Annotated in this window: 53 protein-coding genes and 1 pseudogene (1 of these 54 running past the window's edge); 29 read left to right on the forward strand and 25 right to left on the reverse strand. The window is 71.2% G+C overall.

Going from position 1 to position 56,504, the window contains the following annotated elements:
- The 4 genes from VGV13_17050 to VGV13_17065 all read right to left on the reverse strand — a co-directional run.
- The coding region (locus VGV13_17050) for a DUF222 domain-containing protein (protein HEV8642799.1) at window positions 1-1,376 on the reverse strand (1,376 nt) is incomplete at its 3' end.
- A 261-nt stretch (window positions 1,377-1,637) separates the two neighbouring features.
- Window positions 1,638-3,479, reverse strand: a complete 1,842-nt coding sequence (locus tag VGV13_17055) for a branched-chain amino acid ABC transporter ATP-binding protein/permease (GenBank protein HEV8642800.1) — start codon at window positions 3,477-3,479, stop codon at window positions 1,638-1,640.
- On the reverse strand, window positions 3,476-4,336 hold the full coding sequence (locus VGV13_17060) for a branched-chain amino acid ABC transporter permease (GenBank protein HEV8642801.1): 861 nt from the start codon (window positions 4,334-4,336) through the stop codon (window positions 3,476-3,478). Before VGV13_17060 ends, VGV13_17055 begins: the two co-directional genes overlap by 4 nt.
- 37 nt (window positions 4,337-4,373) lie before the next feature.
- Window positions 4,374-5,645: an ABC transporter substrate-binding protein gene (locus VGV13_17065; protein HEV8642802.1), complete on the reverse strand. Its 1,272-nt coding sequence runs from the start codon at window positions 5,643-5,645 to the stop codon at window positions 4,374-4,376.
- A 142-nt stretch (window positions 5,646-5,787) separates the two neighbouring features.
- On the opposite strand from VGV13_17065, the gene VGV13_17070 reads away from it, so the two are divergent.
- Window positions 5,788-8,028, forward strand: coding sequence for a diguanylate cyclase (locus VGV13_17070; GenBank protein ID HEV8642803.1), 2,241 nt, complete (start codon window positions 5,788-5,790; stop codon window positions 8,026-8,028).
- Window positions 8,029-8,202: 174 nt separating this feature from the next.
- Here VGV13_17070 and VGV13_17075 read toward each other — a convergent pair whose 3' ends face one another.
- The 7 genes from VGV13_17075 to VGV13_17105 are packed head-to-tail and all read right to left on the reverse strand — an operon-like array spanning window position 8,203 to window position 16,189.
- Window positions 8,203-8,946: an enoyl-CoA hydratase/isomerase family protein gene (locus VGV13_17075; protein HEV8642804.1), complete on the reverse strand. Its 744-nt coding sequence runs from the start codon at window positions 8,944-8,946 to the stop codon at window positions 8,203-8,205.
- Entirely contained in the window at window positions 8,946-9,866 is a 921-nt protein-coding gene (locus VGV13_17080) for a creatininase family protein (GenBank protein ID HEV8642805.1), read from the reverse strand. Before VGV13_17080 ends, VGV13_17075 begins: the two co-directional genes overlap by 1 nt.
- A 2-nt stretch (window positions 9,867-9,868) precedes the next feature.
- Entirely contained in the window at window positions 9,869-11,401 is a 1,533-nt protein-coding gene (locus VGV13_17085) for a 1-acyl-sn-glycerol-3-phosphate acyltransferase (GenBank protein HEV8642806.1), read from the reverse strand.
- Entirely contained in the window at window positions 11,398-11,940 is a 543-nt protein-coding gene (locus VGV13_17090) for a hypothetical protein (GenBank protein HEV8642807.1), read from the reverse strand. Before VGV13_17090 ends, VGV13_17085 begins: the two co-directional genes overlap by 4 nt.
- Window positions 11,937-13,037, reverse strand: coding sequence for a PrpF domain-containing protein (locus VGV13_17095; GenBank protein HEV8642808.1), 1,101 nt, complete (start codon window positions 13,035-13,037; stop codon window positions 11,937-11,939). The genes VGV13_17090 and VGV13_17095 overlap by 4 nt, the downstream gene beginning before the upstream one ends.
- Window positions 13,038-15,056, reverse strand: coding sequence for an aconitate hydratase (locus VGV13_17100; protein HEV8642809.1), 2,019 nt, complete (start codon window positions 15,054-15,056; stop codon window positions 13,038-13,040).
- 2 nt (window positions 15,057-15,058) lie between these two features.
- A complete protein-coding gene (locus tag VGV13_17105; GenBank protein ID HEV8642810.1) occupies window positions 15,059-16,189 on the reverse strand; it encodes a citrate/2-methylcitrate synthase in 1,131 nt (376 codons plus the stop codon).
- Between the two features lie 261 nt (window positions 16,190-16,450).
- On the opposite strand from VGV13_17105, the gene VGV13_17110 reads away from it, so the two are divergent.
- Complete coding sequence (locus VGV13_17110) at window positions 16,451-16,693, forward strand: tautomerase family protein (protein HEV8642811.1); 243 nt, start codon at window positions 16,451-16,453, stop codon at window positions 16,691-16,693.
- Here VGV13_17110 and VGV13_17115 read toward each other — a convergent pair.
- The 3 genes from VGV13_17115 to VGV13_17125 are packed head-to-tail and all read right to left on the reverse strand — an operon-like array spanning window position 16,683 to window position 20,098.
- A complete protein-coding gene (locus VGV13_17115) occupies window positions 16,683-17,633 on the reverse strand; it encodes an LLM class flavin-dependent oxidoreductase (protein HEV8642812.1) in 951 nt (316 codons plus the stop codon). The genes VGV13_17110 and VGV13_17115 overlap by 11 nt on opposite strands.
- An 11-nt stretch (window positions 17,634-17,644) precedes the next feature.
- Entirely contained in the window at window positions 17,645-18,412 is a 768-nt protein-coding gene (locus VGV13_17120; protein ID HEV8642813.1) for an SDR family NAD(P)-dependent oxidoreductase, read from the reverse strand.
- 15 nt (window positions 18,413-18,427) lie between these two features.
- The gene (locus tag VGV13_17125; GenBank protein HEV8642814.1) at window positions 18,428-20,098 is read right to left on the reverse strand and encodes a thiamine pyrophosphate-binding protein; all 1,671 of its coding nucleotides are present in this window, start codon (window positions 20,096-20,098) and stop codon (window positions 18,428-18,430) included.
- Window positions 20,099-20,163: 65 nt separating this feature from the next.
- Between VGV13_17125 and hemE the strand changes: the two genes are divergently transcribed.
- The 3 genes from hemE to hemG are packed head-to-tail and all read left to right on the forward strand — an operon-like array spanning window position 20,164 to window position 23,731.
- Window positions 20,164-21,201, forward strand: coding sequence for a uroporphyrinogen decarboxylase (hemE, locus tag VGV13_17130; GenBank protein HEV8642815.1), 1,038 nt, complete (start codon window positions 20,164-20,166; stop codon window positions 21,199-21,201).
- Window positions 21,198-22,316 (forward strand): ferrochelatase, encoded by a 1,119-nt coding sequence (hemH, locus tag VGV13_17135; protein ID HEV8642816.1) that lies wholly within the window; start codon window positions 21,198-21,200, stop codon window positions 22,314-22,316. The genes hemE and hemH overlap by 4 nt, the downstream gene beginning before the upstream one ends.
- Window positions 22,313-23,731: a protoporphyrinogen oxidase gene (gene hemG / locus VGV13_17140; GenBank protein ID HEV8642817.1), complete on the forward strand. Its 1,419-nt coding sequence runs from the start codon at window positions 22,313-22,315 to the stop codon at window positions 23,729-23,731. The genes hemH and hemG overlap by 4 nt, the downstream gene beginning before the upstream one ends.
- 33 nt (window positions 23,732-23,764) lie before the next feature.
- Here the strand turns inward: hemG and VGV13_17145 are convergent, their stop codons facing one another.
- Both VGV13_17145 and VGV13_17150 read right to left on the reverse strand, forming a co-directional pair.
- Window positions 23,765-23,878 carry a hypothetical protein gene (locus VGV13_17145; GenBank protein ID HEV8642818.1) on the reverse strand — a complete coding sequence of 38 codons (114 nt, stop codon included), beginning with the start codon at window positions 23,876-23,878 and terminating at the stop codon, window positions 23,765-23,767.
- Entirely contained in the window at window positions 23,869-24,114 is a 246-nt protein-coding gene (locus VGV13_17150) for a hypothetical protein (GenBank protein HEV8642819.1), read from the reverse strand. The genes VGV13_17145 and VGV13_17150 overlap by 10 nt, the downstream gene beginning before the upstream one ends.
- A 22-nt stretch (window positions 24,115-24,136) precedes the next feature.
- Between VGV13_17150 and VGV13_17155 the strand changes: the two genes are divergently transcribed.
- The 5 genes from VGV13_17155 (at window position 24,137) to corA (ending at window position 28,477) form a co-directional block, all read left to right on the forward strand.
- Window positions 24,137-24,616, forward strand: a complete 480-nt coding sequence (locus VGV13_17155) for a YbaK/EbsC family protein (GenBank protein ID HEV8642820.1) — start codon at window positions 24,137-24,139, stop codon at window positions 24,614-24,616.
- A gap of 151 nt (window positions 24,617-24,767) precedes the next feature.
- Window positions 24,768-25,802: an Ldh family oxidoreductase gene (locus tag VGV13_17160; GenBank protein HEV8642821.1), complete on the forward strand. Its 1,035-nt coding sequence runs from the start codon at window positions 24,768-24,770 to the stop codon at window positions 25,800-25,802.
- Between the two features lie 23 nt (window positions 25,803-25,825).
- Entirely contained in the window at window positions 25,826-26,050 is a 225-nt protein-coding gene (locus tag VGV13_17165) for a hypothetical protein (protein HEV8642822.1), read from the forward strand.
- Window positions 26,047-27,363, forward strand: coding sequence for an APC family permease (locus tag VGV13_17170; protein HEV8642823.1), 1,317 nt, complete (start codon window positions 26,047-26,049; stop codon window positions 27,361-27,363). Before VGV13_17165 ends, VGV13_17170 begins: the two co-directional genes overlap by 4 nt.
- A gap of 136 nt (window positions 27,364-27,499) precedes the next feature.
- Window positions 27,500-28,477, forward strand: a complete 978-nt coding sequence (gene corA / locus VGV13_17175; protein HEV8642824.1) for a magnesium/cobalt transporter CorA — start codon at window positions 27,500-27,502, stop codon at window positions 28,475-28,477.
- Window positions 28,478-28,624: 147 nt separating this feature from the next.
- On the opposite strand, the gene VGV13_17180 is transcribed toward corA, so the two are convergent.
- Window positions 28,625-28,969, reverse strand: a complete 345-nt coding sequence (locus VGV13_17180) for a hypothetical protein (GenBank protein ID HEV8642825.1) — start codon at window positions 28,967-28,969, stop codon at window positions 28,625-28,627.
- 118 nt (window positions 28,970-29,087) lie between these two features.
- Window positions 29,088-29,849, reverse strand: coding sequence for a BadF/BadG/BcrA/BcrD ATPase family protein (locus tag VGV13_17185; protein HEV8642826.1), 762 nt, complete (start codon window positions 29,847-29,849; stop codon window positions 29,088-29,090).
- A 215-nt stretch (window positions 29,850-30,064) separates the two neighbouring features.
- Between VGV13_17185 and VGV13_17190 the strand changes: the two genes are divergently transcribed.
- The 4 genes and pseudogenes from VGV13_17190 (at window position 30,065) to VGV13_17205 (ending at window position 33,272) form a co-directional block, all read left to right on the forward strand.
- Entirely contained in the window at window positions 30,065-30,718 is a 654-nt protein-coding gene (locus VGV13_17190; protein HEV8642827.1) for an ABC transporter substrate-binding protein, read from the forward strand.
- Between the two features lie 20 nt (window positions 30,719-30,738).
- Window positions 30,739-32,220, forward strand: coding sequence for a sodium/solute symporter (locus tag VGV13_17195; protein ID HEV8642828.1), 1,482 nt, complete (start codon window positions 30,739-30,741; stop codon window positions 32,218-32,220).
- A gap of 259 nt (window positions 32,221-32,479) precedes the next feature.
- Window positions 32,480-32,680, forward strand: a pseudogene (locus VGV13_17200) (DnaJ domain-containing protein).
- A gap of 298 nt (window positions 32,681-32,978) precedes the next feature.
- Window positions 32,979-33,272, forward strand: coding sequence for a PAS domain-containing protein (locus VGV13_17205; GenBank protein ID HEV8642829.1), 294 nt, complete (start codon window positions 32,979-32,981; stop codon window positions 33,270-33,272).
- A 27-nt stretch (window positions 33,273-33,299) separates the two neighbouring features.
- Here VGV13_17205 and nagZ read toward each other — a convergent pair whose 3' ends face one another.
- Window positions 33,300-34,814, reverse strand: coding sequence for a beta-N-acetylhexosaminidase (gene nagZ, locus VGV13_17210; GenBank protein ID HEV8642830.1), 1,515 nt, complete (start codon window positions 34,812-34,814; stop codon window positions 33,300-33,302).
- A gap of 279 nt (window positions 34,815-35,093) precedes the next feature.
- On the opposite strand from nagZ, the gene VGV13_17215 reads away from it, so the two are divergent.
- Window positions 35,094-35,603 (forward strand): hypothetical protein, encoded by a 510-nt coding sequence (locus tag VGV13_17215; protein HEV8642831.1) that lies wholly within the window; start codon window positions 35,094-35,096, stop codon window positions 35,601-35,603.
- A 127-nt stretch (window positions 35,604-35,730) separates the two neighbouring features.
- Complete coding sequence (locus tag VGV13_17220) at window positions 35,731-36,069, forward strand: hypothetical protein (protein HEV8642832.1); 339 nt, start codon at window positions 35,731-35,733, stop codon at window positions 36,067-36,069.
- Window positions 36,070-36,078: 9 nt separating this feature from the next.
- Here VGV13_17220 and VGV13_17225 read toward each other — a convergent pair whose 3' ends face one another.
- Window positions 36,079-37,251, reverse strand: a complete 1,173-nt coding sequence (locus VGV13_17225) for a DUF1343 domain-containing protein (protein ID HEV8642833.1) — start codon at window positions 37,249-37,251, stop codon at window positions 36,079-36,081.
- Window positions 37,252-37,336: 85 nt separating this feature from the next.
- Between VGV13_17225 and murQ the strand changes: the two genes are divergently transcribed.
- A complete protein-coding gene (murQ, locus tag VGV13_17230) occupies window positions 37,337-38,248 on the forward strand; it encodes an N-acetylmuramic acid 6-phosphate etherase (GenBank protein HEV8642834.1) in 912 nt (303 codons plus the stop codon).
- A gap of 94 nt (window positions 38,249-38,342) precedes the next feature.
- A complete protein-coding gene (locus tag VGV13_17235; protein HEV8642835.1) occupies window positions 38,343-38,933 on the forward strand; it encodes a hypothetical protein in 591 nt (196 codons plus the stop codon).
- Window positions 38,934-39,052: 119 nt separating this feature from the next.
- On the opposite strand, the gene VGV13_17240 is transcribed toward VGV13_17235, so the two are convergent.
- Window positions 39,053-40,786, reverse strand: a complete 1,734-nt coding sequence (locus VGV13_17240; protein ID HEV8642836.1) for an IlvD/Edd family dehydratase — start codon at window positions 40,784-40,786, stop codon at window positions 39,053-39,055.
- Between the two features lie 47 nt (window positions 40,787-40,833).
- Between VGV13_17240 and VGV13_17245 the strand changes: the two genes are divergently transcribed.
- The 4 genes from VGV13_17245 to VGV13_17260 all read left to right on the forward strand — a co-directional run bounded on the left by VGV13_17245 (window position 40,834) and on the right by VGV13_17260 (window position 44,250).
- A complete protein-coding gene (locus VGV13_17245) occupies window positions 40,834-41,631 on the forward strand; it encodes a glucose 1-dehydrogenase (protein HEV8642837.1) in 798 nt (265 codons plus the stop codon).
- Window positions 41,631-42,809 (forward strand): acyl-CoA dehydrogenase family protein, encoded by a 1,179-nt coding sequence (locus tag VGV13_17250; protein HEV8642838.1) that lies wholly within the window; start codon window positions 41,631-41,633, stop codon window positions 42,807-42,809. Before VGV13_17245 ends, VGV13_17250 begins: the two co-directional genes overlap by 1 nt.
- Window positions 42,810-42,815: 6 nt before the next feature.
- Complete coding sequence (locus VGV13_17255) at window positions 42,816-43,598, forward strand: enoyl-CoA hydratase-related protein (GenBank protein ID HEV8642839.1); 783 nt, start codon at window positions 42,816-42,818, stop codon at window positions 43,596-43,598.
- A 103-nt stretch (window positions 43,599-43,701) separates the two neighbouring features.
- Window positions 43,702-44,250, forward strand: coding sequence for a hypothetical protein (locus VGV13_17260; GenBank protein HEV8642840.1), 549 nt, complete (start codon window positions 43,702-43,704; stop codon window positions 44,248-44,250).
- Between the two features lie 235 nt (window positions 44,251-44,485).
- Here VGV13_17260 and VGV13_17265 read toward each other — a convergent pair whose 3' ends face one another.
- Genes VGV13_17265 through VGV13_17275 form a run of 3 tightly spaced genes read right to left on the reverse strand, consistent with a single transcriptional unit; the run spans window position 44,486 to window position 46,295 of the window.
- Window positions 44,486-45,067 carry a DJ-1/PfpI family protein gene (locus VGV13_17265; GenBank protein ID HEV8642841.1) on the reverse strand — a complete coding sequence of 194 codons (582 nt, stop codon included), beginning with the start codon at window positions 45,065-45,067 and terminating at the stop codon, window positions 44,486-44,488.
- A gap of 5 nt (window positions 45,068-45,072) precedes the next feature.
- The gene (locus tag VGV13_17270) at window positions 45,073-45,768 is read right to left on the reverse strand and encodes a VIT1/CCC1 transporter family protein (GenBank protein HEV8642842.1); all 696 of its coding nucleotides are present in this window, start codon (window positions 45,766-45,768) and stop codon (window positions 45,073-45,075) included.
- Window positions 45,765-46,295, reverse strand: a complete 531-nt coding sequence (locus tag VGV13_17275) for a gamma carbonic anhydrase family protein (GenBank protein ID HEV8642843.1) — start codon at window positions 46,293-46,295, stop codon at window positions 45,765-45,767. Before VGV13_17275 ends, VGV13_17270 begins: the two co-directional genes overlap by 4 nt.
- 73 nt (window positions 46,296-46,368) lie before the next feature.
- Between VGV13_17275 and VGV13_17280 the strand changes: the two genes are divergently transcribed.
- From VGV13_17280 to VGV13_17295, 4 genes are all read left to right on the forward strand, one after another.
- The gene (locus tag VGV13_17280; GenBank protein HEV8642844.1) at window positions 46,369-47,394 is read left to right on the forward strand and encodes a type III polyketide synthase; all 1,026 of its coding nucleotides are present in this window, start codon (window positions 46,369-46,371) and stop codon (window positions 47,392-47,394) included.
- Between the two features lie 225 nt (window positions 47,395-47,619).
- Window positions 47,620-48,294, forward strand: coding sequence for a class I SAM-dependent methyltransferase (locus tag VGV13_17285; protein HEV8642845.1), 675 nt, complete (start codon window positions 47,620-47,622; stop codon window positions 48,292-48,294).
- A complete protein-coding gene (locus VGV13_17290; protein HEV8642846.1) occupies window positions 48,291-49,493 on the forward strand; it encodes an NAD(P)/FAD-dependent oxidoreductase in 1,203 nt (400 codons plus the stop codon). The genes VGV13_17285 and VGV13_17290 overlap by 4 nt, the downstream gene beginning before the upstream one ends.
- Before the next feature lie 74 nt (window positions 49,494-49,567).
- Window positions 49,568-50,233 (forward strand): RraA family protein, encoded by a 666-nt coding sequence (locus VGV13_17295; protein ID HEV8642847.1) that lies wholly within the window; start codon window positions 49,568-49,570, stop codon window positions 50,231-50,233.
- 69 nt (window positions 50,234-50,302) lie between these two features.
- On the opposite strand, the gene VGV13_17300 is transcribed toward VGV13_17295, so the two are convergent.
- Window positions 50,303-51,703: a M23 family metallopeptidase gene (locus tag VGV13_17300; GenBank protein HEV8642848.1), complete on the reverse strand. Its 1,401-nt coding sequence runs from the start codon at window positions 51,701-51,703 to the stop codon at window positions 50,303-50,305.
- A gap of 61 nt (window positions 51,704-51,764) precedes the next feature.
- Between VGV13_17300 and nuoL the strand changes: the two genes are divergently transcribed.
- The 3 genes in view from nuoL to VGV13_17315 are tightly spaced (each overlapping or abutting the next) and all read left to right on the forward strand, a layout consistent with a single transcriptional unit that may run on beyond the window.
- On the forward strand, window positions 51,765-53,639 hold the full coding sequence (gene nuoL / locus VGV13_17305) for an NADH-quinone oxidoreductase subunit L (GenBank protein ID HEV8642849.1): 1,875 nt from the start codon (window positions 51,765-51,767) through the stop codon (window positions 53,637-53,639).
- Complete coding sequence (locus tag VGV13_17310) at window positions 53,636-55,162, forward strand: NADH-quinone oxidoreductase subunit M (GenBank protein ID HEV8642850.1); 1,527 nt, start codon at window positions 53,636-53,638, stop codon at window positions 55,160-55,162. Before nuoL ends, VGV13_17310 begins: the two co-directional genes overlap by 4 nt.
- A protein-coding gene (locus VGV13_17315) for an NADH-quinone oxidoreductase subunit N (protein ID HEV8642851.1) crosses the window boundary here: on the forward strand, window positions 55,159-56,504 show its 5' portion. The gene runs 109 nt beyond the window's last position; only the first 1,346 of its 1,455 coding nucleotides appear in the window; it begins with the start codon at window positions 55,159-55,161; its stop codon lies off the right edge, out of view. Before VGV13_17310 ends, VGV13_17315 begins: the two co-directional genes overlap by 4 nt.

Consider the following 56,504-nt stretch of genomic DNA (forward strand, 5'->3'; position numbering starts at 1 on the left):
AAGCAGCCGGGCGGCGATCCCTGTTCCAGTGCTGGCCGAGGTCCCGGTCTCGAGGCCAGGGGATGCAGGACGTCGATCGCCCAGACCAGATCGAGGCGTTCCCCGAGCCAGCCGGGGCACGTTGTCCGCGCGTCGAGCCGAAGGCCCTGCGCTTCGTGAGACGCCCGCAGAACCTCGATGGGATCAGCGACCACCGGAGCAGACGGCGGCACCTCCGGTAGCGGGTGACCGTCAGGCCGCCTGAACTGGAGCGTTCCGTCGGGCCGCCGAGCGACCTGGTAGCCCTCCTCGTGCACCGCGCGGTGATGCCGGCGACACAGGAGCGCAAGGTTCGAGAGCGTGGTCGGCCCCCCGTGCGCCCAGTGATGCAGGTGATGCCCCTGCGCGAAGCGGACGCCGCAGCCCGGGAAGCGGCAGCCCCGGTCCCGATGCTGGAGCGCTCGCCGCAAGGCGGGCGGAATCGTCCGGGTTCGCGCGCCGATCTCCAACACGTGACCATTCTCGTCGTGGCGCATGACCACGCGGCTGGCATCGCACGCCAGGCGCTGGGACGTCTCCGCGGAAACGTGTGTGCCGTCTTCCAGCACGGACTGGCCCGGCTGATCGGGGTCGGCCAGCGCCGGGGCGTCGACGTGGACCACCACCTGGTAGCGCTCGCCCGGGGCGCCGGGATCGAGCCCATGATGGAGGGCCGTCTCCGCCAGCAGGCCTAGCGCATCCGCCTGCTGCTGGGACGTGGTCGGGGCATCCGCCTCAGCCGGGCGCGGGGCCGCCTCGGCTCGGCTCCGCTGGTACAGCGTCTCACGCGCGGCCGCCAGCGCCTGAATGAGCAGCGCGCCGACTTCGGGCTCGAGCCGTCCCCTCAGGACCACCATGCCGTCCTCGTCCTGGTAGACGTGAAGCGCCCGGCTCGCATGGCGCCGCTTGGTCTCCCGAGCCTCAGCCTGGCGATCCACCTGCCGCCAGCCCCTCACGATCCGCTCGACGTGGGCGGCGGTGCCGGCCCGCCCCACTCCGAGCAGGCGCTCCTCGGTCTCCGGCGTGGCGACGCGGGTCAGGGCGCGGACCTTGGCGTACGACGGCTCCCCACGGCCGAGAGCCTCGGCAAGGAGTGGCAGCTCCCCGAGGGCGCGCGCGACCCGGACTCGCTCACGGGCCGTGCCCGGGTCGAGCCCCACTCGCCAGCTCAGCCAGGCGGCGCAGGAGCGGAAGCCGGTGTTCCATCCGCCTCGGGCATCGAACTGCCGGATCAGGGCGAGGAGGCGCGCGGTGGCGGCGTCCAGGTGAGCGGACAGCTCGGGGATCTCGTCGCCGAGGCGGTCCAGCTCCAGGACGCGATCGTGAGTGGCAACCAGAGTCGGCCAGTCGTTCGGCATGGCGAGCGCTCCTTGTCGCTGAAGCGACTCTACACCCTGGTTTTCGAGCGACCGGAGAGCCTCCAGGACGAGCGATCGCGGGACGAGGAATGATTTTTGATTTCCGTCCCAACGAGAACATGCAGATTGGGCATTGCCGGCCGCTAGGCCGGCAATTGCTAGCGGGCTGCCGCCGCAGACCAACTCGGCCAGCGGAAGCTGTCAAGCGGAAAATGGCGTGATCCAGCCGCCCCGTGGGGAAGGAGACCCTCGGTGGCTATCTCACGGCTGCGCGCGCCGCCGCCCGATCACCGTGTCCACCACCTCGCGGTTCGCCCGGATCTCGGCGGGCCGGCCGTCGGCCAGCACCTTGCCCTGGTGGAGCGCGATGATCCGGTCCGAGTAGGCGAAGACGATGTCCATGTCGTGCTCGACCTGGATGATGGCCTTGATCGCGATGCGCTCGGCCGCCGCCACCAGGACCTCCATGATGGCGTGCTTGTCCCGCGTGCTCACGCCGGACGTGGGCTCGTCCAGGAGGATGACGTCGGGGTGGAGCGCGAAGGCGCCGGCCACGTCGAGCAGCTTCTTGTCCCCCTGCGGGAGCGTGCCGGCGGGGCGGGACAGCCGGTCGGCGAACCCGAAGAGCGCCGCTACGTCGCCGACCTGCGCCCGGACCTCCGCGTCGCGCGCCAGCGAAGCCAGGAGCCGGCGGCCGCGGCCCAGGCGCGAGACGACGGCGACCGCCAGCGTCTCGGCCACCGTGAGCTCGGGGAAGATGTGGACGAGCTGAAAGCTGCGGGCCAGGCCGAGCCGGGCCAGGCGTACCGGCCCGGTCCCGGCGACGTCCTCCCCCTTGAACGTCACGCGGCCGCTCGACGGCTTCGTCACACCGCTGAGCACGTTCACCAGCGTCGTCTTGCCGGCCCCGTTGGGGCCGATGATGGACACGAACTCGCCCTCCCGGACCGCCAGCGACACGCCGTCGAGCGCCACCACATCGCCATAGCGCTTCACCACGTCTCGCGCTTCGATCAGCGGACTCGTCCGAGTGCCGGCACAGCGGGCTGGTGACGGGACGTTTTCGAGCGCCGGCTTCGCCGGCGCCCCCTCTGGGGAGATCCGGAGGGGGCCGTGAGGCTCTCTCTGACTAGGGAGTCGGAGGGGGCCGTGAGGGGCCGCCGAGGTCCCCTCCGGATCAAAGAAAAGCCCCAGGAGCCCACGGGGGAAGAAGATGACCACGATGGCCAAGAGCGCGCCGAAGATGAATCGCCAGTATTGCGTGAGGGACATGACCTGGTCCTGCAGGAAGATGAAGACGAAGGCGCCCAGGATCGGGCCGAAGAAGTTGGCGAAGCCGCCCAGCAACAGCATGAAGACCAGGTTGCCCGAGTGCGTCCAGTACGCCAGCAGGGGATCGGCCAGCCCGGTGGGCACGGCCAGCAACGCTCCGCCGACGCCGCCGAACACGCCGGCGATCACGAAGGCCGCCAGGCGGTAGCGCCGCGCGCTCACGCCCGTCGACGCCGCCTTGTCGGGGTTCTCGCGGATCGCCCGCAGGCAGAGCCCGAAGGGCGAGCGCACGATACGCCACATAACGACGGTGCCCAGGACCAACAGCGCCAGCGCGTAATAGTAATAGGGGCCGGTGAGGAACTCGACCTTGTCGAGGGCGTGGAACCCGCGGCCCAGGAGCTTGGGGCGCAGCACGCGCATGCCCTCGTCGCCGCCGGTCAGGTTGTAGAACTTGAAGAGGAACGAGTAGAAGAGCATCCCGAACGCCAGCGTCAGCATGCCGAAGTAGATCTTGACGTAACGCACGCACAAGAGACCGGTGGGCACCGCCCCCACCGCGGCCACCGCGGCGGCGGCGAGCAGGATCGCCTCGAAATGCAGCACGCCGGCGGCGCTCGTCAGGTAGGCCGCGGTGTAGGCGCCCAGCGCCAGGAAGAGGGCATGGCCGAAGGAGAGCAACCCGGTGTAGCCGAACAATAGATTGAGGCCCAGCAGCGCCAGACCGTAGCCGAAGAACGGCAGCATCAGCGTGGCGTAGTACGCCCGGCCGGCGAATGGCACCAGCGCCACCGCCAGCAGGGCCAGTCCGAGGGCGCCGCGGCCGATCACGCCGCCGCCCTCGCGAAGAGCCCGGCCGGGCGCAGGACGAGGACGGCGATGACGATCACGTAGATGGCCAGCATCTCCACCTCGGGGTAGGTCGCGATGGCCACCGCCTTGAGCACGCCCACGATGAGCGCGCCGGCGAACGCCCCGCGCATGCTGCCGAGCCCGCCGATGACGACGACGGCGAAGGCCTCGACGATCAGCTCGATGCCCATCTCGTTCACCGCCGCCGTGGCCGGGATGACGAGCGCGCCGCCCACCGTGCCCAGGGCGACGCCGAGCGTGAAGACGCGGGAGTAGAGGCGGGCCAGGTCGATGCCCAGCGCTTCGGCCATGCGCGGGTTCTCGGCGGCGGCGCGAACGAGGCGGCCGAAGCGCGTGCGCGTGAGCAGCCATCCCACCGCGGCGGCGATCGTGGCGCCGGCGGCGATGACGACCAGGTTGTAGACGGGAATGGTGAGGGCGCCGACCTTGAGCTGGCCGTAGAGCAGGTAGACGGAGCCGAGCTGGTGGGGGGCGGTGCCCCAGAGGAACCGGATCACGTCCTCGAACATGAGCACGAGCGCGAAGGTGAGCAGGAGCTGGAAGCTCTCGTCGCGGTCGGAGATGGTCCGGAGCAGCCGCTCGACCGGGGGGCCGATCACGGCCAGGAGGACGCCGCCGAGGATCAGGACGCCCAGAAAGAGGGATGGCGGGACGCCCGCCCCCAGAGCCCAGGTGACGAGCGACACGCCGAAGTAGGCGCCCAGCGCGTAGAACGAGCCGCAGGCGAGGTTGAGGATCTTCTGGACGCCGAAGACGAGCTGCAGCCCGGCCGCCGCGAGAAAGAGCACGGCGGCGTGGAACACGCCGCCGAGCACGATGTTGACGCTCTGCTGGATCAGGGACCCGGAATCCTCACGCCTTCCAGCTGTTGATCCACTCGTAGAGGCCCAGGCCCGAGGGTTTCTGGATCTGCCTGGTGGACATCACCTCGAGGGGGTCGACGGTGACGAAGTCGTGCTTGTTCCGGTAGGTGCTGAGGCCCTGGAAGAAGCTGCACTCCATGATGTGGTCGGCCCGGTAGCTACGCTTGCCCGACAGCGACTCGACCTCCATGCCCTCCAGCGCCTCGATGATCTGGTCGGGAGACGGCCACTTGCCGCCCGCGGCCCTGGCGGCCTTCTCCACCGCCGCCCGGTAGGCTGCCAGCGTGAAGTAGGCGTGGTCCGATTCGTAGTTCGGCCACTCCTTGAACCGCTCCTGGTGCCAGCGGACGAACTCGCGGAGGAGCGGGCTCGCGTTCGGCGCCTCGAAGTACATCGAGTTGTAGCCGAGGATCATCCCCTCGGGCGTGAATGCCTTCTTGAGCGACTCGTGCACGCCGCCGGCCGTGGTCATGACAAATCTGATGGTGGCCGTCAGCCCGGCTGCGTGAGCCTGCTTCATCAAAATCGGGGCGTCGCCCGACCAGAACGAGCAGAAGATCAGGTCGGGCCGGGCCTGCCCCAGCGCGGCCACGTGCGAAGTGAAGTTGGTCTCGCCCAGCTTGGGCCAGAGGTCCACCACCGGCGTGACGCCCATCCCCAGCTTCTTCATGATGGCCAGGAACGCCGCCCAGTTGTCGCGCCCGTACGAATAATCGTTGTTGATGCCGGCGACCGTCTTGATCTTCCCCTTGAAGTGCTTGGCGGTCAGGATCGACGCCATCACGGCTTCCGCCTCGTTATCGACGCTGCGGAACGAGTACCGGGGCTTGGGCATGGTCTCCTCCACGCCCTTCTGGGTCGTGGCGTCCCAGGCCAGCCACAGCGTCTTGAGCTCCTCGGCGACGGGACCGATGGCCAGGCCCACCCCCGTGGAGACGACGCCGGTGATGACATCCACCCGGGTCTGCAGCGCGAGCTTCCGGAACCGCTCCACCGTGTCTTTGGGGTTCGACTCTTCCTCGACGACCAGCTCGATCCGGCGGCCGAGGATGCCGCCGGCCGCGTTGATGCGGTCCACGGCGAACTGCGTGCCCCGGAGCCCGGACTCCCCCACCGGCGCCGTGACTCCGGCCTTGGCGGCCAGCACCCCGATCTTGACCGGACCCGCCTGCGCGAACGCGGGCGGCCCGTCCAGCCGCGCCGCCAGCGCGGCCGAGGCGCCGCCGAGCAGTCTCAGAAAGTTGCGCCGTGTCGTGGCCATGCGGACCTCCCTCGGTGTCCGGAGCGTTCGTGCCGCCCGCGGGGCGCCTCATTCTAGCGCGCTTGATCGCCGGCGGCCACGGCCAGCATGCTAGAATTCGTGACGCCGGCGTTGGAGATTCTGGCCGACCGATGGAGGGCTCGTGCACGTACGCTTCTGGGGAACGCGCGGCTCCATCGCCGCTCCGGGTCCGGACACGGCGCGGTACGGCGGCAACACCTCGTGCGTCGAGGTGCGGAGTGACGACGGTACGCTGATCGTGCTCGACTGCGGCACCGGCGCGCGGGCGCTCGGCCTGCACCTGGCGCGCTCGGAGGCCCAGCCCCTCCGGCTCAACCTCTTCATCGGACACACCCACTGGGATCACATCCAAGGCTTTCCCTTCTTCGTCCCGGCGTTCATGCCGGGCGTCGAGCTGAACATCTATGCCCCCGTCGGCTTCCAGCGCAGCCTGGAGGAGGCGATGGCGGGGCAGATGGAGTACGCCTACTTCCCGGTGACGCTCCGTGATCTGCGGAGCCGCATCCACTTCACCGAGCTGGACGAGGGTTTCTTCCGCCTGGGCGACGTGCTGGTCGAGACGCAGTACCTCAACCACACCGCGCCCACCATCGCCTACCGGATGTCGGCGGGCGGCGCCACCATCGCCTACACGACCGACCACGAGCCGTTCTGGAAGCCCGGGGGCGGGGTCTCCGACCATCCGGGCGACCAGAACCACATCACGTTCCTGCGCGGCGCCGACCTCGTCATTCACGACGCGCAGTACAGCGACGAGGAGTACCAGGGCAAGATCGGGTGGGGCCACAGCCCCGTCGAGTACGCCACCGACGTCGCCCTGGCCGCCGGCGTGCGCCGGCTCGCGCTCTTCCACCACGACCCCACCCACGACGACGCCATGATCGAGCGGATGGAAACGTGGGCCCGTGACCGCGCCGCCCGCGCCGGGGGAGGCCTGGAGGTCTTCGCGGCCGCCGAGGGGCTCGCGCTGCGGGTGGACGGGCGGGGCGCCGTCAAGCCGGTGGCGGCGATCTCGGCTCTCCACCGCCGTCCGGTGGCCGGCGGGCGCGTGCTGCTGGTCAGCTCCAACGGCGACGAGATCGCGGCCATCGAGGAGATTCTGGCGGCGGACGACCTGTCGGTGGTCGCGGTGCCGGACATGCGCGCCGCGCTGACGCGCGGCCCCGAGGTCGCCCCCGACCTGGCGATCGTCGACGCGCGCCTGCCCGACGGCGACGGCGCCGCCCTGATCCGTTCCCTGGTCGAGCGCATGGGGCGCCGCAGCTTCCCGATGCTGCTCCTCACCGAGGAGCCGAGCGCGGCGCAGGCGGCCGAGAAGGCCGGCGCGCCCTTCTGCGATTATCTGGCCAAGCCCTTCAGTCCGCCGATGCTCCATGCGCGGGTGCGGGCGTGGCTGGCGCGGGCGCTGGCCACCGCGGAGGCGGCCAGCCCCGAGCACGTCGAGACTCGCCAGGCCGACGAGCCCCGCGATTTCGCCGGCATCCTCGCCCAGTTCCCCCTGTTCCAGCCGCTGGGGGGCGAGCGGCTGCGACATCTGATCCAGGGCGCCACCGAGCACGCCTATCCGGCCGGCCACGTCATCGTCAGCGAGGGCGAGCTCGATGAGCGCGTCTTCGTCATCCTTTCCGGGCGCGTCCGCGTGGTCGAGGCGATGGCCGACGCGATGACCGAAGCCGTCCTCGGCGGGCTCGGGGAAGGGGAGATCTTCGGCGAGCTGAGCACGCTGACCAGTCGGCCGCGCTCGGCGACCGTCATCGCCATGGAGCGGACCCGCTGCCTGGCGCTGCGTCACGAGCGCTTCCTCCAGGCGCTCGAGGGCTCTTCCGAAGTGGCGCTGGCGCTCCTGCGGCTGCTCGCGCGGCGGCTGCTCGAGGCCGACCGCCGACTGGCCCGCTATGCGCCCGACACCCTGACGGGTCTGGCCAGCCGCCGCGCGTTCCACGACCAGTACCGGCGGCTCGCCGCCGGCGCCCGGCGCCGGAAGAGCGGCGTGTTGCTGCTGCTCTTCGACGTCCTGCGTCTGAGGACGATCAACGACCGCTTCGGCTACACGGTCGGCGACGAGGTGCTGCGCACCGTCGCCGACGCGCTCACCAGCACCACCAGGGCGACCGACCTCGTCGCCCGCTACGGCGCCGACGAGTTCGCCCTGCTCCTGCTGGACACGCATGCCCGCGACGTCGAGCGGGTGCTGCACCGCGTGGCGGAGAAGCTCTCGGAGCTGTCGGGCCGCCGGGGGCTGTCGCTCACCGTGCAGTGCAGCGTCGGCGTCTCCTTCCGCGAGGTGCCGCCGGACGTCGCCGACGAGCTGGTGCGGGAGGCGGACGGGGACATGCGCCGCGGCCGCCTGGTGCCCGCCTGAACGCGGGCTAACGGCCTGTCGGCGTATGCCGCGAGCTCGCTGCGACCACTCCTCGCCGTTTCGAGCGCCGGCTCCGCCGGCGCAATCTCCCCTGGGGAGGTTCGGAGGGGGCCGTGAGGCCCCCTCCGACTATGAATCTCGGAGGGGGCCGTAACGTCCGCCCCCTTCGATGACCTAGCGGCGTCTCTTGCGGTTGACGAACGCCTCGATCAGCTCCCGGGCGGCCGGACTCGTCCTCAGCGCCGCCCCGTAGGCCTCGGGCTCCGGGCCGCGCCCGCCGCCCCGCAGCGTGGCCACGATCGCCTTCGTCGCCGCCAGCCCCACCCGCGGCGAGCGCGCGATGTCGGTCGCCCACGCCTCGGCGGCGGCCTCCAGCGTCGGCGCCGCCACCACGCGGTTGACGAGTCCCATCCGGAGCGCCTCACTGGCGTGGATGGTGCGCCCGGTCAGCAGCAAGTCGCGGCCGTGGGTGCCGCCGGCGACGTCCAGCAGCCGGGCGATCCCGTAGGCGGGGTTGAAGCCGAGCGTCACCTCGGGCAGGCCGAAGCGGGCGCGGTCCGACGCGATCCGCAAGTCCTGGGCCACCGCCAGCATCAGCCCGCCCCCCAGGGCGTAGCCGTCGACCGCCGCCAGCGTCACCTGCGGCAGGCGCGCGAAGCGCTCCAGGAGCGCCGCCTGACGCCGGGCCAGCGCCTCGGCCTCCTCCGCGCTGAGCGTGGCCATCTCGGTGATGTCGTTACCCGCGCAGAAGGCGCGGCCGCGCCCGACGACGACGAGGACGCTGACGTCCTCCATCGCGCTGACGCGGTCGAGCGCCCCCTCCAGCGCTGCCGTGAGCGCACGGTTCAGCGCGTTCAGCGCCTCGGGACGGCTCAGCCGGAGCCAGGCCACGCCGCGCCCGGTCTCCAGATCGAGCATCAGGCGCGGGGGCGCGGACGGAGCCACCCGAGCGCGGCGAGGGCGAGGCCCGCGGCGGCGGCCAGCGGCCAGAAGTTGGTGCGGAAGAACGGGAGCGAGAACAGCAGCGAAGGGCGATCGCCGGGGCCGAGCCGCCCGTCCAGCAACGCGTCCACGAGCGCCATCGCCTCGCTCACCAGCACCTCGGTCGTGGCTTTCGCGAAGGCCGGGTCGGCCAGCGCCGGGTGGCCGACGTAGCCTTCACCGCCGCCCTTGAGCGGATAGTTGGGGATCAGGCGCTCGGGGAGCGAGTAGGTGGCGGGAGGCAGGGTGCGGTAGGCCTCGTCGACCAGCTCGGGCCGCAGCATCAGCATCATCGAGGTCTCCCACCAGCCCGCGTGCGCGTCCTCCGCGAAGGCCCGCTGCTCGGCATCGCTGAGCGGGCGGCCCAGAGCCGCCTCGACCTTGTCGAGGAAACGGCCGGAGCGGAAGGCCCAGGCCAGCCGGCCGCTCAGAGAGGCCATTCGTACCCCGCGGCGCCGCGAGACGAGGGTCGCCGCCTCGTCCAGCGCGACGAGATGGGTGGGGCCGGCGTGGCCATTGGCCACGAGGATGTGCCGGAAGCCGGCGCGGGCGAGGGCGTCGCCCCAGTCCACCAGCGCATCCCGCACCACGCGTTGGCGCACGGCGACGGTGCCGGCGGCGTCGAAAGCGCACGAGCCGAGGTGGAGGGTCGGGGCCAGGACGACCGCCCATCCCGGTCGCTCGGCGACCAGGCGCGCGGCGATCTCGCGCGCGAAGTGGCGCGCGGTGAACGCATCGACACCCAACGGCAGGTGGGGCCCGTGCTCTTCGAGCGGGCTGACGGTGAGGATGATGACGGTGCGCTGCCGGTCGAGCGCGTCCAGCGCCCGCGTGGACATCTCTTCGAGTCGATGCACGCTCAAAAGGAGGACCCCCGGGTGGCCGTGAGGTAGTCGGTCTTGGCGCGGTCCAGCTCCGCGATGACGGCGCCGCGCTCGGCGATCAGCTCGCGCGCGACCTGGTCGCGCGTGAGCGCCAGCACACCGAAGCGCAGCGCGCGCCGGAGCCGGCCCAGCCCGCGGAAGTAGTGGTAGGCCACCACGCCGGTGAGGGGCAGTGAGAGCGTGAAGAGGGCGGCCCAGCCCCGACCGGCTAGGCGCGCCACCAGCCAGACCTCGAGCCCCCAAAAGAGGGGAAAGGCGACGATGCTCGCCAGCAGCCGCGTCGTCGCGTAGTCGGTTTCCTTGCGCGCGGTGGCCCGAGCGAGCCAGCGGGGGACGAAGTAGGGCAGCGCGTTGACGGCGGCGCCATAGAGGAAGATGGGGAAGCCCGCGATCGCGCCCCCGGTGCGCCGGAGGCGCCTCCGGGTCGGCGGGTGTCCCAGCCGCGCCTGCACGGCCTCGTCCTTCACCCGATAGGCACGGAGGAGGGCGCGATAGCCCTGGATCCGCTGCCAGATCCGCTCGACCCGCTCCGGCTCGCGCGCCTTGAAGTGCTGCACCGCGTCCACGATCGTGCGCGACAGGCGGAAGAGATCGATCTGCGTGTCAGCGAGCCCGCGCTCCTCCCGCAGCTCGCGGATCAGGTCGCCCCGATAGAGCTCCTCCACGGCCCGGACGACCTCGGCGGCCTCGATCCGGTCCACGTGGACTACCTGGGCCTCCATGGCCCACTGGATCGCGGTGGTCAGCGCCTCCACGGCCTTGGCGGCGTCGGCGCGGTAGGCCGCGACGTACGCGGCGATCGGGATCGGCTCGCCGAAGGAGACGAGCACCCGCCCCTTGAAGGACTTGCGCGCTTCGAAGGACAGGCCGACCGGAATGACCCGCAGCGCTCCAGGGTGGTCCACCTCGTAGCCCAGCGCGATACGGGCGGCGCCGGTCCTGATGCGCTGGACGCGGGCCTCGGCGTGCGTGGTGCCCTCGGGATAGATCGCGATGAGCCGGCCCTCAGCGAAGGCGCGGTGACAGGCCGCGAAGACGTCGGCGTTGCGGTCGGCTCGTGGGCTCGCCTCGGACGCGTGGGGCGAGTTTGATTCGCTCGCCTCGCGCGCGGTGGCCCCAGCCCCCGGCCGCGCTGCGGCTCGCCCTGCGGCCCACGTCCGTCCTGCGGCTGGCACTGCCATCTTGTCCGGGTCGTCCTGCCTCCGGTAGACGGGCATGGCGCCGCAGGCGGCGAGGAAGCGCGCCAAGAGCGGATTGCGGAAGAGCGCGGCGGTGGCCAGGTAGTGGGCCTTCCGGGTGAGGACGGCACCGACCAGCAGGGAGTCGATGAGGTTGTTGGGATGGTTGATGCAGAGCAGGACCGGTCCCCGCTCCGGCACCCGCTCGGAGTGCCGCGCGTCCACGCGCTTGAAGAAGAACCAGAGCCAGAACCGCGCGATCAGCCGGACGGCGGCGTAGAAGCGATCGCTCCCAGATGCGGGTGGAGCCTCGGCGACCGCCGTCGTCATTTGCCGGCGTGGCGCTTGAGCAGGCTGTCGAAGTCCTCCACCGTCAGGCTCTCCGCCCATTCCACCGCCTCGGAGTCGTGGCCGTAGGACTCGGCCATGTAGGCCTGCGCTTCCCGCTTCGTCGAGAAGAGCCGCCAGAGATGGCCGGGGCCGCCGCCCCGCCGCCGCAGGTGGAAGACGGGATCGGTGGGCGCCTGCGGCTGATACGCGGTGCGCTGGCCGCCGCGATCCAGGGTGATCCAGGCCACCGCGATGCCGTGCGCGGAGAGCGCCCGCGCCCTCAGCGAGCCCTCGGGCGGGAGCGATTCGATGTCGCGGAGCTGGGGCCCGTAGTAGACGGGGACACCTTCGCCGGGCAGCGCGAGCCGCGCGCTCAGCGGCTCGCCGACCGAGTCGAGCAGCATCTTGGACTCTTCGCCCACCCAGACGAGCCCGGGCGTGTAGAGGTCGGCCCACGCCTCGATCACGCTGCCGGCGGGCAGCAGGGGCCGCCGCCTCGTGATCTCGTCTCCGCCGGCGATGAGATAGAGGCGGCTCACAGAACCCTCACGAACCCTTCCATCAGGCGGCGCGCCGTTCGGTAGACGGTGACGCGCTCCGCCCACGGTTCGCCGTCGCGAATGGTCACCGTGGCCGCGATGGGCAGCACCCCCGACGGGTGGCCGAGCCTGACGTCACCGTCCTTGTCGCCGGGCGCGCATTCGTGGACCACCGTCCCTTCGATGCGGGCGGCCACCGCCAGGCACATGGCGGCGGTCAGTGCGAAGGCCCGGTGGCAGTGGCCCATCGACATGACGCGCGCCAGCAGGTCGACCTGGTCGGAGGCGTAGGGTTTTCCGTCGAGCGCCCGGAAGGGCGCGGCCCCAGCGACGACCGCGATCTTGGGGACGGCGGCACTTCCGGGAACGCCCATCCGGCCGGCGGCCTCCACCCGGACCGCCTCCAGGCGGGCTCCGAGCGCGCGATCGGCGTCGATCGCCTCCGGCGTCTCGGCGCCCGTGAGCCCGAGGTCCCGGGCCCGGACGAAGACCACGGGGTTGGTGGCGTCCACCAGCGAGGCCTCCACGCCGCCGACCGCTTCGCGCGGCCGGCCCGTGGGCAGCAGCCCCCCGGTGGCCGCGCCGCCGGGGTCGATGAAGTCGAGCGCGATCTTGGCGCCGCGGCCGGGCACGCCGGCCAGCTCGAAGTCACCTTCCACCGCCGCCTCGCCGTCCTTCACCGGCACGTGGGCCACGATGATCTTCCTGGTGTTCGTATTGTGGATCCGCACGATCTTCTCGTCGGCGACGGCGGGTACGATCTTCTCGTCGATGGCGAACGGGCCGACGGCGGCCGAGCAGTTGCCACAGTTGCCGGCGTAGTCCACGACGGGGGTCCTCACGTCGACCTGGGCGAACGTGTAGTTCACGTCGGCGTCCGAATGGGTGGGCGGGCCGATGATGCACGCCTTGGAGAGCGACGAGATGCCGCCGCCGAGACCGTCGAGCTGGCGCCCGTAAGGGTCGGGGCTGCCCAGCGCGGCGAGCAGGATGCGATCGCGCGCCGGCCCCGGATGCGGCAGGTCCTCCTCGTGGAAGAAGATCGCGCGGCTCGTCCCGCCGCGCATGAAGACCGCCCGGATGCGCCGCTGCGTCATTTATTCGGAGGGGGCGGACGTTACGACCCCCTCCGAGGCCTCCCCCAGGACCGATGGCGCCGGCGAAGCCGGCGCTCGAACCGTGGAATCATTTTGGCGCGCCGCCCGCGCGGACCGGGTGTGAGCGAGCAGCCCGCCGGCCAGGAGGATCTCGCGCTCGCGCGGTGTCAGCACGCAGGAGGCCGCGAAGTGCCCGCCCGTGCGCGTGTTGACGACGGTCACGCGCGCGCCCGCCGCCAGGGCCGCGCGCAGCCCCTCGATCCGGAGCCGGTCGTCGCGCTCCAGATCGTCCCAACCGCCGGAGTCGTCGCAGGTGAGGGGGACGATGCCCCAGTTGATGAGGTTGGCGCGGTGGATGCGCGCGAACGACTTCGCGATCACGGCGCGGACGCCCAGGTACATCGGCGCCATGGCGGCCACCTCGCGGGAGGATCCCTGGCCATACGCTTCCCCCGCCACGATCACTCCCCGGCCGGCGGCCTTGGCGCGGGCCACGAACTCCTGATCGACGTGCTTGAAGCAGAACTCGGCGATCGCGGGGACGTTCGAGCGGAAGATCAGGATGCCGGCCCCCGACGGAGAGATGTCGTCGGTGGAGACCTCGTCGCCGAGCTTCAGCAGCACAGGCGCTTCCAGCGTCTCGGCCACGGGCTCGCCGAGCGGGACCGGCTTGATGTTCGGGCCGCGCGCGACCTCGCCCTGGAGGTCGGGCTCGACCAGCCCGGCCGTCGACGCCGCGAAGCTCGCCGGCAGGCGCAGCGGCGGCTCGGGGCCGAGCGTGCGCGGATCGGTGATGACGCCGCTCAGCGCCGAGGCGGCGGCGACCACCGACGAGCAGAGATAGACCTGATCGTCCTTGACGCCGCTGCGGCCGGGGAAGTTGCGGTTGAAGGCGCGCAGGCTCTTGGCCCCGCTGGCCGGCACGTGGCCGAGGCCCGGGCAGGCGCCGCAGGTCGACTCGGAGACGGTGACGCCGGCCTCGAGAAGATCGGTGAGCAAACCCTCGCGGGCCATCGTCTCGAGGACGCGGTGGCTGCCGGGGAAGAGGACGAATGACACCGACGGATGCACGCGGCGGCCCCGCAGTACCGCGGTGACCGACGCCATGTCGTGCCACGAGCCGTTCGTGCACGAGCCCACCATCACCTGCTCGACCGCTGTCCCCGCCACCTCCTCCACCGGCACCACGCGGTCGGGCGAGCCGGGCAGGGCGACCAGTGGCCCGATGGCGCCGAGGTCCAGCTCGAGCTGATCGTCGTAGGGCGCGTCGTCGTCGGGCGCGGCCGGTCGCCAGTCGGCGCCGCGGCCGAGCCGCGACAGGTACGAGCGCGTGACCTCGTCGCTGGGAAAGACGCTCGTCGTGAGCCCCAGCTCGGCGCCCATGTTGGCGATGGTCATGCGCTGGGCGACGAGCAGGCTGGCCAGGCCCGGGCCGGCGTACTCGAAGATCTTGCCGCTCCCGCCGCGGACGCTCAGCCGGCGCAGCAGCTCGAGGATCACGTCCTTGGCGGTGACCCACGGGCGCAGGGCGCCGGTCAGCCAGACGCGGACGACGGCCGGCATCGTGAGGAAGTAGGGGCCGCCGCCCATCGCCACCGCCACGTCGAGGCTGCCGGCGCCGATGGCGAGCATTCCCACCGCCCCGCAGAGCGGCGTGTGGCTGTCGCTGCCCAGCAGCGTCTGCCCCGGCACCGAGAAGGTCTCCAGGTGCACTTGATGGCAGATGCCGTTGCCGGGCTTGGAGAACATGGCGCCGTACTTCCGCGACGCGGTGCCGAGATAGCGGTGGTCGTCGGAGTTCCGCGAGTCGAACTGGTAGACGTTGTGGTCGATGTAGGTGACGACCCGGGGGGCGGCCACGCGCCGGAAGCCCAGCGCCTCGAACTGGAGAAACGCCATGGTGCCGTTGGTGTCCGTCAGCAGGATCTGGTCCATGCCCAGGCCGATTTCTTCGCCGACGACCGCCTTGCCCGCGGCCAGGTGGCTCTCGATCAGCTTGTGGGTGAGGCTCCGGCCCATGCTCAGCGCCGTTCCAACGGCACGAAGGCGCGCCGGCCGGCCCCGGTGTACTCGCCGCGCGGCCGGATCAGACGATTGTCGTCGTGCTGCTCGATGATGTTGGCGGTCCAGCCGGCGATGCGGCCGGCCGCGATGACTGGCGTGAAGAGATCGATGGGGATCCCCAGAGAGTAGAAGAGGGGAGCTGAATAGAAATCGACGTTAGGGATCAGTCCTTTCGCCGCGCTGATCCGCTCGTGGAGCTTCACCGATATTTGAAACCACTTGAACTGCCCCGACTGTCGGCACGCCTCCTCGGCCATCCCTCTGAGGATGGCCGCCCGCGGGTCGCCGGCCCGGTAAACGCGGTGGCCGAAGCCCATGAGCCGGCGCTTGCTCCGGAGCGCTTCTTCGGTGAAGCGGTCCACGTTGGCGACCTCACCGATCTCCATGAGCGTGCGCATGACCGCTTCACCCGCCCCGCCGTGGAGAGGCCCCTTGAGAGCGCCCACGCCGCCGGCCACCGCCGAGTGCATGTCCGACTGCGTCGAGGTGATGACGCGCGTGGTGAAGGTGGACGCGTTCATCTCGTGCTCGGCGTAGAGCGTGAGGCTCGCGTCGAAGGCCTTGGCCGCCGTGGCCGAGGGGCGCCCGCCGGTCAGCATGTAGAGGAAGTTGGCGGCGTGGGGGAGATCGGCCGCGGGCGCGACGGGCTCCTGGCCGCTGCGGACGCGATGGTGGGCGCAGATCGCGGTCGCGAGCTGGCTGGCCAGACGCGCCGCCTTGCGGCGGTTGGCGTCGTGCGAGCTGTCGGTGGCGTCGGGGTCGTCCATGCCCAGGATGGCCACGGCCGCCTGCAGCGCGCGCATGGGGTCGGTGGACTGCGGCATCAGCCGGAAGGCCTCGATCAGCTCGCGGGGGATCGACCGCGCCGAGATCAGCTCGGTGACGAAGCGGTCGAGCTGCGGCTTGCCCGGCAGCTCGCCCTGCCAGAGGAGGTAGGCGACCTCCTCGAAGGTCGCCCGGCTCGCGAGGTCCTCGATGTCGTACCCGCAATAGGCGAGCCGGCCGTTCTTGCCGTCGAGGTCGCACAGCCGCGTCTCGGCGGCGACGACGCCCTCGAGCCCGCGGATCAACGAAGTCCCTTCGCTCATGGCTGGCTCCTTTGAGGGCTCTACGGTAGACCGCGGCTCCGCCTCGCGCAAGACCGGGCGGTCGCGTGTATCCTGGGCGCGGTGCGGCCGCCGACACTCGTCGCTCATGCCGACTGGGGATCGAGCCCCAGCAAGCGATGGATCGCGCTCGCGGGGTGGCGCGACGGCCGCTACCGCGCCGAGGCGCCACGCCTCGTGGGCCCCCCTGAAGCGCGATCTGCCGCTGAGAAGCAGGCGCTGCTGGAAGCCATTCACAGGGCCATGAGGGAGGCGCTGAAGATCCCGGAGTGGGACAAGGTGCTGTTCCTCCACCAGATGTTCCGCGGCCGCTCGCTCGACGCGAAGCGGCGGCTCTACCAGGCGCTCGTGAAGAACCTGGGCGGGCTCGGCGTCCCGCCCGCCGACTCCAAGATCATCCTGCTGGAGCCGCCCATGGAGAACTGGGGCATCCGGGGGGGCCAGATGGCCACCGAGGTGGACCTGGGCTACGAGGTCAAGGTGTAGATCGCGTCGGGACCAGCACCTCTTCCACGAAGGCCTGCAGCGCCTCCCAGTCGTACGGCCCCTGGCGGAAGGCGATGTTCATGCGCGCGGCCCCGGCATCGCGGTAGGCGGCGGCCAGCTCCATCGCCTGCTTGGGCGTGCCGCGCACGAAACCGGTGCGGCCCTGCGGGTCCTTCCCGAAGTGCCTTTGGAAGAGCGCCTCGCCCCGCGCCGCGCCCTTGGCGTCGGCGCCCATGTAGAAGCCGACATTGGCGGACTTCAAGATAGTCTTCGGGTCCCGCCCCTCCTTCTCGCACCACTGGTCGAGCACCTGGCTCTTCCTCTTCCACTGGTCGGGGCCGAGATAGGGCGCGTTCCAGCCGTCGCCGTAGCGGGCGGCGGCGCGCAACGTGCGCTTCTCGCCGCCGCCGCCGATCCAGATCGGGAGCTTCGGCTGGAGCGGCTTGGGATTGTTGGGCGCGTTGTGGAGCTGGAAGTGCTTGCCGGTGAAGTTCGCGCGCGTGACCGCGGGGTCGAAGAGCTGGCGGAGGGCCTGGGCGAACTCCTCCAGCATGTCCTCGCGCACGCCGATGGAGGGAAAGGGGATGCCGAAGGCGCGGGCCTCGAGCTCGTGCCAGCCGGCGCCGATGCCGCACTCCACGCGGCCATTGGAGAGGTGGTCGATGGAGGTCAGGGCGGAGGCCAACACCCCCGGGTTGCGGTACAGGTTGCAGTAGACCAGCGAGCCGATGCGCACGCGCTTCGTCTCCAGCGCGGCCGCCGTCATGATCGCGATGGACTCGAAGCAGTCGAGGTCGCCGCCCTGAGGCGGGGACTCCTGGAAGTGATCCGACACGGAGAACCAGTCGAAGCCGCCGTCGTCGGCGAACTTCCAGAGCCGTCGCATCTCGGCCAGCGGCCCCCCCATGTGGCCCACGTGGATCCCGACGGTCATCGCCATCGCTCGGCTCCTCAGCGAGTGGTGAGCGTGAGTCCGGCGTCGATGACGAGCGTCTGGCCCGTGACCCAGCGCGCCTCGTCGCTGGCCAGGTAGACGGCGCCCCAGCCCACGTCCCAGCCCGCGCCCTCGGTGCCGAGGGGGGAGGACTGCCGGCGTCGCTCACGCGCCTCGGGGCCGAGGCTCTCCACCATCGGCGTCCACACGCGGCCGGGCGCGATGGCGTTGACGCGGATTCCCCGAGGCCCGAGCTGCACGGCGACGCTCCGCACGAAGCCGATTACGCCGGCCTTGGCGGCGGCGTACGCCGTGCGCCCGTGACCGCGCAGCGCCGCCACCGACGACACGCAGATGATGCTGCCGGCGCCCCCGGCGACCAGCGCGGGCACGGCCGCCTGGGTGGCCAGCAGCATGGACTTGAGATCGACGGTCATCACGCGGTCCCACTCCTCTTCCGTCGTCTCCAGGAGGTCCTTGCGCGACTCGATGCCGACGTTGTTGTGGAGGATGTCGAGGCCGCCCCAGCGCTCGACGGCGGCCTGGACCATCGCCCGGCAGTCGTCGGCGCGGGTGACGTCGGCGGCGAACGGCTCGGCTTCGCCGCGCTCGGCTCGGATCAGCCCCACCGTCTCCTCGGCGCGCTCCTTGGCCTGATCCACGCAGAGCACGCGCGCGCCTTCGCGCGCGAAGAGGATGGCTGCCGCCTTGCCGTTGCCGAGACCGGGACCGCGGGAGCCGGCCCCGGTCACGATGGCAACCTTACCCGCGAGTCGTCCGGGCATCAGCCTCTCAGCAGGCTACGTGAACGAGGGATCGATGCGGACGTCGATCAGGTACGGGCCCCCGCTGCGAAGGCCCCGCGTCAGCGCCGCCGGCACCTCGCCGGCCTTCTCGACGTGCTCGCCGGGCACCCCCAGCGAGCGTGCCAGGCCGACCCAGTCGATGGGTGGCCGGTCGAGGTCCATGCCCACATAGCGGTCGTCCTCGGCCGAGAAGCCCTTGAGGGCGAGCGTGCGCTGCTTGAGGATCCGGTACGACGCGTTGTTGAAGATGACGTAGACGACGCCGAGCCCTTCCCGGGCGGCCGTCCACAGCGCCTGGCTCGTGTACATCGCGCTGCCGTCGCCGACCAGCGCGACCACCGGGCGCCGGGGCAGCGCCAGCTTGACGCCGAGCGCCGCCGGGAGCCCCCAGCCGATCCCGCCGCCCCGGAGGCCGAAGAAACTCTTGGGGTCGGCGCAGCGGAGGAGCTGGCGCAGGCCGTGGGCGGACGAGATCGACTCGTCGATGATGGTGACGTCGTCGGGGACGCTGGCGGCGATCGCGTGGACCAGGCTCAGCGACGACATCGGAATCTGCTGGGCCTCCCGCTGCGCGCGCTCGGTCAGCTCCGCGCGCATCCTCTCGTGAGCCGCCCGCGCCGCCTCCCGCCGCTTCGGCGCCTGGGGATGCCCGTGCTTCGTCGTGTGGCGGCGTAGCGCCTCGCCGAGCTCGGGCAGCGTCGCCTTGGGCTCGCCGTGGATGGCGACGGCGGCGGGATAGTTCTTGCCCAGCTCCCAGGGGTTCACGTCCAGGTGCACGATGTTGAGGCCGGGCGGCATCGGATCGACGTCGTCAGGCAGCGAGAGCGTGAAGAGGTCGCCGCCCACGGAGAAGAGGAGATCGTGACGCATCAGCAGCGCCCGGATCGGGGGGGCCAGGCGCGGCATGGGGCCGGCGTACTGTGGATGCGTGAACGGGAAGCTGCAGGTGGAAGACACGCACTCGCTGACGACCGGACAGCCCACCAGCTCGGCCAGCTCCACGATCTCGCCGAGCGCGTCGCCGTGGGCCACGGCGTCGCCGGCGACCAGCAGGGGCCGCTCGGCTTTCGCCAGCAGCGCGGCGGCCCGATCGATGGCCTGGCGATCGCCGACGATGCGCGGCGCCACCCGCGTGGGGGCCAGGAGATCGACGTCGCGCTCGGCGTTGAGGACGTCGACCGGCAGTGACAGGAAGACCGGGCTCGTCGGGTGGGCCAGCGCGGTTTTGGTGGCGCGCCGGACGATCCGGGGCAGGTCCTCCAGGCGGCGCACCTCGGTGGACCACTTGACGAAGGGCTCGGCGACCGGCGGCAGCTCGGCCCAGAGGATCGGCTCCGTGGCCGTGAAGGACTGGTCGTGCTGGCCGGCGGTCAGCAGCATGGGCGCGCCCGACTTGCGCGCGTTGTACAGCATCCCCATCGCGTTGCCGAGACCCGGCGCGATGTGCACGTTCACCGCGGCCAGCCCGCCGCTGGCCTGGGCGTAGCCGTCGGCCATCGCGATGGCCACGGCCTCCTGCAGCGCCAGCACGTAGCGGATCCGCGGCTCGCGGGCCAGCCCGTCCATCAGCGGCAGCTCGGTCGTCCCCGGGTTGCCGAACATGACGGTGACGCCTTCTTCGGCGAGGATCTCGAGGAACGCCTGCTTGCCGGAGACCAGTGGCATGGGGTCCCGATCATAAACCCCCGGCGCGCTTGATTCCAAGGGGGGTGCCCGGTACGCTCTCAGGCGTGCCGGCCACGGATGTTTCCTTCCTCCGCGCGGCGCGCCGCGAACCGACTCCCTACACGCCGGTGTGGCTCATGCGTCAGGCCGGGCGTTATCTGCCGGAGTACCGTGCGATGCGGGCGCGGTATGGCTTCCTCGAGCTGTGCCGCAACCCGGAGGCGGCGGCGGAGGTGACGCTGCAGCCCGTCGAGCGCCTCGGGGTCGACGCGGCGATCCTCTTCGCTGACATCTTGCTGATCGTGGAGCCGCTCGGCGTCGGCCTGGAGTTCTCCAGAGGCGAGGGGCCGGTCATCCCGCGCCCCATCCGGCGGGAGGCGGACGTGGGCCGCCTCGAGCCCATCGACGTGGCGAGCGGGGTGCCGTTCGTCTTCGAGACGGTGCGGAACGTCGTTCGCGCGCTGGGCGGCCGCGTGCCCCTCATCGGCTTCGCGGGCGCGCCGTTCACCGTCGCCTCGTACCTGGTGGAGGGAGGGCCGTCGCGCGACTACCTGCACACGAAGCGTCTCATGTACGAGGAGGGGGAGGCCTGGCACCGCCTGATGGAGCTGCTCGCCGAGGCGACCGCGCGCTATCTGAACGGGCAGATCGCGGCGGGCGCCCAGGCCGTCCAGCTCTTCGACTCCTGGGTGGGCGTGCTGAGCCCCGCCGACTACCGCGCGTTCGTGCTGCCGCACGTGCGATCGCTGCTCAAGGCGCTGACGCCGGGCGCCCCCGTCATCCACTTCGGCACCGGCACCGCCGCATTGCTCCCGCTCATGCGCGAGGCGGGAGGCGACGTCATCGGCCTCGACTGGCGCGTGGACCTCGACGCCGCCTGGGCCACGGTCGGGCACGACATCGCGATCCAGGGCAATCTCGATCCCGCCGTGTTGCTGGCCAAGCCGTCCTATATAAGGGAGCGGGCCAAGGAGGTCCTGGCCCGGGCCGGGGGGCGGCCGGGCCACATCTTCAACCTCGGCCACGGCGTGCTCCCTGACACGCCCGTCGAGCACGTGAAGGCGCTCGTCGACATCGTCCACGAGCTCTCCGACCGTCGATGATCCAGGCGGTGCTGCTGATCGCCTTCGGTGGGCCCACGGCGCCCGACGAGATTCGGCCGTTCCTCCAGAACGTGGCGCGCGGCCGCGCCATCCCGCCGGCGCGACTGGAGGAGGTGGCGCATCACTACGAGCGGATGCCCGGTGGCCGCTCGCCGCTCAACGAGCTGACGGTCCGCCAGGCCCGCGCTCTCGCCGAGACGCTCGCCGCTGACGGCTCCGCGCTTCCGGTCTTCGTCGGCATGCGCAACTGGCACCCGTACCTGCACGAGACGCTGGCCGAGATGGCCGGCCAGGGGGCCCGGCGGGCGCTGGGCCTCATCCTGTCACCGCTCCGCACGGAGGCGTCGTGGGAGCGCTACATGCGGGACGTCGCCGAGGCTCGCGCCCGGACGCCCGCCGCGCCGGAGGTCGTCTTCGCGCCGGCCTGGTTCGAGCACCCGCGGTTCGTCGCCGCCGCCGCCGATCGCTGCCGGCGCGCGCTGGACGAGGTGCCGACCGGCGAGCGCGCGGCGACGCCGCTCGTCTTCACCGCCCACAGCGTTCCGGTGCCGATGGCCGAGGCGTCGCCGTACGCGGCCGACTTTGCGGCAGCCGCCGGCGCCGTCGCGGCGGCGCTCGGCCACGGGCGCTGGTCCCTCGCCTACCAGAGCCGGAGCGGGAGCCCGCGCGACCGGTGGCTGGAGCCCGACGTCAACGATGTCCTGAAGGCGCTCGGGCGGCAGGGCGCGCGGCACGTCGTCGTCGTCCCCCTCGGCTTCGTGTGCGATCACGTCGAGGTGCTCTACGATCTCGATGTCGAAGCGCGCGCGACCGCCGCCGCGGCGGGGCTCGCGCTCCACCGCGCGGCCGCCGTGAACGACCACCCCGACTTCATCGCGGCCCTCGCCGATCTCGTGCGCTCCCACGTCGCCGGTGACCCCGACGCGGCGGGGGCCAGCCGGGCCGGAGCGCCCTCCTCGACCACGCAATCCACACCGGGACCGGCGCCTTCCCCCAGCGCCAGCTTCCCTCGACCCCCTGAGACACGGGTCTCGGAGGGCGCCTCCGGCCCGCCCGGCCCGCGCTCGCCGTCCACCGGCGACGCCGGCCCCTCGCGTCGGCGAGGGCGGCGATGAGGATGGTGGTCGTCGGAGGCGGCATCACCGGACTGGCCTGCGCCCACCGTGCGGTGGAGATCGCGCGGGAACGCGGCATCGAGCTCGACCTCACGCTGCTCGAGGCGCGCGATCGGCTCGGAGGGACGATCGAGACCGAACGGACCGGCGGCTTCCTGATCGAGGCCGGCCCCGATTCGTTCCTGTCCGAGAAGCCGTGGGCGCTGGCGCTCTGCCGGCGCCTGGGGGTGGTGGATCGGCTCGTCCCAACGGACGATCGGTTCAGGAAGACGTTCGTGTGGTTCCGCGGGCGCCTGCATCCGCTACCCGAGGGCTTCCAGCTCCTGGCCCCGGCCCGCTTCGGCCCCTTCATCACCTCCGGCCTCTTCTCCTGGCCGGGCAAGCTGCGCATGGCGCTCGATCTGCTGCTGCCGCGCGGGATCCCGGGCGACGACGAGAGCCTGGGATCGTTCGTGCGGCGGCGGCTCGGACGGGAGGCGCTCGAGCGCGTCGCCCAGCCGCTGGTGGCGGGCATTTACACGGCCGATCCGGACGAGCTGAGTCTCGCCGCCACCATGCCGCGCTTCCTCGAGCTGGAGCGCCGGGAACGGAGCGTGATCCTCGCCCTCTGGCGCGCGCGCCGCCGCGCGCCCGAGACAGCGGAGGGGACGAGCGGAGCGCGCTTCAGCCTCTTCGTCACCTTTGCCAGCGGGATGGGTGAGCTGGTGGAGGCGCTCGCCGCACGCTTGCCGCCGGGAGCCGCGCATCTCAAGCACCGCGTGGGTGGGATCGAGCGTGGCGACGGTCGCTGGCGGGTCGATCTCGCGGCCGGCGGCGCGCTCGAAGCCGATCGCGTGGTCGTCGCCACCGAGGCCCACGCGGCCGCTCGGCTGCTCCGGTACGTCGATCCGCCGCTGGCGACGATGCTCCAGGTGATTCCGTACGCCTCCTCGGCGACGGTGTCGCTCGGCTATCGACGCGCCGACATCCCCCATCCGCTTGACGGCTTCGGCTTCGTGGTGCCGCGCGTGGAGGGCCGGCAGCTGCTGGCCTGCACCTTCGCGAGCGTCAAGTACCCGGGGCGCGCGCCGGAGGGCGGGGCGCTCCTGCGCTGCTTCCTCGGCGGCGCCCTGAACGCCGCGGTGCTGGAGCGGGATGACGGGGATCTCATCCAGCGGGCCAGGGAGGAGCTGAGCGCGGCGCTCGGCGTCGCCGCCGAGCCGGTGCTCGCCCGGGTGGCACGCCATCCCTTCGCGATGCCGCAGTACGGTGTGGGCCACCGCAGGAGCGTCGAGGCGGTCGAGCGCCGGCTCGAGACGGCGCCCGGCCTCGCGCTGGCCGGGGCGGCCTACGGGGGCGTGGGCATCGCCGACTGCGTGAGGTCGGGCGAGAGCGCCGCCGAGCGCGCCCTGCTGAGCCGAGCGCCCGGGGGCTGACGGCGAGGGGATGAGCGATGTCGGTGGACCGCGCTACGCGCGGTGCCGGAGCCTCCGCTCCTCGGGGTGCGGGTCGAGGTAGGCCTGGTCGGCGAGACGCGCGACGCCGCCCCGTCGGACGTGGTGCCCGATGAGCATCAGCGGCACGCCCAGCGGGCGGGCGCCGCGGCGGTAGGCGTCGATGACCTCGCCCAGCTCGGCCGCTCGTCGGCCCCCAGCGCTGGCTCGAGAGAGCCCGCCGCGTGCCGGAGGGCGCTGGCGTGGCGGGCGGGGGTGGCGCGGACCGCCAGGGCCTTCATCAGGAGCGCGCCGGAGCGCACGCGCTCGCCCAGCAGGCACGCCGAGATTCCGAGGCGGGGCTTTTCGGACTCGATTTTCGCCATCGGCTCGCATAGTGTAGCAATCGTGTCGGAGCCGCTGAGCCCGAGCGCCCAGAAGGTGCAGGAGGCGCTGACCGCGCTGGGCTTCACGTACCAGGTCGTCGAGGCGCCGCGACCCACGCGCACGGCCGCCGAGGCCGCCCAGCTCGTGGGTTGCCAGATCGGTCAGATCGCCAAGTCTCTCGTCTTCAGGGCGGCGCCGAGCGGCCGGCCGATTCTGGTGATCGCCAGCGGCGCGAACCAGGTGAACGAGTGGCGGATCGGCGCGCTGCTCAAGGAAACGCTCGAGAAGGCCAAGGCCGCCCTCGTGCGCGAGCACACCGGCTTCGCCATCGGCGGGGTGCCTCCCCTCGGTCACGCCAAGCCGCTCGAGACCTTCATCGATCAGGACCTCATGAGACACTCCGAGATCTGGGCCGCGGCCGGCACGCCGAACGCGCTCTTCCGGCTGGTCCCCGCCGACCTGGTCAAGATGACGGGGGGCCGCGTGGTCAAGGTCACCTAGGAGTCTGTCGGCCATGGCACGAGCTCACTGCGGCCACTGCTTGCCGTCTCGGGCGCCGGCTCCGTCGGTGCAATACCTTTGGGGTGGTTCGGAGGGGGCCGTGAGGCCTCGTAACGTCCGCCCCCTCCGACAGAGCTAGCCGGAGCCCCGGATGCCGACGGTCGACCCCGCCAAGCTCGAGCAGGTAACGCGCGACATCTTCGTAGCCCGCGGCGTGCCTCCCGGCGACGCGGCGTGGATCGCAACGCTGCTCGTCCGCGCGAACCTCCGGGGCCACGACTCGCACGGGGTCATCCGCATCCCCCATTACGTACGCGCGATGAAGGCGGGCGAGGTCAACCCCGAGCCGCACATCACCGTGCAATCGGAGACACCGACGATCGCCCTGATCGACGGCGATCAGGGCTTCGGGCAGGTCGTCGCCCGGCGGGGGATCGCGCTGGCGGTCGCGAAGGCCAGGGCCCAGGGGCTATCGGCGGTGACGCTCAAGCGCACCAATCACATCGGGCGCCTGGCCGACTACGCGGAGATGGCCGCCAGCCAGGGGCTGATCGGCATGCTCTGGGTGAACGCGCCCATGGCGCTCAACGTGGCGCCCTGGGGCGGCGCCGGGCGACGGCTGGGGACCAACCCCCATGCCATCGCCATCCCCGGGCCGAACGGCAGCGTCGCCATGTCTCTCGACTTCGCGAGCAGCGTCATCGCCGAGGGCAAGCTGAAGGTGAAGTTCAACCGGGACGAGCCGGTCGCGCCCGGGATCATGCTGAACGGCGCCGGGCAGCCCTCGACCGATCCCCGCGAGTTCTACGCCGACCCCCCGGGCTCCCTGCTGACCGCGGGCGAGCACAAGGGCTACGGGCTCTCGCTGGCGATCGAGATCCTGGGTGGGATCCTCTCGGGCACCGGGGCCGCGCGGCCGACGCCTGGCCCCGTCCAGAACGGCACGCTCATGATCTGCCTCGACCCGAGCCGTTTCCTGCCTCTAGCGGACCTCCACGCCCAGGTGGAGGCTCTCTTTGGCTTTACGCGCTCGGCGCCGCTCGCTGCCGGCGCCAGGGAGATCCTGATCCCCGGCGAGCCGGAGGCTCGTATCGAGCGCGAGCGCCGCGCGCACGGCATTCCCGTGGACGACGAGACCTGGCGGCAGATCGCGAAGTGCGCGGCCGAAGTCGACGTGAGCGCCTGACGGGCTCCAAGGCAGGAGTGCCCATGCTCGAAGTGGTCACGATGAAAGAGATCGACGCCATCTTTGCCGTCACCGACGCGCTCGGCATCCACCGGGAGAAACTGGTCATCCCGCTCGGCCCGGCCTCGCCGGGACGCGTGAGACGGCTGCCCAACGACAAGCTCGAGATCACCGTCGACGCCGTGCGTCCGATCGAGGAGTGGGTGAAGGAACTGCCCGCGCTGATCGCGGCCGCCCCGGGGAAGTGACGGCCGGGCTTCGGCGCGACCTCGGGCTGCTCCCCCTCGCCGCCGTCGTCTTCTTCAACGTCAGCGGCGGCCCCTATGGCGTCGAGGACATGGTGCCGTCGTTCGGACCCGGCCTGACCCTCCTCCTGCTGCTCCTCACGCCGCTGCTCTGGAGCCTCCCGGTCTCGCTGGCCATGTCCGAGCTGGCCTCGGCGATGCCCGACGAGGGCGGCTACGTGACCTGGACCACCAGGGCCTTCGGGACCTTCTGGGGCTTCCAGGTCGGGTGGTGGTCCTGGGTGGACAGCTTCGTGGACGTCGCCGTCTACCCCGCGCTCTTCGTCGAGTACGCGAAGTTCTGGTATCCGGCGATGACCTCGCTGGAGCGCTGGCTGCTGGCCCTCTCCTTCATCGTCGCCCTGACGGCGCTGAACGTGCTCGGAGTGCGTCCGGTCGGCCGGGCCGCCGTCGCCCTGGCCGTGACCGCGCTCCTGCCGGTCGCCGCGCTCGTCGTAGCCGGGCTCGCCTCCGCGCGCCAGTGGCCGTGGACACCGTTCCTGGGCGAGGGCGGCACGCTGGGGCCGAGCCTGGGTCTGGGACTGGCCGTGGTCATGTGGAACTACTCGGGGTGGGACACGCCCTCGACCTGCCTCGGCGAGACGCGCGCGCCGGAGCGCGCGTTCCGGACCGCGCTGTTCATGGTCCTGCCCGTGATCGCCGCCGGCTATCTCCTGCCGATGACGGCGGCGCTCGCCAGCGGCGCCGACTGGACGACGTGGACGACCGGCGAGCTGCCCAAGATCGCGCGCGCGGTAGGCGGCGAATGGCTGGGCCACGCGGTAGGCGCCGGCGCGGTCGTCAGCACGGCGGGACTCTTCATGTCGCTGCTCCTGACCAACTCGCGCCTGCCCTACGTGCTGGCACGGGACGGCCTGATGCCGGCCTCCCTGGCGGCCGTCCACCCGCGGTTCGGCACGCCGTGGGTGGCCGTGGTGCTCTCGGCCGCGTTCTACGCCGCCTTCACCGTCTTTTCGTTCAAGGAGCTGATCGTCCTCAACGTCTGGCTCTACTCGCTGAGCCTGCTCGTGGAACTGGCGGCGTTCGTCCGGCTGCGCGTGGCCGAACCGGCGATGGCGCGCCCGTGGCGGGTGCCGGGTGGTCGGGCCGGGGCGCTGGCGGTGGCGATCGTCCCCGCGCTCTTCGCCCTGGGGGCCATGGCCACGGCCGGGTGGCTCAACACGGCGGCTGGCGTCATGGCGGCGCTGACCGGCCCCATCACGTACGTGCTCTTGCGGCGGCGGCGGTACTCTCTAGGGCAGGAGGGGCGGCCATGAGACATCCTGTGTCAACTCGACAGTCGAACGCGCTTTCTCGAGCGCCGGCTTCGCAGGCGCAACCTGTGCTGGGGGAGGCCTCGGAGGGGGCCGTCGCGCCCTGTGGGCGCGCCTGTGAAGGCGCCCCCTCCGACCTATGAGTGGAGTGGTCAACTGCGCTGCCTACGCCGAGGGCCGGCGCGTCGCCGACCTCAAGATCGAGGGCATCAGCGAGGCCCTCAAGCGGGATGACCGCTTCGTATGGATCGGGCTGCACGAGCCGGAGGAGGCCCTGCTCAAGCAGGTGCAGGCGGAGTTCGGGCTCCACGACCTCGCCGTCGAGGATGCGCTGCGCGCCCACCAGCGGCCCAAGCTCGAGCGCTACGACGACTCGCTCTTCGTGGTCATGCGCACCGCCCGCATGAACGCCGCCGCGAAGCGCATCGAGTTCGGCGAGACCCACATCTTCGTGGGGCCGCGCTACGTCGTCTCCGTCCGCCACGGCTCCTCGCTCTCCTACGCCGAGGTGCGCGCGCGCTGCGAGTCGACGCCGGCGCTGCTCAGCCAGGGATCGGGGTTCGTGCTTTACGCCCTGATGGACTTCATCGTCGACCAGTACTTCCCCATCGTCGATGGGCTGGAGGACGAGCTGGAGGGGCTGGAGGGCGAGATCTTCGGCGAGGCGTTCAGCCGCGAGACGACCACGCGCATCTACCAGCTCAAGCGCGACCTGCTGGAGCTCAAGCGGGCCGTCTCCCCGCTGGTGGACGTCTGCAACCGGCTCACGCGCTACGACGCGGACCTGATCCCTGAGGACACCCGGCCGTACTTCCGCGACATCTACGACCACGTTATCCGCATCAACGAGATGGTGGACATGCTGCGCGAGCTGCTGACGACGGCGCTGGAGGCGAACCTCTCGCTCATCTCCGTCTCCCAGAACGAAGCGATGAAGCGGCTGACCGGGTGGGCGGCCATTATCGCGGTGCCGACGATGGTCGCCGGGATCTACGGGATGAACTTCAAAATGATGCCCGAGCTGGAGTGGCCGTGGGGCTACCCGGTGGTGATGGCGGTGATGGTCGGCGCCTGCGGGTTCCTCTACTACCGCTTCAAGCGCGCCGGGTGGCTCTAGTTTCCTCGGAGGGGGGCTTCGCCCCCCTTCCGATACCTCCCCCCTAGGATTCGGTTGCGCCGGCGGAGCCGGCGCTCGAAAGCAGCGCCTGCGTAATCCTTTCAGGGGGAGGCCTCGGAGGGGGCCGTCGAGGCCCCCTCCGACTGGCTAGCGCGAGACCAGGTTTTCGTCGATGACCGCGGCCAGACAGTCCAGGGCGCCGAGCGAGTAGACGTAGGTCTTCCAGCCGATCGCCACGTGGTCCGTGCGCTCGCCCGGCCGGGGGGCGGGGTGAATCGTCACACCGACGTTGGGCCCCGTCCCCGTGCAGCCACCGGCGCAGCCCTCCCGCACGCGTACGCAGTCCGCGAGCTTGCGGTCGGCGACGAGGGCCTGGAGATGACGCGCGATCGCCCGGGCGTCCATCCGTACGGGCCGGCCGCCCCGCCGGAGCGGCAGCGTCACGGCCCCGGGCTCAATCGGACACACGGTCACGACCAGTCGTCGCTTCAAGGTCGCTCGCGCCCGTCGCCCCACGGGTTCTCCGCCCACGCCAGGCACATCCCACCTCGTCGACGATCGTCTTGAGCGTGAGGAGGGCGGGGAGCGAGGCTCTCCATCTCTCGCGGCGTCATCGCAGCTTTATTCTAGTCGGTGTGGCGGCGGGAGGCGCCAATCGTCCAGCCAGTCGCGCCGCGGCGACGACGGGCTCCGCGGCGGGCGCGACCCAGCGCGCGCGCACGCCGGCCCGCGCGACCGCCCGTCTGAGGCCCGCGCGGAACCACTTGTCCCTCAGCACGCTCCCGGCCCAGCTGATCGCGACCGGCGGCGGAAGCCGGAGGCGCCGCGCGACGTCCGCCGCGAGCGCGGCCAGATGGGCCTGGCCGGCCGTGACGATGGCCCGCGCCCGGCGGTGGCCGCGCCGGGCCCGCCGGACCACCGCGGGAGCGAGCGTAGCGATTCGTGCCACGGGGTTCCGAGCGTGCACGAGCCGGCGTATCGGCGTGAAGTCCTCGCCCCGGCTCGTGGCCCGCAGCCACTCCCGCCCGAGCCAGAAGGCCGATCCTTCGTCACCGAATAACGGGCCGAGTCCACCCGCCCGCTCCCATCGTCCCCTCGCGTCCCGTCCGACCACGATCGAGCCCGTACCGGACAGGACCAGCACGCCCGGCCGCGTTCCCAGCGCTCCCAGCAGCGCCGCCTGAGCGTCCGAGAGCACGACGACCCGCCGCGCCATGCCCTGGAGGCGGTGCACCAGCGCGCGGCGCTCGCGCGCCGTCCAGACGCCGCGGGAGGCGACGACGAGCGTGGCGACGTCGCGACGAGTCCAGCCGCGGGACTTCCAGACGGTAGGAAAAAATTTCTCCAGTTCGCGCAGGCCAGTGGCCGGCACCGCAACACGGGCGGCGCGACGACCACCTCGGAGCGCCAGCAGTCGAATCCACGTTCCACCGACGTCAGCCCCGACTCCGAGGGGGAGCCGGTCGGGTCCTCTGTGTCGATTCGCGGACATGGCGTGACTCCCTGTCCTGTATTGTCTGTCAGTCACACCAGCCGGAGTCTCCCGAAATCACGTGGTTAAGGGGGATGTCCTGGATGGCATGGTAGATGCTGACAGTTCCGCCGAAAGGGGTGCGGGCGATGGGCAAGACATTGGCGGCTTGGCTCTTGATGGCGGTCGCCGCGGCGGCGCCGACAATGACGCCGCGCGACGTCGTGCAGTCGGCCGTCATGCGCGTGCTCCAGACGATCGAAGACACGCAGCCGACGCCGCAGTCCGCGCGGCCGAGCCCCGAGAAGGCGCGGCTCGAGATCCGGCGCATCGCCACGGATCTCTTCGACTTCGACGAAGTGTCGCGGCGCGCGCTGTCGCGCCACTGGGCCGCGCGGTCCAGTCAGGAGCAGGCCGAGTTCATCTCGCTCTTCACCGACCTCCTCGAGCGCTCCTACGTGGGCAAGATCGAGTCGTACTCGGGCGAGAAGATCGTGTACACGGGCGAGCTCGTGGACGGCGACTACGCCACCGTCCGCTCCCGCGTCGTCAGCAAGCGGCGCACCGAGACCGCCCTCGACTATCGCCTGCACCGCACGGGCGGCCGGTGGAAGGTGTACGACGTCCTCATCGACGGCGTGAGCTTCGTCTCGACCTACCGCAGCGAGTTCAACCGGATCATCCAGTCGTCGTCGTGGGACGACCTGATGGACCGGCTGCGCAAGAAGCGGATCGAAATCCGGACCGTCGTGGACCGTAAAGCGAGCTAACCCGCAGAGTATGATGGGGCGTGCCCGGCACGCCCTCCGGTCTCACCTGGCCCGATTACGCGGTCCTGGCCGTCTCCCTCGCGCTCCTCCTGGCCATTGGGGTCGGCTTCACCCGGCAGCAGCGCGACACGGTCGACTTCTTCCTGGCCCGCCGCCGCGTCCCCTGGTGGGCGGCCTGTTTGTCGTTCCTGGCCACCGAGATCAGCGCGGTCACCATCATCTCCGTGCCAGCCACCGCCTACAGCGAAAATTGGGAGTACGTGCAGTTCTTCGTCGGCGCCACCCTGGCCAAGTTCGCCGTCGCCTACCTGTTCATCCCCGCCTTCTACCGGCACGACGTGACCACGATCTACGAGTTCCTGCATCACCGCTTCGGGCGCGCCAGCCAGGTGACCGCCTCCATCTTCTTCTTCGTCACGCGCCTGCTGGGCTCGGGCGTGCGCCTGATGGCGGCCGCGCTGGCCGTGTCCATTCTCCTGGGGTGGCCGCTGGGGCCGACCATCGCCGTGTTCATCGCGGTGTGCATCCTCTACATCGGCGCCGGCGGGGTGAAAGCGGTCGTCTGGGCCAACGTCCTGCAGGCCGTCGTGTTCCTCACGGCCGGGGCCGTGGCCCTCGGCTACGCCATCTCGCTCGTCGACGGCGGGCCAGCGGCCGTCCTCACCGTGGCCGGCCGCGCCGGCCGCCTGAACGTGGTCAACTGGGGGCCGGCCCCCGGCGCGTCCGACTTCTGGCCCCGCGTCTTCAGCGAGCCCAACATCGTCTGGGTCGCCGTCCTCAACGGGTTCGTCGGCTCGATGGCGGCCTTCGGGACCGATCACGACTTGATGCAGCGCCTGCTCACGGTCGAGACACGCCGGGAGAGCCAGAGGACCCTGGCGCTGACCCCGCTGGGGACGCTCCTGACGCTGGCCATCTACCTCGGCCTGGGCGCGACCCTCTATACCTTCTATGCCCAGCATCCGGCGCTCCCCGTCTCCCGACCCGACGAGATCCTCCCGCACTTCGTCCAGCAGACGATGCCGGCGGTGCTGCGTGGGCTCGTCTTGAGCGCGATCGTGCTGGCCTCGATCGACTCGCCGCTGGGTTCGCTGGCCGCGTCGTTCGTCACCGACATCTACCGGCCCCTCCTGGCCCGCGGGCGCCCCGAGCGCCACTACCTCTTCGTCTCTCGGGTCAGCGTGGTCGGATTCGGCCTAGTCCTCGGTCTGCTCGCCCACGCATTCTCGCGGTTCGACCAGATCCTCTGGCTCGCCTTCAAGATTGCGGGCGTCACCTTCGGCTCGCTGCTGGGCGTGTTCCTGCTGGGGCTCCTCTGGCCCCGCCGGGTGAATGACCGGGCCAACGTGGCGGCCATGATCGTGATGGCTCTGGTGAACCTGGCCTTGCTGGTCCTGTCGGAAACGAAGATCCTCGTCTTCGCGTGGTCGTGGCTGGTCATCCTGGGCACCGCGGGGACCATGCTGGTGGCCGTGGCGCTGTCGCCGCTGGCGAAGAAGTGATGGGGAGGGGCCCGTGTCACGGGCCTCGGAATTGCGTGATGCTGGGGCGCCGCCCGCCGGTGCCCGTGCAGACGAGATCTGAGTGAGGACAAGGCGCAGACGCTTTCCAACGACCCGGTCTTGAGGTAAAAACGAGAGAAGTCCTCCGAAGATAACAAACAGCGCAACTGAGTGATCGGCGCGGGGCTCGCAGAGCCCGCGCCGAGGAGGCCTGCTGGCCGCTCACGGCCGACGCGAGGCACAAGGCGACGGAGGAATGTTGGGCTCCAGCAGGGACTACTACAAGATCCTTGGTGTGGACCGCCACGCCGATCAGGCGGCCATCAAGCGGGCCTATCGCCGGCTCGCGCTGCAGTACCACCCGGACGTCGCCCGGACCCGGCGCTCGCCGGCACGCTTTCTGGAGATCCAGGAGGCGTACGCTGTCCTGTCGGACCCCGAAAAGCGCCGGCAGTACGACGGCCTCCGCCCGGAGGGCGGGCGGGGGAAGGTTTCGCCTTCGGGACCCAGGCCCCGCGCCCCACGGGCCTCCGCTCCCCCCCGCTCGGCGCTGTTCCGGCTCCTGTTGGAGGTGCCAGGCCTCAGCCTGGGTGTCAGTGTGGGGCGCTTCGGTTCATCCGACGACCGGGAGCCGCGGCGGATGAAGCCGCGGCGGAGACCCGGGCCACGATGAGACGTGGCCAGGCCGAGGAGCTTGGCAATGGGCGGTGATGCGGGAGCGCCCAGAATGGACCTTGACGCCGCGACGATCATCGCCAATGCCCCGGATCCCGTGTTCGTCTCCGACCTCCACGGCAAAATCTTGCAGGTCAACGACGTCGTCCCAGCTCCTGGGCTTCCGCCCCGACGAGCTGATCGAGCAGTCGCTCTCGCGCTTCATCAGTCCCCAGGAGACCCGCGAGTTCACCGCCGCCCTGCGCGAGGTCGTCGAGTGTGGGGTGAGCCGGGACGCTCAGCTGAACCCTCACACCGCTTCGGGTGAGGTCATTCCCACGAGGTTGAACGCTTCGGCGCTGCGCGACGCCAACCGGAGGGTGATCGGCGCCGCCTGAGGGCTGCCCGCCGTCGCGATCGTCGGTTCAGTAGGCCAGGCGGGCGATCACCGCGTCGAGCTGGCACTTGCGGAAGCCGTAGGCGGTGAGGCCCAGCACGCCGGGCGCCAGGAGGGCGGCGTCGTAGGGATCGCGGAGGAGGACGACCGCCAGGGTGCGCGCCCAGGCCTGGACGGCGTCGAGCAGCGCGCGGTTGGACGGGTAGAGATGGGCGTCGAAGAGGAACAGCACCGTCGCGTCGGCGCCGCCCGCCCGCTCGGCCGCCTCGGCGGTCTCCGCCGGCGACGGCTCGATGCCCACCAGCGCGGTCTCCGGGCTGACGCCGGCGGTGGCGAACGCGCGCGCGACATAGCCTTTCTCGTCGGTCAGCTCCGGCTCGACGGTGATGCGCGGGGCCAGGTCCGAAAAGCGAGGGAAGATGACCACGACGCGCCGGTTGAGCCCCCGCTTGAAGTCGGGTCGGCCCGGAGCGACGACGGTCACCGCGCGCGTCGCCATGGCCATGGCCAGCGGCGCCCCATCGGGCTCGGCGGCGGGCGGGCCGCCCTCGAAGCGGGCCGGGCGCGACTCCCGCAGGCGCCGCACCCGCTGCGCGCTGGCCTCCAGCTCGCGCAGGGGCCGCGCGCCCGACCGGTAGGCGTCGACCAGCGCCTGGGCCGCCGCGCGCTGCGCGCGCTCCGTGTGACACACGAGGAGCAGGTCGTGACCCGCCGCCGCGGCGCGAACGGCCGCCTGGGCGATAGGGCATGTCTCCGCGATCGCGCCCATCTCGAGATCGTCCGAGACGATGACGCCACGGAAGCCCACCTGACCGCGCAGGTACTCCTCGACGATCAGGCGCGAGAAGGTGGCGGGCACGCCAGAGGGATCGAGGTTGGGATACACGGGATGGGACGTCATCACGCAGTCGATGCCGGCCGCGATCGCCTCCAAGAACGGCACGAGATGGATGGCGTGCATCTCGTCCCAGGTCGAGTCGATCCGCGGCAGCCGCAGGTGCGCGTCGAGCGGGGAATGGCCCTTGCCGGGGAAATGCTTGGCGCACGCCGACAGGCCGCCCCGGGCCATCCCCCTGATCCGGGCGGCGCCGTAGCGGGCGACAATCGACGGGTCCTTGCCGTATGACCGGATGCCGATGTTGGGACTGTAGCGCTCGGTGAGGACGTCGAGCACTGGTGCCAGGTTCAGGTCCACGCCGAGCCGGCGCAGCTCGCGCGCCTCGATGAGGCCCTGGCGGGATGCGAACGCTTCCTCGCCCGCCGCGCCCACGGCGAGATTGTCCGGAAAGATCGTCACGCCGCGGCCGAGCATGATGACGCGGCCCCCCTCGTGGTCCGTGGCGACGAGCAGTCGGCGGCCGAGTGACGTCTCGAGTCGCGTGATCAGCCTCGCCAGCTGCTCGGGGCTTTCGAAGTTGCGCCGGTAGAGGATCAGGCCCGTCGCGCGCGTGTCGCGGAAGAGCGCGATGTCTTCGTCCCGGAGCACAGCGCCTGGCAGGCCAAGCATCAACCGCTCGCCGACGAGGTCTTCAAAGTCGCTCACGTGGCGATTTTAACGGACGCCGGCTCTTTGGCCGCGCTGCGGCGTCCGTAAGAAGTTCACGTAGTTGTCGGCCCGGTGACAGATCGGCCCCCCATGAGAGTCGGGCGTGGAGCGTAACCTATTCATAAGAATAAGATTTCCAGCTTGGTCCGGGTCTGGCACAGGCGGTGCACGCCCCGCAGACGGATGGGAAGATTGCATAGAGAAGCGGTCATGGCGGTGGGCCGGACGGGGCCGATAGGCGAGGGTACGGGGACGAAGCCTCAAGGAGGAAGCGACATGGCAGACAACAACTGGAACCCGTGGAAGATGACGGCGATCGGGATGGCGCTGGTGATGGTGACCGCGCTCATCACCGGTCTCGTCGTCGCGAACTGGAGCGGCTCGGACACCGGCGCGAAGATGGTCGCGCCCCCAGCTCCGGCCTCGCGACCTGCCGCGCCGGCGGCGTCACGACCGGGCGCCGCGACGGCGCCCGTGTCCACGATGCCGACGCAGGCGGCGATCAACGCGTGTAACCAGTACGCGGCGCAGCAGGCGGGGCAGGGTGACAAGGCCATGGAGGTCGTGAAGGACGCCGCGGTCGGCGCGGTGGTCGGGGCGGCGGTCGGGGCCGCCGGCGGCGCCATCGCCGACGGTGGCAAGGGCGCCGGTAAGGGCGCAGCGATCGGCGGCGTGGTGGGCGCCGGGGCTGGCACCCTCTACGGGCTGAATGAGGGCAAGAAGAACGACCAGCGCTACCGTGATGCCTACGCGACCTGTATGCGCTCGAAGGGTTACGCCGGCTAATCGGCAGCGTTCCCCTCGGCCCGCCCCGCGAGGTCTCTGCGGGGCGGGCCCATGTCGCCGGGTCGATCGATCGCCCGCCGTTGGTAAGATGAATGCAAGGACTCCAGGCCTATCAGGGAGGTTGGCGATGAGAACGTTCATCATGGCGCTGGCACTGGGCTTGGCCATGCTCTGGGCGCTACCCGGCTGGACCGCCGACGACTCGAAGGTGAAGGCGGCGACCAACCAGGTGGAGAGCGGCGCCAAGAAGATCGGCGACGGCAAGATCGGCCAGGGTGTCGAGGATACGGTCAAAGGTATCGGCAAGACCGTCGTCGAGGGCGCCAAGTTCACCGGGGACAAGCTGAAGGAAGCCGGCAAGGCGGCCGAGCCGAAGGCCAAGACCACCTGGGAGCACGTCAAGGACGGGGCCGTTTCCTTCGGCCACAGCGTCAAGAACTTCTTCGCGCGCCTGTTCTCGGGCTGACGAAGCCGGTCACGGGTAGAGGAGGTACGGAACGCGCCTTCGCCTCCAACCCTCGAGCGGTCTCCGCCAGCCGCGCTCGATTTCTCCGAGCGCGGTGCCCCGCTCGAGCGCCCGACGGATGACGTCGGTGCCGCAGAGAATGTCGATGGGCAGGCGCCGGCGCTCGAATTCATAGGGCGGCCGGCGCCAGGCGAAGCGGCGGGGCGCCAAACGCCGCGCCGCGGCCAGCAGGGCCAGCCCGGTGACGAATGGTCGGAAGCGATCGCGATCGGTGACGTGCACCTGCACGCCGCCGCACAGCCGCCCGGCCCACTTGTGAAAGGTCGGGGCGAAGCGCGCGGGCCGGAAGAGAACGCCGGGCAGGCGCTCGGCGTTGAGGAGCCGGGCGTACCGATGAGCGTCGAGAAAGGGCGCGCCCACCCACTCGAACGGGCGCGTCGTGCCCCGTCCCTCTGAGAGATTGCTGCCCTCGATGAGACAGCCGCCCGGATAGACGCGCGTGGTGTCGAGCGTCGGCATGTTCGGTGACGGCGCCACCCACGGCAGCCCGGCGTCCTCCCACGCCATACCCCGGCGCCAGCCGCTCATCGGTACCACCGTCAGCGCGCAGCCGAGCGCGTGCTCGGAGTTCAGGTAGCCCGCCAGCTCGCCGATCGTCATCCCGTGGCGCGCCGGCAGGGGGTAGAGGCCCACGAAGGAGGCGAAGGCGGGGTCGGGGACGTTGCCTTCGACGGCGACACCGCCGAGCGGGTTCGGCCGGTCGAGCACGATCAGCGGCACCCCGGCCCGCCTGCACGCCCGCATGGTCAGGGCCATCGTCCACACGAAGGTGTAGTACCGGGCGCCGACGTCCTGCAGGTCCACGACCAGCACGTCAAGGTCGCGCAGCATCGCGGGCGTCGGCGCGCGACGCAGGCCGTAGAGGCTTTCGACGGGCAGCCCGGTCGTGGGGTCGCGGGACCTTCCGACTCTCGCGTGGTCCTGGGCCGCGCCCCAGAGCCCGTGCTCGGGGGCGAAGAGTCGGGCCAGGCGCGCACGAGGCAGGTCGGCCAGGAGCGTGACGGCGTGCTCGAGCCGGCCATCGACGGATGCCTGGTGAGCCAGCAGCGCGAAGCGCTTGCCCCTCAGGAGCGCGGCGCGGCGGCGCACGAGCACGTCGAGACCGGATGCGACGCGGGGCACGCGCACGATAGTAGCCCACGGGGCGCTGCCGGCGCGCCGGCGTTCGTCACGTCGGGGCGGCGAATCGGGGTACGATGCGAGCGTCATGCCCCGCCCCCGCTACGATCGGCTGCTGACGGAGCGCGCCAATCGCGCGAGTCGCGCGCTCGACCGCATGAGCCCGCTGGCGATCGCCCGCCTCATGAACCGCGAGGACCGGCAGGCGCTGTGGGCGGTGGGGCGCGCACTGCCGGCGATCGCGCGCGCCGTGGACCTCATCGTCGCGTCGCTCCGGCGGGGCGGCCGTCTGTTCTTCGTAGGCGCCGGCACCAGCGGCCGGCTGGGCGTGCTGGAGGCCGCCGAGTGCCCGCCGACCTTCGGCACCCCGCGCGGGCTCGTGCAGGCGATCATGGCCGGCGGCCGCGCCTCGGTCTTCCGCTCGCGGGAGGGCGCCGAGGACGATGTGACGGCTGCCGCGCGGGCGGTGGGCGCGCGCGTGCGCCCGGCCGACGTGGTCGTGGGTGTCTCGGCGAGCGGGGTGACGCCGTTCGTGCGCGCGGCGCTGGCGGCGGCCCGGCGCCGGGGCGCGGCGACCGCGCTCGTCGTCTGTAACCCGACGCGCCGGCGCGGCGGGGCCGCCCCGGCGCTCATCGCACTGCGTCCGGGCCCAGAAGTCCTGGCGGGATCCACGCGGCTGAAGGCCGGGACGGCCACCAAGCTCGTGCTCAACACGCTCACCACCGCGACCATGGCCCGACTGGGTCGCGTCTACGGCAACCGGATGGTCGATCTGCAACCGCGCTCGCGGAAGCTCCGCGCCCGCGCGCTGCGGCTCATTCAGGATGTCGCGGGTGTGCCGCGCCCAGCGGCGGCTCGTGCGCTCGACGCCGCCAGCAACCGCGTGCGCCTGGCCATCGTCATGGCGCGGCGGGGACTGTCCGCGCCGGCCGCCGCCCGCGTCCTGCGCGCGGCCGGAGGGTCGCTGAGGACTGTCCTCGGGGGTGACAGCCACCGGTAACGGCCTTCACACCCGAGCCTCCCGGAGGCGCCCCGAAAATGCCGGCCACGCATGGCTGGCATCGCGGCACATGTTTTGCTCCGCTCGCTCTGCGATGGTGGTCCGGCGTTGCGCCTGGCATCGCAAGTATCACGGGTACCCCCTCGTGTACGGCGTCGCCTCGTGGCGCGATCTGGGGATCGTCTTCAGCGAGGGCATCTGCCGCCGGTGCACCACCCGCCTGCGGGAGGACCTTCGCTTTCCCCCTCACGTGGTGGACTCGGCGCCGGAGGCGCCGGCGTGGGAGCTGCTGGTGCCGGGGACCGCGGTCGCGCTCGCCGTCATCGCGACGCTGCTGGTCTTCACACAGCCACTCGACGTGCCCCCGCCGGCGCCGATCGTGAGCTCCGAGCCCCCGCGTTCCGCTGTCGAAGCGACCACCGGCCGCGCGGTCCGGGTCGAGCCGCGGGAGGTGGGCCGGCTGGCCCCGCCCCCGACCGTCACCCCGAAGTCCCAGGCAGCCGAATCGGCGCTGCCGAGAGCCGCGCTGGCGATGCGTCCAGGGGGGCGCCGTGACTTCCGATCATCCGCGGAGTTCCTCGCGTCGGCAACGGCGGCACGCCTGGAGGGCGCGAGCCCGCCCGGAGTGATCGCGCTCAACGACCGCGCGGCCGCGGGCGCCGGGCTGGGGGTGCAGGCCCCCTAGTGCCGTTCCAACTTGTTGATACTAAATCTGTCCACGAACGACGTACACGGTGCCTTCCTAGGCGCGAATAGTTGGAACGGCACTAGGTCGTCGGAGGGGGTCTCGGGCGCGCCGCCGTCTCAGGAGTGCGAAGGGCCGGCGGTGTCCTCGGCGCGCGCCGGCGTCCGGCCACGCAGGAAGTCGAAGTCGCAGCCCTCGTTGGCTTGCAGCACGTGATCGAGGAAGAGCCGGCCGTAGCCGCGGGTGAAGTGGGGCGGCCGCGGCTTCCAGGCCGCCTGGCGACGGGCCAGCTCCTCATCGCCCACGCGGAGCGTCAGCGTGCGCTTCGGCACGTTCAGCTCGATCTCGTCGCCCTCGCGTACGAGCGCCAGGGGACCCCCGATGGCCGACTCCGGCGCCACGTGGAGCACCACCGTGCCGTACGACGTCCCGCTCATCCGCGCGTCGGAGATCCGCACCATGTCCTTGAGGCCCTTCTTCAGCAGGCGCGCCGGAATCGGGGCCGCGCCCCATTCCGGCATGCCGGGAGCCCCCTTGGGGCCGGCGTGCTTGAGGACGAGCACGGACGCGTCGTCGATCGACAACGCGGGGTCGTCGATCCGCCGGTGCAGATCGTCGTGGTCCTCGAAGACGACCGCCTTCCCCCGATGGGTGAGCAGGTGCGGCGAGGCCGCCGACTGCTTGAGCACGGCGCCGTCGGGGCAGAGGTTGCCGGAGAGGATCACGGTTCCGCCCTCGGACCCCAGTGGCATCGCGAGCGGACGGATGACGTCTTCGTTGTAGCACTGCGCCTCGCGGACGTTGTCGGCCATCGAGGCGCTGTTCACGGTGAGCGCGTCGCCGTGGAGTAGCGGTAACAGCTCCTTGAGCACCGCCGGCAGCCCGCCGGCGTAGAAGAAGTCCTCCATCAGATATTTCCCCGACGGGCGCAGGTTGGCCAGGAGGGGCGTGGTCTTGGACAGTTCGTCGAAGCGGGAGAGCGGGAGCCGCACGCCCAGCCGGCCGGCGATCGCCACCAGGTGGATGATGGCGTTGGTGGAGCCGCCGATGGCCATGTCGGCGCGGATGGCGTTGTCGAACGCCATCGCCGTCATGATCTCGGAGGGCTTGGGACCGCCGGCCAGCGCCAGCGCGACCGCGCGGCGGCCGGACAGCTCGGCCAGCGCCAGGCGCCGCGAGTCCGGCGCGGGAATGGCGGCGTTGCCCGGCAGGGTCATGCCCAGCGCCTCCGCCATCGAGGCCATCGTGGACGCCGTGCCCATGACCATGCAGTGACCGGCCGAGCGGGACATGCAGGATTCCGCCTCGCACAGCTCCTCGTCCGTGAGACGTCCGGCCCGGCGCTCCGCCCACAGGCGCCAGACGTCGGTGCCCGAGCCCAGCTCCTCCATGCGCCACTTGCCCCGGAGCATCGGGCCGCCGGTGACCATGAGCGCAGGGATGTCCGCCGAGGCCGCGCCCATGAGCATGGCGGGGGTGGTCTTGTCGCAGCCCGAGAGCAGCACGACCGCGTCCAGCGGATAGGCGCGGATGCACTCCTCGACGTCCATCGCCATCAAGTTGCGGAAGAGCATCGTGGTGGGCTTCATCAGCACTTCCCCGAGCGAGATCGTCGGGAACTCGAGCGGGAAGCCGCCGGCGGACCACACGCCGCGCTTGACCGCGTCGGCGACCTGGCGCAGATGGGCGTTGCAGTTGGTCAGCTCGGACCAGGAGTTGGCGATGCCGACCACCGGACGGCCGTCGAAGACGAGATCGCTGAACCCCTCGGTCTTGAGCCACGAGCGATGGACGAACCCGTCCAGGTCCCGTCGCCCGAACCAGTTGCGGCTGCGGAGATGCTGTGTTGTCATGAGTGCCTCCCGGAGCCCTCGATTATAGAGGAGATCGGAGGAAGCGAATGCGGCTGGCGGGCAAAGTCGCGATCGTAACGGGTGGGGGCAGCGGCATCGGACGTGGGATCGCCCTGGCCATGGCCCGCGAGGGCGCGGACGTCGCCATTTCCGACATCCAGGTCCTGAACGCCGAAAAGGTGGCGTCCGAGATCAAGGCGTTAGGGCGGCGGGTGGCCGCCATGAAGACGGACGTGACGAGCGCCGCCGACGCCAAAGCCATGATCGACCGCACGCGGGAGACCCTCGGCAAGATCGACGTCCTCGTCAACAACGCCGGCGCGGCGGCCTCTCCCGGGATGCCCTTCACCAACAACACCGAGGAGGATTGGGACCGCGCGTTCGCGGTGAACACCAAGTCGGTGTTTCTCACCTGCAAGGCGATCGCGCCGTACCTGATCGAGCGGAAGAGCGGGCGCATCATCAACATCGCGTCCATCGCCGGCCCCATCGCCGCGCTCACGATGCCGCCGTACAGCGTGGCCAAGATGGGCGTCATCACGTTTACCAGGATCGTCGCCAAGGAGCTGGCGCCCTACGGCGTCACCGTGAACGCGATCTGCCCGGGGGTGCTCTACACCGCGTTCTGGGAGAAGCTGGCCGCGCACATCGCCACGACCAACCCGGCCTTCGCGGGAATGACGCCCCGCCAGGTGTTCGAAAGGCGCGTGGCCGACCTCGTGCCCATGAAGCGCGAGCAGACTCCCGACGACATCGCCTGGGCCGCGGTCTTCCTGGCCTCCGACGAGGCGCGGAACATCACCGGGCAGGCTCTCAACGTCGACGGCGGGGTGGTGATGCACTGATGGATTTCGATTTCACGCCCGAGCAGGAGGCATTCCGCAAGGAGGTCCAGCGGTGGCTGGAGCAGAACCTGCCAGACGACCTGCGCGGTCGCGCCTTCGCCGCCTCCCGGGCCGACCGCGAAGAGGTCCGAAAGCTCCGGGGCTGGCAGAAGCGGATGTACGAGGCCGGTTACGTCGGCATGGACTGGCCGCGCGAGTTCGGGGGCCGCGGCGCCACCCTGGTCGAGCAGGTCATCCTCTACCAGGAGCTGGCGCGCGCGGAATCGCCGCAGTTCGTCAACCGCGGCGGCCTCTCGATGCTGGGGCCGACCCTCATGAAGCACGGCACGCCGGCCCAGCAGAAGCGCTTCCTTCCCGGGATCCTCACCGCCGACGAGATCTGGTGTCAGGGATTCTCCGAGCCCAACGCGGGCTCGGATCTCGCCAATCTCCAGACGCGCGCCGCGCTCGTGGACGATCACTTCGTCGTCAACGGCCAGAAGGTGTGGACGAGCATGGCCCACGTCGCCGACTGGTGCTTCCTGCTGGTCCGCACCGATCCCGCGGCCCCCAAGCACAAGGGCATCACCTTCCTGCTGGTCGACATGAAATCGCCCGGCATCACGGTCCGGCCCCTCCGCCAGATCACGGGCGAGGCGGAGTTCAACGAGGTCTTCTTCGACACCGTCCGGGTGCCCGTGGACCACCTCGTGGGCAAGCCGAACGAGGGGTGGAGCGTCGCCCTCACGACGCTGGCCTACGAGCGCGACCTCTTGACCTTCATCCGGCACATCTCGCTGCGCAACGCGGTGCACCGCCTGGTCAAGCTCGCGGGGGAGCGCGGACGGGCCCGCGATCCGGTCGTGCGGCAGAAGATCGCCAACATCTGGATCGGCGAGCAGGCGCTCCAGCTCAACGCCTATCGGAGCCTCACGAACATTCTCCGGGGCGGTCAGCCGGGGCCCGAAGGCTCGACCTCCAAGCTCTTCTGGAGCCAGGTGGACCAGGAGCTGGCGCAGGTCGCCGCCGAGGTGATCGGCCCATATGCACAGGTCGCCCACGGCTCGGCGTGGGCGCCGGACGAGGGCCAGTGGGAGTTCTATGCGCTGCTCGCCCAGGCCAGCGGGATCCGCGCGGGAACGTCGGAAATATTGAGAAACATCCTGGGGGAGCGCGTGCTCGGGCTGCCCAAAGACTGATGGGTCATGAGTGAGCTGCTCTACGAGGTGAAGGACCGGATCGCCACCATCACCTTGAACCGTCCCGACAAGCTCAACGCCTTCACGGGGCCGATGGTCGACGCCTGGGCCGCCTCCCTGGGCGAAGCCCAGCGGGACGACCGCGTCCACGTGGTCGTCGTCACCGGAAGCGGCCGCGCCTTCTGCGCCGGCGGCGACGTGGGGCGCATGGGCGAGGGCAAGCCCAGCGGGCTCGACCACAAGAACCAGCTCTGGGAGCACATCCACCGGATCCCCAAGACGCTGGAGGCCATGGACAAGCCGGTGATCGCGATGGTCAACGGCCTGGCGGTGGGGGCGGGCATGGGGATGTGCCTCATGTGCGACGTGCGCATCGCCTCCGAGGAGGCGCGCTTTTCGACGGGCTACGTGAAGGTGGGGCTGGTCCCCGGCGACGGCGACACCTACTTCCTGCCGCGCCTGGTGGGCGTCGCCAAGGCGCTGGAGCTCTTGTGGACGGCGGACTTCGTCGAGGCGGCCGAGGCGCTCCGCTTGGGGATCGTCAACCGCGTGGTCCCCGCCGCCCAGCTCAGGGACGCCACCTGCGCGCTGGCCGAACAAATCGCGAGCGGGCCCCAGATCCCCGTCCGCATGATCAAGCGGCTGGTCTATCAGAGCCTGCGGCTCGACCTCCGCACGCACCTCGACCTCGTGTCGTCCCACATGGCGATCGTCCGTGAGACGGCCGACCACGCCGAGGGCGTCGCCGCCTTCAAGGAGAAGCGCGCGCCGAAGTTCCAGGGGCGGTGACGGGCTGTCCGCTTCCTGGTCACTGTCTGTCAGGCTGACACCCCGCCCGGCCGCCGAACGATCGGAACCCCTCGAAAGATCACGTCGGCGACGGCGTGACGGCGTGGCCCCGGTCTTGCTCTACCGGCGGGCCGTGGATCTTCATGAGACGAAAGACCGGATCGCCGTCGCCTTGGTGGAGTCGATCTTCCGCCGGGCCCGCTACCGCGTGCGCCCCTTCGACGCGGATGGCAGCAAGCCCCGATTCGTCCGCGAGGACTTCGCGCCGAGCTTCTTCGTCTTCGTCCCGGGGCCGGAGGGCGCCGAGCGCGAGTTCCTGATCGACGTCACCTATCGGCCCTTCGTCGAGCAGTTCATCGCGCTCGAGAACAAGCGCCGGGACTCCTCGATCTTCGTCCTGGCCCGACGTCACTGGCCGGCGCTGCACTTCGTGCTCGTCACCGATCATCCCGGACCCGGCCGCTCGTGCTTCCAGGCCGTCACGCTGGGTGAGCGCGGCGCCGAGGTCAGGCTCCGCACGGTCGACCTCGTCGATCTCGCCGAGTTCGGAGTCTTCCCGCACAACGTCGCGGATCACGAGGAGTTGTTGCTCCGGATCTTCGCGATGCTCTCGGCCGACCGGCACCGTCGCGAGCAGCCCCACGCCGGCTAGGCGCGCTAGCCGGTGGGGGGAGCGCACGATGGATCGGCGTGGTGTCAAGCCGGGACCGCTTCGATCGCTCCGCCAGATCTTGGAGGAGTGGCTCGAGCAGTTCGTGAAGCCGCTGTGGCCGGTGAGAGGCTACAGGAGCGCGTCGGAGTAACCACCGTTCGAGCGCGGGCTTCGCCCGCGCAATCCTTGCTGGGGGAGGTTTCGGAGGGGGCCGTCGAGGCCCCCTCCGACTGGATCACACCGCCGAGTAGCCGCGGTACTCCATCTGGGCGGCGATCTCCTCCCGGGCGGAGGTGCCCCAGAACCTCTCGACCAGGTAGAGCCCGAGGTCGAGCGCGGAGGCCACGCCCCCCGCGGTGACCACCTGGCCCTCGTCGACGATGCGCCGGTCGCTGACGACCTCGCGACAGTAGGGTCGGAGAAGGTCGTAGGCCCGGTGGTGCGTGGTCGCCCGCCGGCCGGCCAGATAGCCGGCCTTGCCGAGCAGCAGCGCGCCCGTGCAGACCGACGCCAACGGGCGCTCGGTCCCCCACGATTTCAGATAATCGATCAGGCGCGCGTCGTTGACGAGCGCGCGCGTGCCGAAGCCGCCCGGGACGTAGAGGAGGTCGAAGGCGGCCAGGTCCTCGTAGACCGCGTCGGGCCTGATCAGGAGCCCGGTCTCGTCCCCGATCTCGGCGTCCGTCCCGATGACTCGGTGGGTCACGGCGGGATCGACCCCCATGGTGGCCACGCGTCGCAGGGCGTCGTAGCCGCCGATGAAGTCGAGGAGGGTCAGGCGCGGGAACACGAGGAACGCGATGCGCTTGATGGGCATGGCCGTCAGGCGATCGCGCGGGCGATGGCGAAGGCGGCGCCGGCGGCCAGCCCGCCGATCAGCGCCGTCTGGAGCGCGCTCCGCACGGGCGGCGCTCCGGTGAAGCGCCCCTTGATGTAACCGAAGACCAGCAGGGCCACGATGGTGACGACGGTCGAGACCGTCAGGGCGCTGGTCGCCTGGGGGAAGACCATGTAGGGCCACAGCGGGATGAGCCCGCCCATGACGTAGGCGCCGCCGATCGTCAGCGCGCTCGCCAGCGCCCGGCCCGGATCGGGCCGCTCGAGGCCCAGCTCGAAACGCATCATGAAGTCCACCCAGCCCTCCGGGTGCCGTTTCAAGGCGTCGACGAGGGGCCGGGCCTCTTCCGCCTTGACGCCGTACGTCTCCAGGACCTCGACCACTTCCGCCGCCTCCGCCTCGGGCTTCTCGCGGACCTCGCGCTGCTCGCGCCGGCGCTCGCTCTCATAGTGCTCGGCGTCGCTCCTGGCCGCCAGGTAGCCGCCCAGGCCCATGGCCAGGGCGCCGGCGGCGACCTCGGCGAGCCCGGCCACTACGATGATCCACGTCGTGTCGATGGCTCCGGTGAGCCCGGCCGCCAGCGCGAAGGGCACGGTCAGCCCGTCCGCCATGCCGAGCACGAGGTCGCGCACGGCCCGGTTGCCCGTGAAGTGCCGCTCGGGGTGCGCCGCCGGAATCATCCCCCGATGGCCACGATGCCGTGCTTGTGGCGCTGGGCCAGGGCCTGGTAGCCGGTGGGATTGGCGCGCACCCAGAACTCGGCCGGGGTCCCGGCCAGGGGTCCTTTGATCTTGGCGGGCGCGCCGAGGGCGAGCATGCCCTCGGGAATCTCGGTGCCCGGGGTGACCAGCGCGCCGGCGCCGATCATGGCGCGCGCTCCGATGCGGGCGCCGTCGAGGACGGTCGCCCCGTTGCCGACGAGCGCCTCCTCACCGAGGGTGGCGCCGTGGACGACGCAGGTGTGACCGATCGTCGCGCCGGGGCCTACCTCCACCGGATTGACGGGCGTCACGTGGACGACGGCGCAGTCCTGGACGTTGGCGCCCCGCCGGATGACGATCGGACCGAAGTCAGCACGGATGACGGCGTTGTACCAGATGGAGGCGTTCTCCTCGACCGTGACGTCGCCGATCAGGACCGCGGTCGGCGCGATGAACGCCGACGGGTGCACGTGGGGGCGCTTTCCCTCGAAGCTGAACAGTGGCATGAGGCGGGCCCTCGCAGTATGCTCGGAATCGGCTCCTATCTTACGCGAAGTCCTTCGGGCGATGGAGGGTGGAATGCCGATGCCGAGGATCGCCGCCGTGGCGACGGCGACGCCCCCCTACCGGTTCACGCAGGCCGAGCTGCTGGCGCTTTCCGGCTACACGGACGGGCAGCGCCGCGGCTTCTTCGAGCGCAGCCAGATCGAGAGCCGCTTCCTCTACATCGACCCCCGCCGCTTCCGTCCCGACGAGAGTGTGGACGAGCTGCAGGATCGCTTCCGGCGAGGCGCGCTGGAGCTCTCGGAGGCAGCGGCGCGGCGGGCGCTGGCGCTGGCCGGCTGGACAGCCGGCGACGTGGACTTCGTCGCCACCACCACCTGCACCGGGCGCCTCACCCCGAGCCTGGACGCTCACCTGATCGGGCGCCTCGGCTGTCGGGCCGACGTCCAGCGCGCGCACGTGGGCGACACCGGCTGCGCCTCCGCGATGGTGGCGCTGCAGCAGGCGTGGAATCATCTCCACGCGTTCCCGGAGCACCGCGCGCTGGTGGTGGCGGTGGAGATCTGCTCGGCCGCGTACTTCCTCGATCAGCGCCTGGAGTCGGCGGTCGCCCACGCCATCTTCGCCGACGGCGCCGGAGCCCTGGCGCTGTCGGCCACCGACAATGGCCCCGCCATCGTGGCCCACCGCACGCTCTTCAGACCCGAGCATCTCGACGCGATGGGCTTCGAGTATCCCGGCGGCCGCCTCCGGGTGGTCCTCTCGAAGGACGTGCGCCGCATCGGCGCCGCCATGCTCGGGGAGATGGCGAAGGCGTTGATGGACGTCCAGGGACTCAAGCGCGAGGATATCCGCCACTGGATCCTGCACTCGGCGGGGCGGCGCGTGCTCGATCGCGCGCGCGGGCTGCTCGGGCTCACCGACGAGCAGATGGCGCACGCGCGGGGGGTGCTGAGAAGGTACGGCAACATGTCGTCGGCGACGATCCTCTTCGTGCTCGAGGAGACGCTACGCGCCGGGTCGCCGGTGCCGGGCGATTGGGGGCTCATGATCGGCCTCGGCCCCGGCTTCGCGGCCGAAGGCGCCTTGCTTAGATGGTAGTGCGAGCCGCAGGCCGGCCCGCGGCCGAGGCGAGCCTGGGTCGCAGTGCGAGCCGTAGGGCGGCGGCGGGCTGGGCCCCGCCCGTCCGAGGCGAGCGATGAACAAGGACGTGCGAGCCGCAGGCCGGCCCGCGGGGCGAGCCGCAGGGCGGCCAGGGGCTGGGGCCCCTGCGCCCGAGGCGAGCGAACATAGAAGGTCCCGCGCGGCCGAGGCGAGCGGTGTCCCATGGTGATGCCGCGAGTGGAGGGAGCGATCGAGTATCTGGACCGGCCCGTGCCGCGGGCGGATCGCGACGCCTCGCTCGACGACATCGATCGGCTCAATGCCTGGTTCGGCGGCTACTGGCTGACGCTGCGCGAGATCCGCCGCCTGGCCGGGGCGGCGGCCGGGGGGCGGGCGCTGCTGGTCGTCGACGTCGGCGGCGGCCGCGGGGACTTCGCCCACCGGCTGATCGGCTGGGCCCGGCGCGGGGGACGCGCGGTCCGCGTCGTCGTGGTCGACCGGGAGTGCGCGGGCGCCGGCGCCGGCATCCTCCGGGTGAGGGCGGACGCCACGGCGCTGCCCTTCCGGGAGGGCGCGGCCGACGTCGTCACGGCGTCGCTGACGCTCCACCACCTCGAGCCCGATGCCGCGGTCGCGTCTCTCCGGGAGATGGGGGCGACCGCGCGCGGGGGGGTGGTGGTCAACGACCTGCTGCGCTCGCGGCTCACGCTGGGCCTGGTGTGGCTGGTGACGCGGCTCTTCTGCCGCCACCGCTTCTCGCGCCACGACGGGCCGCTCTCGGTCCGCCGCGCCTACGCGGCGGAGGAGCTGCGGGTGCTGGCCGACAAGGCCGGCCTCGCGCGCGTTGCGATTCGTCGCTATCCGTGGCTCGGCCGGATCGTGGCGGTGCTGGCATGAGGTCGGAGGCGGACGCCATCGTCGTCGGCGCCGGCCCGGCCGGCGCGGCGACCGCCATCCTCCTGGCGGAGCGGGGCCTCGAGGTCCTCGTGCTCGACCGGGCGAAGTTCCCCCGCCCGAAGGTTTGTGGCGAGTACCTGAGCCCCGAGGCGGTGCGCATCCTCGACGGCCTCGGCGTGCTCAAGGCCCTCGACGCGGCCGGCGCGGCGCTGGTGACGGGCATGCGGATCACCGCGCCCGACGGCACGGTCGTCGCCGGCACCTATCGTACGGTGGGGCCCTGGCAGCCCTATCGGGGGCACGCGATGGGTCTCGCGCGCTCGAGGCTGGACGCCGCGCTGGTCGATCGGCTCCGCGCCCTGCCCGTGGACTTCCGCGAGCAGGTGCGCGTGACCGACGTCCTCGGCGAGGGTGACCGGATCGTCGGCGTGGAGGCGATCGACGCCGAGGGCCGGCGGCGCGCTTTTCGCGCGCCGCTGGTGGTCGGCGCCGATGGCCGCGCCTCGGTGATCGCCCAGCGGCTGGGGTGCCGCCGCCCCCACCGCCTGCGGCGCATGGCCCTCGTCACCTACGTGGCGGGGCTGCCGGACTGCCGCGACGCCGGCGAGATCTTCGTGGACCCGCCCGACTACGCGATCTTGAACCCGCTGGCGCCCGACCGCGTGAACATGAGCATCGTCGTCCCGCTCGAGCACGTGACGCCGTGGAGCGATCGGCTGGACGTCTTCTTCGCCGCGCGTGTCAGGCAGCTGCCGCATCTGGCCCGGCGCGTGAGCGGCGCCGAGCGGGTGGCGCCGGTGCAGGCGATGGGGCCACTCGCCTACCGGGTGCGGCCGCCGCGGGTGGGGGGCGTGTTGCTGGTCGGCGACGCCGCGGGCTTCTACGACCCGCTGACGGGCGAGGGTGTCTTCAGCGCCCTGCGCGCGGCCGAGCTGGCGGCGGAGACGGCCGCGCAGGCGTTCCGGGCGGGTGACTGGTCGGCGGCGACGCTGGCCGCCTACGAGCGGGCCCGGCGCGCCTGCTTCGGCGACAAGGAGCGTTTCGTCCGCGCGCTGCAGGCCGTCATCCGGCGCCGCTGGCTGGCGAACTTGGCGGCGCGCGTCCTGGCGCGCCGCCCGGCACTCCTCGACCTCCTGCTCGGCGTCGCCGGCGACTACGTCCCGCCCCGCGCGCTACTGGCCGGTCTCCGGACGCGTTGAAGCTTCGCGCGGGCGGCACTCACGGCCTGAGCTAGCGCTGGTGCCGCTCGCGAACCTCTTGCGAGGAGCCGACGATGGCGAGGTCTGCTGACAACCTGCCGCGGCGATTCGGGAAGCTCCCCACTCCCGCCGTCACCGACGTCATGGACGAGATGGGGCTGTCGCGTCAGACCCTGCCGTCCACGATCCAGCCGCTCACCGCCGACATGCGGCTGGCCGGTTACGCGTTCACCGCGCGCGGCCGCCCGCATCGAGGGTCGGCGCGCGAGCGCGATCAGACGCTGCGGCAGTTCTTGAAGATGCTGGGGACGGTGCCCGGCAACTCGGTCCTGGTGCTGGCGGCTAACGACAACACGGCCGCACACTTCGGCGAACTGTCCGCGCACTGGTTCCGCACGCGGCGCGTGCGGGGGGCCGTGATCGACGGCGCCACGCGGGACGCCGCCGCCATCGGCCGGCTCCGCTTCCCGACCTTCGTGCGCTACCGCACGCCTCAGGACTCGGTGCCGCGCTGGCGGGTGACCGACTGGGGGCTGCCACTGACCATCGGGGGGGTGCGCGTGAGCCTCGGCGACGTCATCGTCGCCGACATCGACGGCGTCGTCGTCGTCCCGCGCCGCGTCGCCCACGAGGTGCTGATCCGCTCCGAGAGGCTCGTGGGGACCGAGAACAAGGTGCGCTCCGCCGTGCGCCGGGGGATGACGCCGCTGCAGGCGTACGAGAAGTTCGGGAGTTTCTAGCAGCGTGTCGGCGCCACCTGTTCCTGGGGGGAGGTTTCGGAAGGGGGGCGAAGCCCCCCGCCGAGGCTTCTAGCGGGTCCGGCGGGGACCGGGACGCGCCGGGACGGCCGCCGGCCGCGGCGCCGGGTCGCGTGACTCGGGACTCTTGATCGGGGCCAGGCCCGCCGCCGCCAGCGGCTCGCTGATCCGGTCCCGAATCCACTTCGCGTCCCACCATTCCAGCGGCGTCACCGAGACGCCGTGCACCAGCACCTCGTAGTGCAGGTGATCGCCGATGGCCAGGCCGGTGGTGCCCGTCCGCCCGATCTCCTGGCCCTTGACCACGTGGTCGCCGGCGTTGACGGCGATCGTCGAGAGATGGCTGTAGAGGGTCATGAGGCCGAGACCGTGATCGAGGATGATCGTGCTGCCGTAGATCGTCAGGGGCCCCGTGAAGAGGACGGTGCCCGTGTTCGCGGCCGGCACCGGCGCCTGCCTGGTCGAGGCCAGGTCGTAGCCGAAGTGCACCTGCGTGTCGACGTCGCGCCCGGCGTAGACGTACGTGCGCGTCTCGGCGAAGTTCGAGAAGACCTTGGTGTTCCGGGGCTGCAGGAACGGGCCATCCCAGAGCGGCCGATCGGCGGTCTTGACGGCCAAGCGCCGCTTTTCCGCCTCGGCCTGGCGGCGCTGGTCACGATTGATGACCAGGAAGGCGTCGAGGAGCGGGCGCGTGGCCGGATGCTGCGGCAGCAGCTCCGGGATCTTGGCCTGGAGGAAGGCGTCCTTGATCTCGATCCGGTCCCGACGGAAACGACGGGGCAGCACCTCGGCGCTGATCCCGCGGGACGTGCTGTTGCCGGCCTCATCCTCGGCGGTGACCGTGATGGGCGTCCCCGCGGCGTAGTCGTAGGGCAGCGCGAAGAAGCCCACGCGCGTGCCCGGCGCCCCCAGCGGAAAGGTCGGGAACGCGAGCGCGCCCACGCGCGTCTCGGCGCGGGCGGCGTCGCCGGCGCGGACGACGACCAGCGCGGCCCCGCCCGGCGCCAGATAGCGCGTGGCGGCCACGACGTCGAGCTTGGGTGGCGTGAGGTCGATGGTGACGGGATAGCTGGCGGCGGCGCGCTCGCGGGCGGGGAGCGGACGCCAGAAGTCGTCACGCCCCCACACCTCGATGGTGGCCTCGCCCTCGCGAAGGCCCCTGGCCGCCGGTTCCAGCGTCACCGCGATCTCGGCGCGGGGGCCCAGCGGGCCCTCCGGCCTGGCGGCGACCACGGGCTGATCGCCCTGCACGACGCGCACCTCGACGCGCGCGACGTTGCCGCGGGCCGCCTCGACGACGAAGGTGAGCGGCGTCTTCTGGCCGACGAAGCGCGGCGGCGCCGCCGTCACGCGCACGTCCGGCACCGACTGGCGCCAGACCAGATACGACACGGCACCCGCCAGGACGAGGACGAGAAGCACGACGAGGGGAGTCCGGGACCGCCGAGGCACGAGGCGCATCATACCACGGCGGTTGCTTGACACCCCTCCGGGCCCTGGCTAGATTGGCGCGGTGTCCACCGCCGTCTGGTTGATCCCCGCCTTTCCGCTCGCCGGCGCGCTCGTCAACATGCTCGGGGGGCGCGTCATCCGCTCGCGCGCTCACTGGATCGCGGTGCCTGCGCTGGCCGGGTCGTTCCTCGCCGCCTGCGCGGTCTTGGCGGGGATCTGGAGCGGCCGCACCGTCGCCCCCCGGCTCTTCCCCTGGATCGTCGCCGGCGACTTCGAAACGTCGGTGGCGGCGCAGGTCGATCCGCTCGCCGGCGTCATGCTGCTGGTCGTCACCGGCGTCGGGTTCCTCATCCACCTCTACTCGGTGGGCTACATGCACGGCGACCCCGGGTACGCCCGCTACTTCGCCTACCTGAACCTCTTCGTCTTCTCCATGACGATGCTGGTCCTGGCCGGCAACTTCCTGCTCCTCTACGTGTTCTGGGAAGCGGTGGGCCTCTGCTCCTACCTCTTGATCGGCTTCTGGTACACGCGCCCGGCGGCCGCGCAGGCGGGCAAGAAGGCGTTCATCGTCAACCGTGTCGGCGACTTCGGTTTCGGCCTCGGCGTCATGTGGCTCTGGACCGCGCTGGGCACGCTGGACTACGCCGACGTCTTCGCCAGGGTCAACCAGCTCTCGCCGGCGGTGGCCACCGGTATCGCGCTCCTGCTCTTCATGGGCGCGTGCGGCAAGTCGGCCCAGCTGCCGCTCCACACCTGGCTGCCGGACGCGATGGAGGGCCCGACGCCGGTTTCCGCGCTCATTCACGCCGCCACCATGGTCACCGCGGGCGTCTACATGGTCGCGCGGAGCCACGCCCTCTTCGAGCGCTCGGGCCTGGCGCTGGAGGTGGTGGCGTGGGTCGGCGTGGCCACCGCGTTGTTCGCCGCCACCGTCGCGCTCGTCCAGACCGACATCAAGCGGGTGCTGGCCTACTCGACGATCAGCCAGCTCGGATACATGTTCGCTGCCGTCGGGCTCGGGGCCTACGCGGCCGGCATCTTCCACCTGGTGACGCACGCCTTCTTCAAGGCGCTCCTCTTCCTGGGCGCCGGCAGCGTCATCCACGCGCTCGGCGGCGAGCAGGACCTCCGGAAGATGGGCGGGCTGGCCCCCAAGATGGTCACGACGGCGCTCACCATGGCCATCGGCGCGGCCGGGCTGGCCGGCCTGCCCGGCCTGGCCGGCTTCTTCTCGAAGGACGAGATTCTGGCCTCCGCGTTCGCGGGCGGGCACCGCCTGCTGTGGGCGCTGCTGCTGTTGGGCGCGTTCCTCACCGCCTTCTATTCGTTCCGCCTGCTCTTCCTGGCCTTCTTCGGCGGCCCCCGCATGCCGCGCGAGGTGGCCCATCATGTCCACGAATCGCCGGCGGTGATGACGGTGCCGCTGGCCGTCCTGGCGCTCCTCACCGTGACGGCCGGCTGGGCCCTGGGCGTGCCGTCCGAGCAGGGAACGCGCTTCGCGCGGTTCCTGGCCCCCGTCTTCCCGCTCCCCGAGGCCGCGCACAGCGGCTTCGTCACCTTCGTCCTGCTGATGCTCAACGTGGTCGTGGCGACGGCGGGCATCGTGCTGGCGTGGTTCATGTATATGTCGGCCCCGGTGCGGCCGGAGAGGATCGGCCGCCCGCGCCCGCCGATCCAGGCCCTGCTGCTGAACGCCTACTACGTCGACGCGCTGTACGACCGCGCCATCGTGCGGCCGCTGCTGGCGCTGTCGACGTACATGGCCCGCGTCGTCGACCTCGGCGTGGTCGACGGTCTCGTGAACCTGGCCGGGCGCGCCATCCTGGCCGGGGCGGCGGGGTTCCGGCGCGCCCAGACGGGGTACGTCGTCAACTACGCGCTGGCGATGCTGGTGGGCGCGGTGGCGCTGCTCGGCTTCATGCTCACCCGATGACGGTGGGGATCCTCTCGGCGGTGACGTTCCTGCCCGCCGCCGGCGGGCTGGCGCTGGCGCTGGTGCCGCGCCATCGCGCGAACGCCCTGCGGGTAGGCGCGCTCGTCGTCGCCCTGACCACCTTCGCGCTGTCGGTGCCGCTCTACGTCGCCTTCAACGCGGGGTCGGCCGACTACCAGTTCGAGGAATACGCGCGCTGGATGCCGACGCTCGGCGTGGCCTACCACCTGGGCATCGATGGCATCAGCCTGCTGCTGGTGCTGCTGACCACGTTCCTGATGCCGATCGCGCTCCTCTCGGCCTGGCACGCGATCGACGATCGCATCAAGGAGTTCGTGGTGACCATGCTCGTCCTCGAGACGGGCATGCTCGGCGTCTTCGTGAGCCTCGACCTATTCCTCTTCTACGTCTTCTGGGAGGCGATGCTGATCCCGATGTACTTCATCATCGGGGTCTGGGGCGGGCCCAGCCGCATCTACGCGGCGGTCAAGTTCGTCCTCTACACGATGGTCGGCTCCGTGCTGATGCTGGTGGCCATCCTGGCCCTCTACTACCAGCACGGGGCTGCCACCGGGACGTTCACCTTCGATCTGCCGACGCTGGCCCGCTGGGTGGTGCCGGCCGGGCTCGGGCAGGACCTCATGTTCCTGGCCTTCGCGCTGGCCTTCGCCATCAAGGTGCCTCTCTTTCCCTTCCACACCTGGCTGCCGGACGCGCACGTGGAAGCGCCCACGGCCGGCTCCGTCATCCTGGCCGGCGTCCTGCTCAAGATGGGCACCTACGGCTTCCTGCGCTTCTGCCTGCCGCTCTTCCCCGACGCCAGCCTGGACTTCGGCCCCCTGATCTTCGCGCTGGCCGTGATCGGGGTCGTCTACGGCGCCTGGGTGTCGACCGTCCAGCCCGACCTCAAGAAGCTCGTCGCCTACTCGAGCGTGAGCCACCTCGGCTTCGTCATGCTGGGGATCTTCACACTGAACACCCAGGGGCTCGTGGGCGGGCTCATCCAGATGGTCAATCACGGGCTCTCGACGGGTGCGCTCTTTCTCCTGGTCGGCATGATCTACGAGCGCCGGCACACGCGCCTCATCGCCGACTTCGGGGGCCTCTGGAAGGTCGTGCCGGCCTTCTCGGCGGTGCTGCTGCTCGTCTCGCTCTCGTCCCTGGGACTGCCCGGGTTGAACGGATTCGTGGGCGAGTTCCTGATCCTCGTCGGCGTCTTCCAGGTCAACCGGCTGCTGGCCGCCGCGGCCACCACCGGGATCATCTTCGCGGCCGTCTATCTGCTGTGGATGTACCAGCGGGTGATCTTCGGCGAGGTGACGCGCGAGGAGAACCGCCGGCTGCCCGACCTCACGCCCCGCGAGTGGGTGGTGATCGCGCCGGTGCTGGTGTTCATCGTGTGGATCGGCGTCTACCCGACCGCTTTCACGGGGCCCACCGAGGCCACGATCGATGCGTTGATCGCCCAGGTCGAATCGAAGGCCAGCGTGGCCGCCGAGCCGGTGCGGACCTCGCGGCGATGACGCCGATCCCCGCGCCGCCGGTCGTGCTCGGCACGCTCCTGCCCTCGTTGATCGTGGTCGGCACCGCCATCGTGGTGCTCCTGCTCGATCTCCTGCCGCCCCGTGCCAGCAAGGCGCACCTGGGCGCGGTCGCGCTGGCCGGGCTGGTGGGGGCGCTTCTGGCCACCCTGAGGACGTGGGGCGGCGGGGGCCGCGCCTTCCACGACATGATCGTGCTGGACGACTACGCCCTCTTCTTCCACATCGTCATCTGCTACGCGGCGGCGCTGATCGTGCTCCTCTCGATGGATTACCTGCGTCGGTTCGGCGCCGAGTCGGGCGAGGGCTACAGCCTCATCCTCTTTTCCACCGCCGGCATGATGGTGCTCGCCTCCGCCAACGACCTGATCGTCGTGTTCCTGGCCATCGAGCTGATGTCGCTTTCGCTCTACGTGCTGGCGGGGCTGTTCAAGTGGCGCCGGGAGGCGGGCGAGGCCTCGATGAAGTACTTCCTGCTCGGCGTGTTCGCCTCCGCCTTCCTCCTCTACGGCATCGCCCTGGTCTACGGCGCCACCGGCACCACCAACTTCGACCGCATCGCGGTGGCCGTCGGCGCGGGGCCGCGCGATCGGCTCTTCCTCGTCGGGCTCGGGATGCTCCTGGTGGGCTTCGGCTTCAAGATCTCGTCCGTGCCCTTCCACATGTGGGCCCCGGACGTCTACCAGGGAGCGCCCACCAGCGTCGCCGCGCTCATCGCTACCGGATCGAAGGCGGCGGTCTTCGCGGCGCTCATCCGCCTGCTGGTGGCCGGCCTGCGCACGGTCCAGCCGGACGCCACCACGCTGCTGTGGGCGCTGGCCGCGCTCACCATGACCGTCGGCAACGTCGTCGCCATCGCCCAGTCGAACCTCAAGCGGATGCTGGCGTACTCCTCCATCGCCCACGTCGGGTACATGCTGGTCGGGCTGGTGGCCGGCGGCGCGGCGGGCGCCGGCGCCGTTCTCTTCTACCTGCTGGCGTACACCTTCACCACGGTGGGCACCTTCGGGGTGATCGCGCTCTGCGAGCGGGCGGGGGAAGAGGCGGTCGAGGTGCGCGATTACGCGGGGCTCGGGCGGCGCCATCCGCTGCTGGCCCTGACGCTCGGCCTCTTCCTCCTGTCGCTGATCGGCATCCCGCCCCTGGCCGGCTTCGTCGGCAAGTTCTACCTCTTCGGCTCCGCGGTGCGCGCCGGCTACATCTGGCTGGCCGTTATCGCCGTGCTGAACTCCGCCGTCGCCGCCTACTATTACTTGAGGGTGGTCGTCTACATGTACATGCAGGAGCCGGAGGCGCCCTCGGCGTCGCTGGCGCCGTCCTTCGC

Source organism: Candidatus Methylomirabilota bacterium, assembly GCA_036001065.1.
Classification (GTDB): Bacteria; Methylomirabilota; Methylomirabilia; order Rokubacteriales; family CSP1-6; genus MNEF01.

What these genes read in the sequence shown, in the direction of transcription:
- VGV13_17065 (HEV8642802.1), bottom strand. Translation starts at nt 5,645, where the DNA reads ATGGCCACGACACGGCGCAACTTTCTGAGACTGCTCGGCGGCGCCTCG.
- VGV13_17075 (HEV8642804.1), bottom strand. Translation starts at nt 8,946, where the DNA reads ATGCTCGATCTGGAGACCGGGCGCGGCGTGGCCTGGCTCCGGCTGAGC.
- VGV13_17085 (HEV8642806.1), bottom strand. Translation starts at nt 11,401, where the DNA reads ATGACGACGGCGGTCGCCGAGGCTCCACCCGCATCTGGGAGCGATCGC.
- VGV13_17095 (HEV8642808.1), bottom strand. Translation starts at nt 13,037, where the DNA reads ATGACGCAGCGGCGCATCCGGGCGGTCTTCATGCGCGGCGGGACGAGC.
- VGV13_17100 (HEV8642809.1), bottom strand. Translation starts at nt 15,056, where the DNA reads ATGGGCCGGAGCCTCACCCACAAGCTGATCGAGAGCCACCTGGCCGCG.
- VGV13_17105 (HEV8642810.1), bottom strand. Translation starts at nt 16,189, where the DNA reads ATGAGCGAAGGGACTTCGTTGATCCGCGGGCTCGAGGGCGTCGTCGCC.
- VGV13_17110 (HEV8642811.1), top strand. Translation starts at nt 16,451, where the DNA reads ATGAGGGAGGCGCTGAAGATCCCGGAGTGGGACAAGGTGCTGTTCCTC.
- VGV13_17115 (HEV8642812.1), bottom strand. Translation starts at nt 17,633, where the DNA reads ATGGCGATGACCGTCGGGATCCACGTGGGCCACATGGGGGGGCCGCTG.
- VGV13_17120 (HEV8642813.1), bottom strand. Translation starts at nt 18,412, where the DNA reads ATGCCCGGACGACTCGCGGGTAAGGTTGCCATCGTGACCGGGGCCGGC.
- VGV13_17125 (HEV8642814.1), bottom strand. Translation starts at nt 20,098, where the DNA reads ATGCCACTGGTCTCCGGCAAGCAGGCGTTCCTCGAGATCCTCGCCGAA.
- hemH (HEV8642816.1), top strand. Translation starts at nt 21,198, where the DNA reads ATGATCCAGGCGGTGCTGCTGATCGCCTTCGGTGGGCCCACGGCGCCC.
- hemG (HEV8642817.1), top strand. Translation starts at nt 22,313, where the DNA reads ATGAGGATGGTGGTCGTCGGAGGCGGCATCACCGGACTGGCCTGCGCC.
- VGV13_17150 (HEV8642819.1), bottom strand. Translation starts at nt 24,114, where the DNA reads ATGGCGAAAATCGAGTCCGAAAAGCCCCGCCTCGGAATCTCGGCGTGC.
- VGV13_17160 (HEV8642821.1), top strand. Translation starts at nt 24,768, where the DNA reads ATGCCGACGGTCGACCCCGCCAAGCTCGAGCAGGTAACGCGCGACATC.
- VGV13_17165 (HEV8642822.1), top strand. Translation starts at nt 25,826, where the DNA reads ATGCTCGAAGTGGTCACGATGAAAGAGATCGACGCCATCTTTGCCGTC.
- corA (HEV8642824.1), top strand. Translation starts at nt 27,500, where the DNA reads ATGAGTGGAGTGGTCAACTGCGCTGCCTACGCCGAGGGCCGGCGCGTC.
- VGV13_17190 (HEV8642827.1), top strand. Translation starts at nt 30,065, where the DNA reads ATGCTGACAGTTCCGCCGAAAGGGGTGCGGGCGATGGGCAAGACATTG.
- VGV13_17205 (HEV8642829.1), top strand. Translation starts at nt 32,979, where the DNA reads ATGCCCCGGATCCCGTGTTCGTCTCCGACCTCCACGGCAAAATCTTGC.
- VGV13_17215 (HEV8642831.1), top strand. Translation starts at nt 35,094, where the DNA reads ATGGCAGACAACAACTGGAACCCGTGGAAGATGACGGCGATCGGGATG.
- VGV13_17220 (HEV8642832.1), top strand. Translation starts at nt 35,731, where the DNA reads ATGAGAACGTTCATCATGGCGCTGGCACTGGGCTTGGCCATGCTCTGG.
- murQ (HEV8642834.1), top strand. Translation starts at nt 37,337, where the DNA reads ATGCCCCGCCCCCGCTACGATCGGCTGCTGACGGAGCGCGCCAATCGC.
- VGV13_17235 (HEV8642835.1), top strand. Translation starts at nt 38,343, where the DNA reads ATGGTGGTCCGGCGTTGCGCCTGGCATCGCAAGTATCACGGGTACCCC.
- VGV13_17240 (HEV8642836.1), bottom strand. Translation starts at nt 40,786, where the DNA reads ATGACAACACAGCATCTCCGCAGCCGCAACTGGTTCGGGCGACGGGAC.
- VGV13_17245 (HEV8642837.1), top strand. Translation starts at nt 40,834, where the DNA reads ATGCGGCTGGCGGGCAAAGTCGCGATCGTAACGGGTGGGGGCAGCGGC.
- VGV13_17250 (HEV8642838.1), top strand. Translation starts at nt 41,631, where the DNA reads ATGGATTTCGATTTCACGCCCGAGCAGGAGGCATTCCGCAAGGAGGTC.
- VGV13_17255 (HEV8642839.1), top strand. Translation starts at nt 42,816, where the DNA reads ATGAGTGAGCTGCTCTACGAGGTGAAGGACCGGATCGCCACCATCACC.
- VGV13_17265 (HEV8642841.1), bottom strand. Translation starts at nt 45,067, where the DNA reads ATGCCCATCAAGCGCATCGCGTTCCTCGTGTTCCCGCGCCTGACCCTC.
- VGV13_17270 (HEV8642842.1), bottom strand. Translation starts at nt 45,768, where the DNA reads ATGATTCCGGCGGCGCACCCCGAGCGGCACTTCACGGGCAACCGGGCC.
- VGV13_17275 (HEV8642843.1), bottom strand. Translation starts at nt 46,295, where the DNA reads ATGCCACTGTTCAGCTTCGAGGGAAAGCGCCCCCACGTGCACCCGTCG.
- VGV13_17280 (HEV8642844.1), top strand. Translation starts at nt 46,369, where the DNA reads ATGCCGATGCCGAGGATCGCCGCCGTGGCGACGGCGACGCCCCCCTAC.
- VGV13_17285 (HEV8642845.1), top strand. Translation starts at nt 47,620, where the DNA reads ATGGTGATGCCGCGAGTGGAGGGAGCGATCGAGTATCTGGACCGGCCC.
- VGV13_17290 (HEV8642846.1), top strand. Translation starts at nt 48,291, where the DNA reads ATGAGGTCGGAGGCGGACGCCATCGTCGTCGGCGCCGGCCCGGCCGGC.
- VGV13_17295 (HEV8642847.1), top strand. Translation starts at nt 49,568, where the DNA reads ATGGCGAGGTCTGCTGACAACCTGCCGCGGCGATTCGGGAAGCTCCCC.
- VGV13_17310 (HEV8642850.1), top strand. Translation starts at nt 53,636, where the DNA reads ATGACGGTGGGGATCCTCTCGGCGGTGACGTTCCTGCCCGCCGCCGGC.